Raw genomic sequence first — 57,671 nt, 5'->3', positions numbered from 1 at the left:
CACCGACCAGGAAAGCGCGGAGCGCTACGGAGTCGACTGGACCAAGGTATGGGCACCGGCCCCCTGCGCCGTGGCCCTGCCGGAAACCGCTGACGAAGTGCAGCAGATCGTCGAAATCGCCAACGAGCATGGTCTGCACCTGGTGCCGTCCGGGGGCCGCACCGGCCTCTCCGCCGGCGCCGTCGCCGCCAATGGCGAGCTGGTAGTGGCCTTCGATCGCATGAACACGATCCTGGATTTCAACGAGTTCGACCGCGCCGTCACCGTTCAGCCCGGCGTCATCACCCAGCAGCTGCAGGAATTCGCCGAACAGAAGGGCCTGTTCTACCCGGTGGATTTCGCCTCTGCCGGCTCCAGCCAGATCGGCGGCAACATCGGCACCAATGCCGGTGGCATCAAGGTGATCCGCTACGGCATGACCCGTGACTGGATCACCGGCCTGAAAGTGGTCACCGGCAAGGGCGAACTGCTGGACCTGAACAAGGGCCTGATCAAGAACGCCACCGGCTACGACTTCCGCCACCTCTTTATCGGCTCCGAAGGCACCCTGGGCTTCGTGGTAGAAGCCACCGTCAAGCTGACTCGCCAGCCCAAGGACCTGACCTGCCTGGTGCTGGGTGCCCCGGGCTTCCGCGAAGTGATGAAGATCCTGCATGCCTTCCAGCAGGACATCGACCTGACCGCCTTCGAATTCTTCTCCGACAAGGCCATGGCCCACGTGCTGGCCCACGGCGTACCCCAGCCCTTCGATACCGAATGTCCGTTCTACTGCCTGCTGGAATTCGAACAGCTCTCCGAGCAAATCGGCGAGCAGGCCATGGCCATCTTCGAAAAATGTGTGGAAAAAGGCTGGGTGCTGGACGGCGTCATGAGCCAATCCCTGCAGCAGCTGGACCAGCTGTGGCAGCTGCGCGAGCGCATCTCCGAATCCATCGCCCCGCACACACCCTACAAGAATGACATCTCGGTGAGCATCGCCAGCGTGCCGGACTTCGTGGAAGACGTGGACACCGTGGTGCAGGACGCCTACCCGGATTTCGAGATCGTCTGGTTCGGCCACATCGGCGACGGCAACATGCACCTGAACATTCTCAAACCGGCGGACCTGCCCAAGGAAGACTTCTTCGCCAAGTGCAACAACGTCTCCAAGTGGGTGTTCGAAATCGTGGAGAAATACAACGGCTCCATTTCTGCCGAACACGGCGTGGGCATGACCAAGAAGCCCTACCTGGAATATTCGCGCAGCCCGGAAGAAATCGCCTGCATGAAAGCGGTGAAAGCCGTGTTCGATCCCAACAACGTGATGAACCCCGGGAAGTTGTTCGATGTTTGATGAGATCAACGAAGTCCAGATCGACCCGAACGGTTACCAACATCGCTGGATCGACGGCTCCGCCATGAACATGCCCGTGGGCAAGGTGGTCTGCGTGGGCCGCAACTACGCCGACCACGCCAAAGAGCTGGGCAATGAAGTGCCGGATTCCCCCATCCTGTTCATGAAACCCGCCACCGCCCTGGCCAGCCTGCACGAACCGCTGGCCTTGCCCGAAGGGCAGGGGCCGGTGCACCACGAAGTGGAAATGGTGGTGCTGATCGGCAAACGTATCCGCAAGGAAACCCGCCTGGACCACATCCGCTTCAGCGTCGCCGCCTACGGCATCGGCCTGGACCTGACCCTGCGTGAAGTGCAAAACCAGCTAAAAGAAAAAGGCCACCCCTGGGAGCGCGCCAAAGCCTTCGACGGCGCCGCCCCGGTGTCCGGCTTTATTGATGCCCGCGGCATCTCCGTGCGCCAGGATCTGGGCGTCACCCTGGAAATCAACGACGAAGTAAAACAACACGGCCACACCGGCCTGATGCTGTTCCCCACCTTCGAACTGCTCGCCGAAATCAGCCAGAGCTTCACCCTGGAACCCGGCGATGTGGTCTTCACCGGCACCCCCGCCGGCGTCGGCCCACTCAACAGCGGCGACAAGTTTACGGCGCGGCTAGGCAATATCATTCAGGTGTTCGGCTCCGTCGCCTGACAAAAGCCACCGCAGGGCGGAAATGGGTGCAGCCACTTTCCGCCGTCTAACAACAAAGCCGTCGCCCGTTCGCCCCAAGCCAGCCACAAAGCAACCTTTGCCTCTTTCCAGGGTCTATTCCGTTAACGCGACAGGAGCGAGTAATGGAATCAAAAGGGTTGTGGTTATCCGTATTGGGAACCGTGTTGATGGCGGGCCTGGGTTTCGGGTTTGCCCACCTGGCAGAATCCGACGCGATTTTTCTGGACGGGGTGTTTTCTCTCGTCAGCTTCATCATGTCCTTGCTGATGGTCTATGTCTCGCGGCTGCTGCAGCGTAATGCAGACCACCGTTTTCAGCTGGGCTACGCCAGCTTTGAGCCCGCCTTCAACGTACTGCAAAGCCTGGTGATTCTGGGCGTGCTGACCATGGCACTGGCCTCTGCGCTGGCTGCCCTGAGCGGTGACGGGCGCCTGCTGCAACCGGGGGTGGCGACGGTCTACGCGGTGTTGGCCACGGTAGGTTGTCTGGCGGTATATCTGCGCCTGCGCACGATTGCACGCGAAACCGGTTCCGAGCTGGTACGGGTGGATGCCTTTGTGTGGTTGATGGACTGCATACTCAGTTTGGTGGTGCTGGTGACTTTCCTGGCGGTGTGGCTACTTGGCGAACACCTGGGTGACTGGCTGCCCTATGTGGATTCGTTGATGGTTATCGTGATGGTGCTGATCATGCTGCCGGTGCCGTTGCGAACGCTCTATCGCAACCTGATGGAAGTGCTGCTGGCCGCCCCCTCGCAACAACAGCAGGAGCAGGTGCACGCCGATTTTCGCCGAGCCATGGCGGCACTCCCGGCGACGCGCTGGTCCCTGCGGATGAGCAAGACCGGGCGCATGCTGTATCTGCAGGCCAGGGTTCTGTTGGAAGAGGGCGAGCAACACAGCGATGCCTTACAAGCAGACCTCTGGCGTCGCCACTTGCAGGACGTTCTGGCGCCCCAATACCCCGATCTTGAGCTGGATGTGATGTTCACTGCGGACCCGGACAACTTGCAGGCCGGGAATGGACGGCCCGCATGACGCGCACCGGTCTTTCTGGCCGCAACAGCGACGTGAAAGACCATGGTTGCCTCCCCGGCGCTGTGTGAGGATCCCTTATCCACGCATAATCACAGCCAGATAACGGGAGAGAACCATGATTGGTATTACCGCTGTCATGTCCGCCACACCGGGTAACGGTGACACCCTGGTCGCAGAGATGAAGAAGATCGCCGCCGAAGTGGTGAAGGAAGAAGGCAACCATTGCTACCTGGTTCACCAGTCCGTGGACGATGCCGACACCGTGCTGATCTACGAACAGTACACCGACCAGGACGCGATTGTGGCCCACCAGGAAAACATGAAAGCCCTGGGCGGCGGCCTCAAGGGGCTGCTCGCCGGTCGCCCCGATGTGAAGCTGTTTTCGCTGGAAAGCTGAACGGTTGGCGTTCGCCAGACGGGCAGCGGCAACACCCCCTCGCCCGGTACAACCCGGCACGGGCCAGCACCGTCAGCCCGTGCCCTGATCAGGAGGCGTCATGGCCAGCTAGGACAACACCCACAGGCTCTACGGGGTTCCCCATTCGCTGTACACCGGTATCGCCCGCTGCTACCTGCGAACCCAGGGCATTGCCTACACCGAAATCCCCACCACCGATGCGGATTTCCACACCCGCATTCTGCCGATTATCCAGCGCAGCATTATTCCGGTGCTGGAAACGCCGCAGGGTGACATCGTTCAGGACAGCCTGGATATCATCGACCACTTTGAGCAACAGGGCGTGCGCTATTCCGCCTACCCGGATGGGCTGTTGCAGCGGGTGCTCGCTGTAATCATCGCCTACTACGGCACCCAGGCCATGCTGCCCCACGCCATGCACTACCGCTGGAGCTACCGTGACGCCCAGGAAAGCTTTCTGCATGACCAGTTCGCCGCTGGCGCCGGTGAGGCCATGGCCGACAAGATTATGTCGCGGATGAATGCCTACCTGCCCCAGCTGGGCGTGGATGCCCACACGGTGCCGGAAATCGAAGCCTCCTATCTGCAGCTGCTCGACACCCTCAACGCCCACTTCGCTGAACATCCCTACCTGTTTGGCGGGCGGCCGTCGCTGGGTGACTACGGCTTGATCGGCCCGCTGTTTGCCCACCTGGGCCGCGACCCGGTGCCCGCCAACCTCATGAAAACCCGGGCGCCGAAAGTGTTCCGCTGGGTGGAACGGATGACTGCACCGGGGCTGGATACGCCGGAGTTTCCCGGCTATGGCAATGCCTACCTGGCCGACGACGCGATTCCGGCCACCCTGGAGCCACTGCTGCGCCAGATCGCCGACGAAATCTTCCCCATGCTCACCGACAAAATCGCCTTCATGGACGCGCTGATACAGGAGCACGCCCCGGAGGATGGCCAGCCGGTGTCGGCCAAACCTCACCAGCGTTACATGGGCGTGGTGGAGACCGCTTTTCGTGGCGTACCGGTGCAAGCCGGGGTTCAGCCCTACCTGCTCTATGTGCTGCGCAAAGCCGATTCCCTGCTGGCCGAGGCCTCGCCCCATGACCAGGCCCGTGTCCGCGAAGCCCTTGCCGAACGGGGCCTGGCGGCAGCCTTGCCCGGCGAACGCGGCTACACCGTAGATCGCCGCGACCATATCGAGGTGTGGGAACGCACCTAGGGAGACGCTGAAAATTTCTCCCCCTGTGGGAAGCGATGCTTGCATCGCGAATAAAGGCGGTTGTGCTGACACCTTCGCGATGCAAGCATCGCTTCCCACAGAAAATCAGGTTTGTTGAGCCTTTCCAGAGTTGCCCCTGCCTGACGAGCCGAGCTGGCTCCCAGCCTTTATGGGCCACGCGCTTGTTTGCCACTCCGCAACCACTGCTGTTATCACTGGAGTAACCCGCCTCTTATTCCTCCGCCTGCTTTGTGCCAAGCTGCAAGTCGAGCCAGCGGTGACGGAGAGACCCATGAAGAAACTGAAAAACGAAAAAGAACTGGTCAAGAAAGCCATAGTGATGGGCGTCGCCTACGCGGAAAAGCGCGGCGTGGTGGAATTTGAAGCCACGGATTCCGCGTCCGAGAAGCTGCTTTATATTTACCGCCTGCTGGTCCATGACAAGGTCATCCAGCCACTGCCGGAAGACCAGGTGTCACAGCCGGCCATTCAGCACAAGCTGGCGATCTGGGCCTCCAAACAAAAATAACGGAACAATAAAGTCGCGCTACGCCTTGGCGGTTTTACGCGCCGTGAGCACGGCATCCAGCAAAATAATGCCGAGCAAGGCGGCAGCGGATAACGGGAAGGCCAGGGCAACCACCAGCATGATCACGGCAACCGCACGGGCCGGTGCTCGCTCCGCCTTCGGTGGCGCCCGCCGTGACTGACGCTTCCACCACAGCAGCGCGCCGGTGACGATCAATGCCATGATCAGGCACACCAGCAGCACATTCAGTAGCCAGTTCCACAATCCCAAATCCCCCTGGTGCAAGGGAATAGACGCGGCCATGGCCTTGCCCATAACAGGGTAGTCCGCAAAGCGGATGTCCTGCAGCACCTGACCACTGTGTTGGTCCAGATGCACAATACGTTCGCCGGCCGGGTTTTCGATATCACCCGCGATGGTGGTGGCAGACACCGTCCACACACCACTGTCGCCTTGTGGGAAGTGCACCCGGAAATGCCCCAACCCCTGATGAGCGGCCAATGCCACCACCTCATCCAGTTGCAAGGTGGCCTCCCCGGACGCCGACTCGGGCATGGGGGTTTGCTCCACCGCCCAGGGCACTCGATGCAGGCCTGCCTCGTTCATGGCGGCATGATCGGTCACCGGCGGCTGTTCTGCTTTCTGTTCCGTCTCAACGGCCTGCGGGGCTTTATAGGTAGTGCCGGGCAGCGAGCCCCAGGGCTGTACGATCTTGCCACCCCAGATATTGGTCCAGGCCAGCCCGGAAATCAGGAAGAACAGCAGCGGCAACGCGATCAACCAACCCAGGCTCAGATGCCAGCGACGCCAGCCTTCCCGGTGACCTGCTTTTTTGGCCGCCGCCGGAGGGCGCTCGCCGCCCTTGGGCCAGGCCAGATACAAGCCAGAGACGATCATCAATACCGCCAGGCCAGCGGCAATCTCTATCAACGCATCACCCAGCGAACCCATAAAAAGCGAGCCATGGAATGTTTTGATACGAGAATACAGGCTTGCCGCCGGGTCCTGGTCACCCAGTATCTCGCCGGTGTATGGGTTCAGGTACACCAAAGTGGAAGGCCCATGGTGGCCACCATGGCCCGCATGCGAATGGGGCTGCAGGGAAAATCGGGCTGACTGATCTTCCGCCTCCGGCGGCAAATACAATTTCACCGACGCCTGTGGATAGTGCTGCTCGACGCTCTCCAGCAACACGGCTACGGGCAGCGGCTTCTCGCCCACTTTCACCGTCAACAACGATTCGTTCAGAACACTATCCAGTGGTTTGCTCAACAACATGAGCAAACCACTGAACGCCAGCAGGAACAGGAAGGGAATGACCAGCACGCCAATCATAAAGTGCCAGCGCCATACGGCCGCATAGAAACGGCGGGACGCAAACGAAGAGGGGAATGTGCGGGTCATGTCAGACACTCTTTAATTCAAAAGTCGAAACGGACGCCAGCATAAACAGAGCGCGGTTCGCCCGCCTGAATGCCGACCGGATTAATGGTCTCGTCGTTACTGACGCTCACATTGGTGACATACACTTCGTCGGTGAGGTTGCGACCTTCCAGATAGACTTCCCAGCTATCGCGGGTAACGCCGGTGCGTAATCCCAGCAGCTCATAACCGTCCACATCCTTGTTATTGGCGAAGTCACCGTAACGATCATCGACAATGTCGAAGGTGGGGCCGGCGAAGAAGCCATTGCCATGGCGATACATGACTTCGCCCTTGATGAAAAAGGTTGGCGCCACCGGCAGTTGGTTATCGCCATACTCCGGGTCGTTGTCGAAGGTGAAATCGTTGTAGGTCATGCTCAACAGCGGTTCAATACGCTGGCCGTCATTACCCAACGCAAAGCTGGCGCCGACCAGCGCTTCCACGCCGGCGTGAATGGTATCTTCCACGTTCAGGGCCAGGCTGGTGCCAGATGCCGACGGGTTATCCATGGACAGGATTTCATTTTCGAGCTGGGCATAATAAACCGATACTTCCCAGTTCCATTCGCTGGCCTGCCCCAAATGGGCCGCACCGCGGGTACCGATTTCCCCGACCACTCCCTGCATGGCATCCAGGGTTTCATCGCTGGTATCCGCATCGTCTTCCAGTTCGTACAAGGTGGGCGCTTCATAAAGCTTGCTGACATTGGCAAACAACTCGCTGCGATCCGCTACCTGATAAATCACCCCCACACGCGGGTTGATGGATTCATAGTCATCTTTGGGATTGCGTTCCGTGCCTGAAGCAACCGTCACATTATCCACTTCGCGGGTGCCGGTAACGGCCTGGGCGCCGTAGACCAGCGTCCAGCGATCGGCAAAATGCCAGCGATCCATGGCGAAGATTTCCAGGTTATCGGCCTTGTTATCTACCCGTACATCAAGGGCGCCACGAATGCCGCCAGTATGAGAATAATTACCGCCCTTCACCCGGGTTTCGCCATAGTTGAGACCAAACAAAAAATCGTGGTTACCCAACTGCTTGTCATAACGAATGTTGGTACCAAAGGTGGTCTGGTCGTTATCGATAAGCAGACTGAAGAAAGGGTTTTCAACGATGGGATGGTAAAGGTGCTGGTCCTCAAAGGAGAAGCCCACTACCAGATTGCTGGTGTCGCTCAACTGCCACTGGGTCCGGTTAGCGACACGCCAGCTTTCCACATTCTTGAGGAAGTTACCGGGGATATTATTCGGGTTGGCCTGATAGGGGTCGTCGTCAAACTGAGCCTGTGTCAGTGAGCCGGGAAGCTCCTGATCATTGTCCACATAGGTGAAATAAAACCGGTTCTCCACCGTGTCATTGATCTGCCAGCCGGTGTTGGCATAAACGCTACCTCGCTGTTGTTCCTGGTGATCGCGAAAACCGTCATAGCTGCGCTGCTCTACCGTCACCAGGCCATCCAGATCGCCCTCAACACCACCCGCCGTAATGCGGCTTTGTACGGTGCCGTGGCTACCGCCGCTCAGGTAAATCTGATTATCAGTATTGCGCGCCGTGGGGCTGATGAAATTAATTGCACCGCCCAGGGTGCTGGCCCCATACGTGAGCGCGTTGGCGCCACGGGCAATCACCGCATATCGGGCCGCCAGCGGATCAATAAAGCTGTTGTGGTTGTTGCCATCGGCAGCGGTCACCGGCAACCCGTCGACCATCAACTTGATGCCATTACCATCGTAGGCAACCGCATCCAGGTTGGAACCCCGGCTGGAAATAAAGGTGTCGTCACCGGTGGAGCCAGTGCCTGTCCACATCCCCGGCACATAACGCAGCATATCGCCGATACTGACCACGTTACGCTCGGTGAGGTCTTCCGCTTCCAGCAAGGTGACCCCGCCCGGCGTCAGGGCCTGCTCGCGCTGAAGCTCAATCTTTGTGGCTTCGCTGCCCTGTTCCTCCTGCTCGGAAACCGTAATCGGTGCCAGTTCATTGGCCTCGGGTTCCACAGCTAGGGCACTGATCGGTGCTAAAAGGGCCAGGCACCCAAGCAGTGATGTTCGAGTCGACAGACGCATAATGGTATTCCCCCAAGGCAACCGATTGCGGCCATAGCGGTTATGGCGGCAAGACGGCGAGGGATTCTACGGCAGCGGCTGCGGCTCCAACATGCGGCATATCGCCGCACAGGTTTGATCCCTGTCCGCGCAAGCGGCATTCCTGTTGTGTGCAATCATCGACAATGCGCCAGCACCGGGCCATTCTTCAGGGCTCCAGACCCCGACTGCCAAGACGCCGGGCCCCAAAAGCTGGATAATGGCCGCCACAGTCATTCCCCCGACCCGGTAGCCCCGCCATGGAAATCAACGTCAACTTCCTCGACAACCTTCGCCTGGAAGCCAAGTTCGACGACTTCACCGTCATCACCGACCAGCCCATCCGCTACAAGGGCGATGGCTCGGCACCCAGTCCGTTTGACTATTTCCTGGCATCGTCCGCCATGTGCGCGGCCTATTTCGTCAAGGTGTACTGCAAGGCCCGGGACATCCCCACCGACAATATTCGCCTGTCGCAGAACAACATCGTTGACCCGGAAGACCGCTATAACCAGATCTTCAAGATTCAGGTGGAGTTGCCGGAGGATATTTCCGACAAGGACCGGCAGGGGATCCTGCGCTCCATCGACCGCTGCACGGTGAAGAAGGTGATCCAGACCGGGCCGGACTTCCAGATCGAACAGGTGGACAGCCTCACCGAAGACGCCCAGGCCCTGCTGATGGTGGAGCCGGACGAGGCCCACCGCACCTTTATCGAAGGCAAGGACCTGCCGCTGGAGCAGACCATCGCCAACATGACCGCGATCCTCGCGGAGCTGGGCATGAAGATCGAGATCGCCTCCTGGCGCAACATCGTGCCCCATGTGTGGTCACTGCATATCCGTGATGCGGCCTCGCCCATGTGCTTTACCAACGGCAAAGGCGCCACCAAGGAAGCCGCCCTGTGTTCCGCGCTGGGCGAGTTTATCGAGCGCCTCAACTGCAACTTCTTCTATAACGACCAGTTCTTCGGCGAAGACATCGCCAACAGCGACTTCGTCCATTACCCCAACGAAAAGTGGTTCAAGCCCGGACCCAACGACGCGCTACCCGAGGGCATTCTGGATGACTACTGCCTGGGCATTTACAACCCGGAAGGGGAACTGGGCGGCTCCAACCTGATTGATACCAACTCCGGGCGGACCGACCGGGGAATCTGCGCGCTACCGTTCGTGCGCCAGTCTGATGGCGAGACGGTGTACTTCCCCTCCAACCTGATTGAGAACCTGTACCTGAGTAACGGTATGAGCGCGGGCAACACCCTGGCCGAAGCCAAGGTCCAGTGCCTGTCGGAAATTTTCGAGCGCGCGGTCAAGAAGCACATTATTGAAGAAGAAATTGCCCTGCCGGATGTGCCCCAGGACGTGCTGGCCAAGTACCCCGGCATTGTCGAAGGCATCACCGCACTGGAGGAGCAGGGCTTCCCGGTGCTGGTGAAAGATGCGTCCCTGGGCGGGCAGTTCCCGGTCATGTGCGTAACGCTGATGAACCCGCGCACCGGCGGCGTTTTTGCCTCCTTTGGCGCCCACCCCAGCTTTGAAGTCGCCCTGGAGCGTAGCCTTACCGAACTGCTGCAGGGGCGCAGCTTCGAAGGCCTGAACGATTTGCCGCCACCCACTTTCAATAGCCAGGAAGTCTGCGAGCCCAATAATTTCGTGGAACACTTCATCGACTCCAGCGGCGTGGTGAGCTGGCGCTTCTTCAGCGCCCAGGCGGACGAAGATTTCTGCGAGTGGGATTTCTCAGGCACCACCGAGGAAGAAAGCGCGCGTCTGTTCGGCATCCTTGACGCACTGGAAAAGGACGCCTATGTGGCCGTGCACGAAGAGCTCGGCGCCCCGGTGTGCCGCATCCTGGTTCCCGATTTTTCCGAGGTGTACCCGGTGGAAGACCTGATCTGGGACAACACCAATATGGCGCTGGATTATCGCGAAGACATTCTCAATCTGCACCGCCTCAGCGATGAGCAACTGGGGCAACTGGCCGAACGCCTGGAAGAAAGCCAGATCGATAACTACACCGACATCATCACCCTGATCGGTATCGAGTTCGACGAAAACACCGTGTGGGGCCAGCTCACCATCCTGGAACTGAAGCTGCTGATTTACCTGGCGCTACAACGCCATGAAGACGCCCTGGAGCTGGTAGAAATGTTCCTGCAGTTCAACGACAACACCGTGGAACGGGGCCTGTTTTACCGGGCCGTGAATGCGGTACTGGAAATCACCCTGGATGACGAGCTGGAACTGGACGACTACCGTCACAACCTGGGGCGCATGTACGGCGAAGAGACCCTGGCAACGGTCATCGGCGCGGTTGAAGGCAGCGTTCGCTTCCCCGGCCTGACCCCCACCAACATGCAACTGGACGGACTGGAAAAACACCAGCGCCTGATTGAAAGCTATAAGAAGTTGCACGCGGCACGGGCAGCGAAAACCTGAGTGCAAACGAAACGCGGTGGAGTCCCCCGATGACAGCCATTACGAACTCTGTTTGGCGAATAGTGTTCTTCCTGTTACCCGCTGTTGTACAAGCCGATACAGCCTCGCTGGACGCCTTTCTTTCCGCCACACCGTTGCAGTTGGAAGTGCGTTATTGTGAATGCGCGGCTGTGGCCCCTGATGGGCACTCGCCAGACTCATTGCCGGCCTTTATGGACGCGGCCAACGCCTTCCGGTTTGAATACGCCGGTGACTACACCACCCGAAAAGGGCGCAGTACAGCACAGGGCACACTGATTTTGGAAAGAGGGCGGTGGATCAGTCTGTTCGGTTCTCAGCATGGCGACACCGCAACGGGCGTTGCGGTGCGATTGATGGGGACAAGGGGCGACTAACGACGGTGTTTGGGAAGAGGCTGAAGCGCCCCTTAATCGCTGGCCACTTCAATCACCACCTTCCCCCGACAGCGTCCGGAACGACTGCGATTATAGGCCGCTTCGCTTTCTGCCAGCGTGAAAGTGCTGTCGATAATTGGCGTCAGGGTACCGGCTTCCACCATGGCCTTCAGGGTTTCCAGATCACGACGATAGGATTCCACCACCACTGTGCCGGCTTTTTTACCCAACAACCGGTAGAACGGCGTGCCCAACATGGATTTGCCATCGCCACCGGTAGAAATGAAGTAGCCTTTCTTGCCCAGCAACGCCGCGCAGGTCAGCGGGGTTTCATAGGATGTCACATCGAACACCAGATCGAATTCACCGGCCGATTGGCGGTAATCCCCCTGGGTGTAATCAATCACCGCATCGGCACCCAGCTCGCGAACAAAGTCCGCGTTTCGCCCGCTGCACACACCAGTGACATGCAAGCCCAGGTTTTTGGCCACTTGCACAGCGAAAGTCCCCACACCACCTGACGCACCAATAATCAGTACCGATTTACCCGCTTCAGCCTTGCCTTTGCGCAATCCTTGCAGGGCCGTGAGCGCAGCCAACGGCATGGCCGCGGCTTGCGCGAATGACAGGTTCTCCGGTTTTTTGGCGATGCGACGCTGGCTAATGCGGGCCAGCTCGGCCAGGGATGCCGTGCGCAGGCGCATGTCCATACCGTAGACCGCATCACCGATCTCGAAATCTCGCACGTTGCGGCCCTTGTCCACCACGATGCCGGCCAGATCATCACCAAAAAGCGGCGGCAGGTGTCTGACCATGACCGGGCTGGCCGCCACCGCCAGATTGTAATTCAGCTTCCAGTCCTTGGGATTCACCGACGCCGCATGGACCGCCACCAGCACGTCATCCGGTTTCAAGCCGCCGGGCTCATCTGTCTCAATCAGGGAAAGGACGGGCTTGAGGCCCCAGCCAGTGGTGGCAATGGCTTTCATGGTATGGCTCCGCAGGAGTGGATGCGTAAGAATTGTTGCGGCCCCAAGCTTAACAAAGGGCAGGGCAATGTGAGCAATCCAATAGCGCCAAAGAGACGGGTCCATTGTGTCAATCCGGAGCGTCGCTGGTGACGCTGCTGCAGAAAACGTCAGCCCGGATCCACCTTGCCGCGCAGGGACTTGGTCTTGCCCCGTTTGGTCTTGCTGTCCAGGCGTCGGCGCTTGCTGCCCAGTGTCGGGCGTGTGGCCTTGCGGGGCTTCTGCTCCACGGTCACACCCTTGATCAATTGAGCCAGCCGCGCCAGGGCATTTTCCTTGTTCATTTCCTGGGTGCGGAACTGTTGGGCCTTGATGACGACGACACCGTCGCTGGTAATACGCTGGTCACTCAACGCCAGCAGTTTTTCCTTATAACGGTCGGGCAGGGACGAGGCGCGAATGTCGAACCGCAAATGGATCGCCGAAGCGACCTTGTTCACATTCTGGCCACCACTGCCCTGGGCACGGATCGCCTGCAGGTCGATCTCGTTGTCGGGAATCTGTAAATTACGGCTGACTTGAAGCATAACCACGGCGACTGCATCGGGGCTGTCAGCCTAACAACAAGGAACGCGCATGACCATTATCGGTATCGACCTGGGGACCACCAACAGTGCCTGCGGCATCTGGACGGACGAGGGGGTCACGCTGATACCGAACCGGCTGGGCGAGGTGCTGACGCCCTCGGTGGTGGGGCTGGACACCCAGGGCGAGCTGATCGTCGGCCGTACTGCCCGGCAACGCTTGATCAACCACAGCGACAGGACAGTGGCCGCTTTCAAACGGCTGATGGGCACCGACCACAAGATCAAACTGGGGCGCCAGGCCTTTACGGCCACGGAGCTGTCGTCGCTGGTGCTGCGCTCGCTCAAGGATGACGCCGAGGCCTACCTGGGCGAGGCCGTCACCGAGGCGGTCATCAGCGTGCCGGCCTACTTCAACGACAACCAGCGCCACGCCACCAAACAGGCCGCCGAACTGGCGGGCCTGAAAGTGGAGCGCCTGATCAACGAGCCCACGGCGGCAGCCATTGCCTATGGCCTGCACGAAAAACAGGAAGGCCTGTTTCTGATTCTGGATCTGGGCGGCGGCACTTTTGATGTATCACTGCTGGAATTTTTCGACGGCATCATGGAAGTCCACGCCAGCGCCGGGGACAACTTTCTCGGCGGCGAAGACTTCGTCGATGCCATGGTCGATGACGTGCTCCGTGAGCATGCCCTGCGTCGTGATGACCTGAAGCCTCAACTGCTGCAACAACTGTACCTGCAGATGGAAGGCGCCAAGCGCAAACTGGGCCCGGCGGACCAGACCCTGTCACTGGACCTGGGCAGCAAGACCGTGGAGCACGTGGTCACCAGCGACTGGTTCACCCAGGTCAGCACGCCGCTGCTGTTGCGCGCCAAGCACCCTATCGAGCGGGCGCTACGCGATTCCAGCACTCATCCAAGCAAGATCGACGATGTGGTGCTGGTGGGTGGCTCCACCCGGCTGGCCATTTTCCGCTCCACCGTGGGCAAGATGTTCGGCCGCCTGCCATCCTGTCATCTGGACCCGGATACCGTGGTGGCCATGGGCGCGGCAATCCAGGCCGGCCTGATGATGCGCAACGAAGCCCTGGACGATGTGGTGCTGACCGATGTGTGCCCGTACACCCTGGGCACCGGGGTGATCAACCGCGACAACAGCAAGCTGGGCGATTATTTCATGCCCATCATCGAGCGTAATTGCGTGGTTCCCGTGAGCATTGCCCGGCAGGTATGCACTGCCTACGACGACCAGACCGAACTGACCATCAAGGTATACCAGGGCGAAAACCGCTACGTGGAAAAGAATGTCTTTCTTGGCGAATTGAATGTGCGGGTTCCCAAAGGCCAGCGAGGCGAGCAAGCGGTGGATATTCGCTACAGTTACGACATGAACGGTTTACTGGAAGTGGACGTGACCGTGGAATCCACCGGCCAGGTCCACAGCCACCTGATCGAACACGCCCCAGGCGCCCTGAGTGACGAGCAAAAACAAGCCGCCCGGGAAAAACTTGCGGCCCTGAAATTTCATCCCCGTGATGGCGAAGACAACCGCGCCCTGATTGCCCGAGGCGAGCGCCTGTACGAATCCAGCCTGGGCGATCGCCGTGAGTACATCGCCGACGTCATGAAGCGGTTTGAAAAAGTCCTCGACGACCAGAACCCCGCAGACATTGCACGCATTCAAAAACAGGTGAAAGAAGCGCTGGATAGCCTGGAGAGCGAGGACTGGTTCTGATGCCGCCCTGGGATAGCCTGCAGATTGAACCGACCGCCGACGCGCGGGCAATCAAGCGCGCCTACGCCAAACAACTCAAACAGACCCGCCCGGACGAAAACCCCCAGGGCTTCCAGCAACTGCACCAGGCTTACAAGCAGGCACTGGCCTGGGCCGAACAGCAGTCGTCGCAAGACGACCCGGCGGCGCCCCCGGAAGGCTGGCACAGCGAGCCGCTCTCGCCCCCGCCCCAGGAACCAGTGGAAACCAGGCCGGAACCCGAACCGGAACTGGTGCCGGGCCCAGCCCATACCCCGCCGCCCAGCCACGACACCTTTGTCACTGACCCGGAATCGGACGAAACGCTGAAACAGGCCAGCTGGTCGGTACAACTTGCGCCCACGCCGCCGCCTCCGATTGACGACGAACCCGCCCCTCTGGATACCCTTGGCGGGCCCGTGGTCGGTACCGATGAGCAGGATCAAACGCTGGCAGCACTGCTGTCTCAAGCCCGCGACCTTCTGCAGCAGCCGGAGGGTGCGCAACAAGCCGATCGCTGGCATTTTCTTACCCGCACGCCACTGATACTGGACGATGCCTTTAACCACCGGCTCGGCCATGCCCTGTTTGCCGTGCTGGCCGAACAGCAGCAATCCGGTCAGCCGTCGCTGTCGTACCCGGTGGTCCGTTACCTGAACGGACTGTTCAACTGGGAGGGGCAGCGGCGCTGGCTGAATGAGGATTTTGGTGAAGACACCTGCGATTCACTGTTTCGTATTCTCGACGATACCCCGCTGAACCAGGACGCCATCAAGGCCGTTCGCGGTGGCCAGGGGGTGTTCGCACAGAAAAAGAAACCCCCGCAAGTGGCACCGGAGGAAGTGATCATGGGCGGTTATTTGCTGCGCATGCTGGCCTTTGCCATGGACATGTTTCTGGTGATGGTTGGCGCTATTTTTGTGGCCGAGGCGCTGCACCGTTTCGGCGGCAGCAGTGACGAAAGCGGCGCACCACTCGCCATAATACTGGCCGTACCCCTCTATTTGCTGATGGCGCTGATCATGGAATCCAGCCCGATGCAATCCACACCGGGGAAACGATTGCTGGGCATGCGCGTTACCAGTCGGCGGCTACAGCGACTGCACCCATTACACAATGTCGGGCGCATCATCGCCTTTTGCCTGACCGGTATTTTGTGGAAGGTAATTTTTATTGTGAATGCCTTTATGAAAGGGCATCTGCTGCACGACCGCATCAGCCGCAGCTATGTGATTCAGTATCGCAAATCGGAATAGGGCGGGGAAAGATCCACGCCCGGCCAAACAAAACGACCAGAAGGACGCCGAGTTAGCAAGGCGCTAACCCGGCGAGCCGGGCTTACTTATTCAGGTCCCGTTCATAACTCAAGCGCTTGGCCGCATCCAGCGTCAACATCTGCATAAACGCCTTGGTTTCCGTATCCGCTCCTGTGGGCGTGCCATTGCTGCCACCACCAAACACATACTGCGGCACCTTGCGCTGCGCAAAGGCTTCTGCCCAGATCTTCTGAATCTGGATTTCGGCATCCAGCTTCTGGGCCAGGGCGTTATCCGCGCGCAGAATTTCCCGCTTCTGGTAAGCTTCTGCATCGGCCAGGGTGCGACGTGTCTCCGCTTCTACCCGCGCTTTCTCCAGATTGATTTCTGCAGTCTGTTTTTCAATTTCCGCCTGTTCCTTCAGCTTTTGTGCCTTGGTAATCGCCAGCTGCTTTTCGGTTTCCGCTTCCGTGGTGCGCTGAATCTGGTCTACCTTGGCTTCCGCCTGGCGCTCAGCCACTTCCCGCTCACCACGGGCAATGGCCAGCAGCCGCTGTTCTTCTTCCTGCACCCGTTGCTCGCGGGCGATGGCCCGGTCTGCAGAGGCTTTCTGCTTGAGCTGCATGCGTTCCACGAAGCGCTGGTTGGGATCCATCTGGGTCACCCGGGCTTCCACCACAGTGACACCGTAATCAATAAAACGCTGGGACTTGCGGCGGGGTACGCCGGTATCGTCGAGCATCTTGCGTACCACGAAGACCACCTTGGCATCGTCGCCGTAGTCCTGCTGTTCGGTGCCCATGGCCACGTTGGCACTACCTTTGATTTCACCCACGCGTTTCTGGCTGATTTCTTCACGACGAACAATATAGATACCATTGATCATCTGGTTTTCGAACTCGGTATTGAATTCGGTACGCCCGCCGGAGTAATACTCTTCGGCGCTCATCAACGACGCATTGGCTTGCAGGGTTTCCTTGAACGCGGGGATCAGCGCCGTGCGCAGTAGATTCGCTGGCGTACGGTACTCATGGGCCAGGTGCAGAAAGCTTTCCTGATCGGTGGGAATGGTAAAGCGCACCGTGGCCTGGGCATTGGCATCCACCTGGTCCAGGAACATGATGTTCTGCGGTGGCAGGGCCGCCGACGTTTCCGAGTTCTCCACTTCCACGTAATCCAGGGTTTCACTGCCACCCCGCACCGCCTGTACGGTCAGGGCGCGTTTCCAGGAATTCCAGCGGCCGAAAAGAAAGAACTGATAACCCACATCCGACACCACCTTTTCCTGCCCGGTGATGGTACGCACGTGATACACGTAACCCGGTTCCGCGTAGAAAATGGATTTGTTGGCAACAATAAGCAGCGCCAAAATGCTGATAACCCCAACCGCAACGCGCCCTAACGGCATTGCCCCCTTCAATTTTTCCGTAATCATGATGCCCCCAGTCTCATTTTTAGAAGGGCATATTTTACGGCGCGATTTCAATAACGGTAGTGGCCAATGTCTTACATTTCGAAAACCGGCACAGGGCCCCGATTCAGTCTTTTCCCCACATGCGTGGCAGCACATTAATCTGCCCGGATTGCTTGCGATGCAGCAGGGCCATACCGATATGGCCGACGATCATGGCCAGCAGCACCCAACCCAGCACACCGTGAAGCAGGTTACCCGGTTCCACCATCCAGGCGATCTTGTCGCCGTCGAAACCCGACATCAGTGGTAGCCCGAACGGCTCAAATGCACGACCGGAGCCGTATTGACGCAGCAGGGCAAGGGCGGGAATCAACAGTAATAATCCATACAGTCCGGCGTGCCCCAATTTAGCCGCCAGGTTGATAGAAGGCGGGCGCCGACTCAGATTCACCAGCGCCCACCCCAACCGGATCACTGTCAACACAATCAAAATCAAGCCAAGGGGTTTGTGCGTTGGCCAGAAAAACGATTCAAACGCCGTGTCTTCGAATCCGTAATGCGCCAACGCAGAGAGAAACTGCCAGATCAACAACAGCGCCATACTCCAGTGCAGCAATCGAGTGAAGCTACCGTAGCGCTTGGGGGAATCGTTCAAAGACATGGACCTCTCCTGTTAGGTGGCGCAAGGGCTGCCTGGGGATGTTCGTGTAAAGGCTATAACCATGGCAGGGAAATGTGCAGACAATATGGATCTAGACACGGTTTGGGAGAAGAATCGAAGCGCAGGCCGACCCGATCTCGACCTGCTCTTATGGTCTTGTCCCGTCAGACTACCGGAACCGCAAAGTGGATCATCACGTGCACCTGGAGCTCGCCGACCAGGAACCCCAGCAGCGCCCCCACGGTAATCAGAATCCATTCATCCTGTTGGAATGCCGGGCGCAGTAACCCTTCAAATTCTTCCTCTGTGAGTTCCTGCATTTTCTCCACCATCAGGTTTTTCAGGTCCATGGCTTCTTCCGCATACGCCTCCATGTGACTGAGGGTTTCCGGCAAATGCTGCATGACCTTTTCCGACACCGAGCGCTTCATTTCCTGGTATTTGGTGCTGCCAACAGCAAAGACGACCAGCGGCTTGGCGAACCCTGACTGCTCATCCAGGGTTCGCTGCACCTGCTTTTGCACCAGGCCGAACAGACGGTCCGACATGGGGCCCTTGAGAATGGCTTCGATCACCGCTGCCGGGGTAACGATTTCACTGGCGACCAACTCCCCGTAACGGGCAGCAACCTGCTTGCGCCGCTTGAGGAACAAGCCCTGCCATTCGAACAGGCCCAGATAGCGCACCGGCTGTTTGGGGTTAAAGATCATTTTCAGCGCCAGCCAGTCGGTGAACCAGCCGGTGAACAACCCGAACAGGGGAATCACCCAGATGTTGTGGGTAAAGGCCCACACCACCGCCTGAATGATGCCGATGGCAAAACCGAAATAGATGCCAGAATTACGGATGAACTTGAATTCCACGTGGCCGGCTTCCAGAAACACCCGGTTGAGCAATTCCTTGTCGCGCACCAACGCATTGATCACCAGATCCTTGAGGTCAAACACCCGGGTAATATTGCTTTTGATGTCTTCCATGATCTGCTCGACCATGTGGGGTGCTTCATTCTGGATCCGCTGGATGATCAGCCGTTTCACTGATTCCGGTGCCGCTTCCCACAGGCCCGGCTGATATTCCGCCGCCACTTCCCGGGTGATGTCTTCCACTGATCGGATCAGCGGATCACGAATTTCCTCCGCCACCCGGTGAGGATCGAGCTTGTTGAACACGTCCTCCGGTTTCAGCAACCGTTCCATCATCAAATCGCAGGCAATGCTGGCCATGGTGGCCGCCTTGCTGGGCACGATGCCCTGCCAGCCAAAAAAAGGACGCCAGCCGACAAACTTCAGTGGCTTGAACATCATCTTGATGGCCACCACCTTGGTGCCATAACCAATCGCCGCCGCCACAAACGGCATGGACAGATACAGTATCCAGTTAGCCTGCAAGTCGGCCAGAATCAAATCCAGATCGGTAATCACGGGCTACTCCTCAACGTCCGCAGGGATGGTCATCAACGCCCACAGCTGACGACCCAATGGACTGATTCGCAGGGTTTCCCGGCGGGTGGACAGTTTTGGCAGGTGGGTTTTCAGCTCGGCTTCCGCTGAGCGGAAACCGCTATCGCCTTCGCACAGCTCGTAATCCGTGCGCAGGGACTCGGTGAACGCGCTGGCAATCACCAGGCCCTGGGCAAACAACCGGCTCAGGTACAGGGCAATAAAGTCATTGCACTGAATCCCGGCGGCCCGGCCCACGTTGGAATAACGATGCAGCACTTCGCCACGGGAGAAACGCCCACCGCTTTGTACCGTCAGCAGGGGAAAGGCACTGCCGTCAGAAAGCGCAGCCAGCAACCGTGCCTCATCCGCGGTGAGCTGCTCCAGCTGGCGCTGCAACAACATGGCCTGGGCCTGGGAAACACTTTGCTCCATGGACACATCCAGCAACTCGTGCAAGCTGTGCGGCGGGCCTTCCAGCTCACCGGGCTCATTGAGCGATTCCAGGCGATGCTTCAAGCCGTGAAGCAGCTCCTGCTCCACCTCGTGGTAACGGGCGTCTGCCCGTTGTACCGGAGGCAGCTGCAACAACAGCTGCTGGATTCGCGTCCGCAGCGAAGCGGGCGAGAGGGGGGAGTCAGACACATTCGTTCCCTGTTGTTATTGTCGTTGTGGGCGCCACCTGGCTTACGTTCCATCCATACCCGCAAAGGATACACAGCGCCCTTTATTATTGAGTGTCCGGTCTTTTTAACTGACTGCAAGTTACTGTGCGTATGTTTTACGCAACCGACCTGCCCGCCAGGCTGAATCAGGGGCGCTCGCGCAGGGCCAGCACCCGTTCACGCAGATCGCCGGCCTGCACGTCCTGGGGAGGCACACCGGTGCCAACGGCCAGTTTGATACGCGACCAGAAACGGCGGGGCAGACGGGTCAGGGCCTTGCCGCCCTTGTGGCTGAAAAAGCTCCCCCACAACCCCGACAGGGCCATGGGGATCACCGGCACCGGGCTGTCACTGACAATTTTCTCAATACCGGCGCGGAATTCATCGATCTCACCGTCTTCGGTCAACCGCCCTTCCGGGAAGATACAGACCACTTCTCCAGCGGCCAATTCTTCCCGGATACGCTCAAACGCCTGCTGGTAAATCTCCGGGTTGCGGGTTTTCGAGTCAATCGGGATGGTCTTGCCGGTGCGGAAAATATAATTGAGCAATGGCATGTCATAGATCGGTTTAAACATGACAAACCGGACCGGGCGGCGAATGGCGCCCCCCAGCAACAGGGCATCCACATAACTGACGTGATTGCAGACCAGCATGCAGGGGCCTTCGTCAGGAATATTGTCCATGCCCGTGTGTTTTACCCGGTACATGGTGTGGGTGAGCATCCACACCAGCAAGCGGATCAGGAATTCCGGCACCACGGTGTAAATGTAGGAGGCCACCAGAATATTGGTCAGCGCCAGGGCCAGGAAAAACTGTGGCACAGTCAGTTCCAGCAATCCGATCAGCACAATCCCCGCCACCGCTGACAACACCATCAGCAGGGCATTGAGAATATTGTTGGCGGCGATGATCCGTGACAGGTGCTTGGGGTTGGCCCGGTGCTGGATAAAGGCAAACAGCGGCACGATATAGAAACCGCCGAACACCCCGATACCAAGCAGGTCCATCAACACCCGGTAACCACCGGTCTGCTGCAGGAAACTGGCAATGCCGATGGTGTTATCCGTTACCTGCCCCACGCCTGCCAACCCGGCATAGGAGAAGAACAAATCGATACCGAATACGCTCAGGCCAATGGACCCCAACGGCACCAGCCCCAGCTCCACCCGTTTCCCGGAGAGTTTTTCACACAGGAATGAACCCAATCCAATCCCCACGGAAAAGGTGCCCAGAAGCAGGGCGTACAAACCATCGGTGCCGAACAGGTAATCGTCCACATAGACCTTGAGCTGGGTGGTGTAGGCCGCGCCCATGAACCAGAACCAGGAAATGGCCAGCACACACATCCATACGGATTTCACTTCCCGTGCATAGCCGACGATGTGCCAGGTTTCTTTCCACAAATTCCAGTTGATCTTGATTGACGCATCCGCAGCCGGGGCGGCAGGGATTCCCCTAGCGGCTAAATAGCCCAGCAACGCCAACCCCACCACGGTCATGGCGACGACGCCGTCACCCACGCCATCCATCTTCAGCAACACGCCGGAAATGGAGCCCAGCAGGATCGCCAGGAAGGTGCCCATTTCTACCAACGCATTACCGGATACCAGCTCCTTGTCGGTCAGGTGCTGGGGGATAATCGAATATTTAATCGGCCCGAAAAAGGTGGATTGCAGGCCCATGCAAAACAGCACGGCCAACAGGAAATAAACGCCATCAAAAAAGAAACCTACTGCGGCAGCAGACATGATGAACACTTCCACCATCTTGATCTTGCGCACCAGGGTGGCCTTGTCGTACTTGTCTGCCACTTGCCCGGCCAGTGCGGAAAACAAAAAGAACGGCACAATAAACAGTGCCAGCGCGACATTATTCAGGGTGTTAACACTGACGGTGCTAACCACACCGGAAGCAATCAGCAGGATCAGCGCCTGGCGAAATACGTTGTCGTTGAAAGCCCCCAAAAACTGGGTAAAGAAAAACGGCCCAAAACGCCGTGAAGCCAATAATGAAAACAACCCTTTCTGCATTTTTTCGCCCTTGGTTTTTGTTCGGGTTTGAGTTCAACGTTCAAAGTTTAAAAAACGCGATCCTGATTGTCAGATTCTGGAAAGCTCTGCCCGCGCCACTGCCCATGAACGCGGGCACTACATTTGCCGTAATGTAGAACATCGTTCGCGTTGCAACTTTGAACTTTCAACTCTCCCTCGCCCAGCTTTTCAGATAGTTTTCCAGCAACGAATCCAGCATGGCCTGTTCATCCACGTCGCCGGCCACTTCCAGTTTGTTTTCTGCCGCCAGTACCGCGATACCATGGACACTGCTCCACAGGGTTCGGGCTGCCAGATGGATCGCCTCGGTGGACTGCTGGTCTGCCATCCGGGCCATTTGCTGTTCTACCCGCTCAAACAATTGCGCCGTGCGCTGCTGATACCAGGGCGGCACCGGCGCCGCATGTTGCATACGGTGCATAAAGACCATCTGCCACAGAGCGGTTTGCGTGCGCGCCAGGGACAGGTAGGCGCTAGCCATCTGATGCAAGGCCCGGGAGGGGGCCAGATCCGCTGATGCCTTCATGTCCGCCAACAAGGTGTCGAGGGTGGCCGCATTGGCGTGCAGGATCAGGTCATCCAGATTGGCGAAGACGTGATAGAGCATGCCCGGGGTATAGCGTATTTTTTCAGCCACCTTGCGAACACTGAGTTTGGCCAGTCCATGCTCCGCGACCAGCTCACGCACGGCATCGATTGCCAGGGCCTGTAATTCTTCGCGGCTATGTTGGTTTCGGCGTGCCATGTTAATGCTCAATAGTCGTTGTTGTTTCAGTTGCTGCCCAGGCAAGAAATGACAATACGATAGCCCGGCAAAGGCATGTCGTAGCGCCGCTCTTGCCCGCGCGCCTTTAGTCCCGGCTCAGGCGTTGCAGAATCTCCTTGGCCCGCTGACTGCGGCTGTCACCAATACCCGCTTCTGCCATGCGCTGGTCCAGGCTGTCACCCGGGAATGAGCCGGGCTGATCGCGACAATGGATCTCACTTTGCCACAACCACCGGCATTCTTCCTGCCGTTGTTGAATCTGTAGCAATGTCTGCTGGCTGTCGGTCAGACGTTGTGCCAAACCCCGCCCCTGTTGCTGGCGCGCCTCAGCCTGACCGAACAAGGCTTCCTGGGTGCGGGCCATGGACTGTTCATGGCGCAAGCTTCTCAGCTGCTCTGCGGCCTGTTGAATAAAGCGCTGGAATTCATTTTCCTGTTGGCCCAGTGACACCCCTTGTTGTTCCAGGCGAGCCTGCTGTGCTTCCAATTCTGCCAACCGCTGACCAATGTCCAGCGCCAGACCCTGTTCCTCATGGGCCATTGCCTGCCGGGCACCCGCTTCGTAGTGTTCTTGCTGGCGCGTTAACTGTTCGCTTCGCTCACGGTTTCGTTTCTGTTCGGCTTTCAGGCGCGCCAGCTGGCGGCGTGCATCCCGTAGCGCATGTTCGGTTTCGTATAATTGCTGATCCAGCAACAGCATGTCGTTAGCGTCGACAAGCCGTTCCATGCTGACGCGGGCCTGGCCACGCATCACCGTTTTCAGTTTGTTCCAGGCTGTACCCATTGTTGTTCTCCCTTTGTTCATTGGGCCTGTGGTTTTGCCTTGTCTGGCATCCGGCATCAGGCATCCAGCGTTCTATTCCGTATATTCCTTGAGCAACCGTTCGGTCTTGGCTTCACTGATCCGGTTAACCAGTCGGCGTGCCTCGTGATCATCACGCAGGGTTTTTGCCAGGGTGATGGTGGAACCCACCACAAACATGCTGCCCATCACCAGGTACCCCTTGATCCACAGGTCCGTGGGCAACCACACAATGCCCAGAATCATCAGGCCCAGGCTGATGCCAAAAGCGGCTTTGACATAAAACAACCAGCCACCGGAATGTCGCTGAATCGCGCTCTCGTCCATGGGTTTTCCTCTCAGTCGTTATTGTTTGTTTAACGGCGTTCAATTAACCACAAGAACTAAACACCGTTCAATAAAGCGACTGTTACCGGGTATGACACAAGGTGTTCAAGAAGATGGCAGTGGCGGGGCGCCCGGACGACGGCCAATCGGGCGGGCGGGGTTGCCGGCAACGATGGTCCAGGGCGGCACATCACGGGTAACCACCGCCCCCATGCCCACCACGGCATGGTCCCCCAGGGTAACGCCATCAACGATGCCCGCACGGGCGCCGATCCAGACGTCACAGCCAATGCGAATTCCCCGGGAACTCACTGGCTGCTCGCGCACCCGCCGGTCCGCATTCATGCCATGATTGAAAGCAAAGAGGGTGCAATACGCGGCAATGCGGGTGTCATCACCAATGTCGATACCCGCCGCGCCCCCTTCCAGGCTTACATGGTGGTTGAGGCTAACGCGCTGACCCAGCCGAACAGGGCCGTGAATGACGCAATCAGCAGCGATCTGGCAGCCACCTCCCACGATAATATCGCGACCCGGCTCGGCGAACAGAGCCGCCTGGGGCGCCACAAAGCAATTTTCACCAAGGTGCACTGTCTCCAACGCCATCAACCGTTGCTGGATCCCCTGTTGCCAGGGTTCAGCCCAGGCCCGGTGCTTTGGCTTCAATCGCCCGTACAGCCAGGGCATGTAGGCAAGGCGCTGTTTGTGCTGTTCGCGGTAATCGTCGTCGGTCATAAAAGCAGGAGCGAGTTGAACGTTTAAAGTTGAAAAGCGCGAGTCAGGTCATTGGGCCCTGAAAGCCCGTGCCCGCGCAACCGCTGATACCCTAACCGCGGTGAAAATCGTTTTATCGACGATAAGGCCTTGTCCGCGTTTAAACTTTGAACTTTAAACTTTCCACTCAAGAAGTGTTTAGCCGCCCCCGCCCATGCAGTAGCATGCCCGGCAACAACAAGGAGAACACCGTGAAGAAACTACTTCCTCTTGCTCTGGGCCTGGCGCTGGCAGGCTGTCAGCACATGGAATCGGCCATGCCCTGGATCAATATGGGTAATCAGATGGCCAAGAATGCCGGTTACAACACCGATGAAAAGCTGGCCGCCGGCATTAAGGAAGCCCTGATCAAGGGAACGGATGTGGCCGCCAACCAGCTGTCCCAGGAAGGGGCCATGAACCTGAAGCTCCCCAAGGCTGCCGATCCGGTGACCGATACGTTGCGTAAATTTGGCCTTGGCAGTTACGTGGATCAGTTGGAAACGGCCATGAATCGCGGGGCAGAAAAGGCGGTGGCCTCCGGTGCACCGGTATTCAAGAACGCCATCAATGCCATGAGTGTGGATGACGCCCTGGGGATCATTCAGGGGGGCGATACGGCGGCGACCCAATATTTCCGCGGGGAGACCGAAAACAGCCTGCGCCAGCGCTTCCAGCCGATTGTGGAAGAGAACCTGCGCAAGACCGGTTTCTACGACCAGTATCAGACATTGCTTGGTGCCTACGATAAGTTACCACTTACTAACAAGCCCAATCTGGACCTGGAAAGTTACGTCATCGACAACAGCATGGACCAGCTCTATACCCGCATCGGCCAGCAGGAAACCCTGATTCGCCAGAACCCCATGCAGCAGGGTAGTGCGCTGATCGGCGCGGTGTTCGGAAACTCGAACCAGTAACCCGTCGATCGGCAGGAGCGTCGCTGGCGGCGCTCTGCCGCACAATATCGCTACGCCACCTGCGCCAGGGTGAGCTGGGCGAAGCGCGCGAGGATGGCGCTGGCATCGTGGCATTCACGTACCTCCTGCAGATGCGCATCCACCTGCTGCTGGCTCAGGCTGTCGCCACTCAAGGCCTGCAGGTAGGCGCGCATCACATCGGCACTGAATTCCGGGTGGAACTGCACCCCCCATGCCCGCTCGCCATAGCGGAAGGCCTGACAGGCATCATGCACGTTACTGGCCAGCACGGTGCAGCCTGGCGGCGAAGTAAGCACTGACTGTTTATGCACCACTTGCGCCCACGGGTGACCCACCATGGCGCCCAGCAACGGATCCTGATACCCCGCCGGGGTGAACCGTAACGGCACCGTGCCCATTTCCATCCCCAGCGGATTATCCGCAACCTCTCCGCCCAGGGCCTGGGCCAGCAACTGGTGGCCAAAACACAGACCCAGCACGGGTAACTGCGGGGTGCTGTGTAGCGTGGCAAACAGCCAGTGCGCCAGCTGCCGCATCCACGGCTGTGCTTCAGTCACCATGGCATGGGAGCCAGTAATCACCACCCCCGCCAGCGATGCCGGAGCAGGCAGCGGACGCTCATCGGTGGCATCCACCTTTATGACCGGTAATGACAGGCCCAGTCCCTGGGCAATCCAGTCATCGAAATCACCGTAATGCTCGCGAATTTGCGGGTAGGTGTGTCCGGTTTGAATAATGGCTATCGGCTTGTGATTGTTCATAACACTCTCCTTGTGAGGACAACCTCAGCAAGGGGTGTACCAACTTTTCAGGAGCTATGAAGCTCAGTTGTAGGAGCTGCGAAACAGCTCGGGCAGCAGCCTCCCGCAGAAACAGGTTTAGCCGCTACATGAGATCCCGGTGCCGCGGGCAGCTGGTAAGGTGGTCATTGACCATGCCGGTGGCCTGCATGAAAGCATAGACGATGGTGGGGCCGACAAAGCGGAAGCCGCGTTTTTTCAGGGCCTTGCTCATGGCCTCGGCCACCGGGGTGGTGGCCGGTACCTCCTTGAGGCTGCGGAAGTGGTTGATCTGCGGGCTGCCGTCGACAAAATCCCAGAGGAAATCACTCAAGGTCAGGCCCTCATCACGCAGGGTCAGGTACGCCTGGGCGTTACCGATGGTCGCCGCCACTTTCAGGCGGTTGCGGATAATCCCCGGGTCGGCCAGTAACGCGGCCACCTTGGCCTCGTCATAACGCGCCACCTTCTCGGCATCGAAGCCATCGAACACCTGCCGGTAATGTTCCCGTTTACGCAGCACCGTAATCCAGCTCAATCCGGCCTGGGCGCCCTCCAGATTCAGGCACTCGAACAGGCTCCGGTCGTCATGGTCCGGCACGCCCCACTCATGGTCGTGGTAGTGCTGATAAAGCGGATCATCCCCGCACCAGGGGCAACGGTCGTTCATGATGGTGTTTTCTCCTCGACGGCGGTCTGTGGATCGGTACACCGCGCATCCATGGCGGCTTCATAATCGGCCAGGGTGTGGCCGGGCAGATGGGGATAACGATCTCCCAGGGTCTGCAGAATCACGATACGGTCCACCCGGAAATGGCGAAACGCTTTGCGCAATTCACACCAGCCCACCAGCGTCCAGCAGTGGCCCCAGAAATACAGCCCCAGCGGCCAGATGACCCGTTTGCTGAACTGCTCCTGAACGTCACGATAATGCACCCGCACCTTGCTGCGTTCGCGAATGGCCCGTTGCAGCGGATCCAGCAACGCCCCGAGCATGCGCCGTTCCGGCAAGGCCGGGGCCGACACCGGCGAGGCCAGCGCGCGCAGATGGCTGGGCACCGCCATGGCCAGCTTTTCCTGCACCGCACGCAGAGCCTCGGCCTGGCGTTGACCGGCCCAGCCCTGGGCCATGGACAGACCGGTCAGCAGGGCCTGCCATTCTTCCACGCTGAACATCAACGGCGGCAGCTGATAGCCTTCCAGCAGGGCGTAGCCTTTTCCCGCCTGGGAATACAGCGGCACGCCGCTGGCCGACAAATGGTCCACATCCCGGTAAATGGTGCGCTCGGACACCTGCAGCCGCTCGGCCAGCGCCTGGGCGGTGGTCCACTGGCTGGCCCCGATGACCTGCACGATCTGAAACAGGCGCTCTGCTCGACGCATGATCCTTCCCTGTAGTTAACCTGACGCGGCACTTATCTTCCGCCGTTCCCGATCCGCATTCTAGCGCCAAGCTACTGACACCGTGCTGTCAGTATCCTGCCGGGGCCGCCACCGGTATCACCGACCGGGCGGGGCCGGTATACTTGGCGCCTTTCGCGGCAATCTCTCGCGACGAGCTGGGACCGGAACACCATTACCGAATAACAGGATTCACCATGGCGGAACAACCGCAAACGGATATTTTGACCTTTCAGGGCCTGATTCTGGCCCTGCAACAATACTGGGCAGAGCAGGGCTGTGTCGTTGTACAGCCACTGGACATGGAAGTGGGCGCGGGCACCTTTCACCCCTCCACCTTCCTGCGCGCCATCGGCCCGGAAAACTGGAACAGTGCCTATGTGCAGCCGTCTCGCCGGCCCACCGACGGCCGCTACGGGGAAAACCCCAACCGGCTGCAGCACTATTACCAGTTCCAGGTGGTATTGAAGCCATCGCCGGACAATATCCAGGAGCTGTATCTGGGGTCGCTGCGTATGCTCGGCTTTGATCCGCTGGTGCACGATATCCGCTTTGTGGAAGACAACTGGGAATCGCCCACGCTGGGTGCCTGGGGTCTGGGCTGGGAAGTGTGGCTCAACGGCATGGAAGTCACCCAGTTCACCTATTTCCAGCAGGTGGGCGGCATCGACTGCTATCCGGTCACCGGGGAAATCACCTACGGCCTGGAGCGCCTGGCCATGTACATCCAGGGCGTGGATTCGGTCTACGACCTGGTGTGGTCCGACGGCCCCTTCGGCAAGGTCAGCTACGGCGATGTGTTCCTGCAGAACGAAGTGGAGATGTCCACCTTCAACTTTGAACACGCCAATGTGGACGAGCTGTTCAAGCAGTTCGATTTGTTCGAGGGCGAGTCCACCAAGCTGATCGACGCCGGCCTGCCATTGCCTGCCTACGAATACGTCCTGAAAGCCTCCCACACCTTTAACCTGCTGGATGCCCGCAAGGCCATTTCGGTCACCGAACGCCAACGCTTTATTTTGCGTGTGCGCACCCTGGCCCGGGCCGTGGCCCAGGCCTATTTCGACAAGCGCCGTTCGCTGGGCTTCCCCATGGCCGATGACAGCATTCGCGAAGAAGTGATGGCAGAGCTGCAAAAACAGGATGACAAGGCCGCTAAAAAAGGCGCCGCCGAGAAAGGCGATAGAAAGAAGGGGAAGCAATAATGTCCCGGGATTTGCTGATTGAACTGGGCACCGAAGAGCTGCCCCCGAAAGCGCTGGCATCACTGAGTGCCGCGCTCACCGACGAATTTGTGCGCCAACTGGATGAGGCCGGCCTCAACCACGGTAACGTGGAACGCTTTGCCGCCCCTCGCCGGCTGGCGTTGCTGGTGCGCGACCTGGACGAGAAACAGGCCGATCGCGATATTGAACGCCAGGGTCCCGCCGTTCAGGCTGCCTTCGACAACGACGGCAACCCGACCAAAGCCGCCCAGGGTTTTGCCGCCTCACTGGGCCTGACCGTGGACCAGCTGGGTCGTCAGGACACCGGCAAGGGCGAGCGCCTGGTGGCGCAGATTACCGAGAAGGGTAAAAGCGCCGCCGAACTGGTTCCGACCTTTTTCACCCAGGCCATCCAGAAACTGCCAATCCCCAAGCGTATGCGCTGGGGTAAACGCAAGGTGCAGTTTGTGCGCCCGGCCCACTGGCTGGTGGCGTTGTTTGGTGACGAAGTCATTCCCTTCGAATTGCTGGACCTGCAATCCGGCCGCACCAGCTACGGCCACCGTTTCCATGCTCCGGGCGCTATCGACCTGGCAACCGCCGGCGAGTATGCCCAGCGCATCGAACAAGACGGCCACGTCCTCGCTGACTTTGATCGCCGTAAAACCATGATCGAAGAGCAAACCCTGGCGGCTGGTAAAAAGGCGGGCGGTGTCGCCCAGATCGACCCGGACCTGCTCAACGAAGTCACCGCTCTGGTGGAATGGCCCGAAGCACTCATGGGCAGCTTCGATGACGACTTCCTGCGGGTTCCCCAGGAAGCGTTGATCAGTGCCATGGAAGAGCACCAGAAATACTTCTCGGTGCTGGATGCTGACGGCAAGCTGATGCCGCGCTTTATTACCATCAGCAATATCCAGTCCAAGGATCCCCAGCAGGTGATCCACGGCAACGAGAAGGTTATCCGCCCACGACTGGCCGATGCTGCCTTCTTCTACGACAACGATTGCAAGCGCACCCTGGCCCAGCACGCCGAAGGGCTGGCCAATGTGGTATTTCAGCAACAGTTGGGCACCGTGGCCGACAAATGCCAACGCATCGGCAGCCTGGCCGCCGTGATTGCCGGGCAAATCGGTGGTAACGCAGACAACGCCAAGCTGGCCGGCGAACTGAGCAAGGCCGACCTGAACAGCGAAATGGTCGGCGAGTTCGATACCATGCAGGGCATCATGGGCTTCTACCTGGCCCAGCGCGAAGGCCAGCCAGACGACGTGGCCAAGGCCCTGTATGAGCAATACCTGCCGCGCTTTGCCGGCGACACCTTGCCGCAGAGCAAAACCGGCATGGCGGTTTCCCTGGCCGACAAGATCGATACCCTGGTGGGCATCTTCGGTATCGGCCAGAAACCCAGCGGTACCAAGGACCCCTACGCGCTGCGTCGCGCCACCCTCGGCGTGCTGCGCATCATTATTGAAAATGAACTGGCCCTGGACCTGCGCGAACTGCTGGACCAGGCCGCCGCCCAACTGGGCGAGCGCATCGATGCCAACCAAGTGGAAGACGCCTTCGACTTTATCAAGGGTCGCTATCGCGCCATCTACCAGGAACAGGGCATTGCCACGCCGGTGATTCTCTCGGTATTGGCCATCGACGAGGCCTGTCGCAAACCACTGGATTTCGACCGTCGAGTAAAAGCCGTGGCCGCCTTCCAGCAACGCGAAGAAGCCCAGGCGCTGGCTGCCGCCAACAAGCGGGTATCCAATATTCTCGCCAAGCTGGACAGCGCACCGCCGGAAGAAATTGACGGCGCCCTGCTGGAAGACGAGGCTGAACAAACGCTCACCAACATGGTAGTGGCCGCGTTCGAACAGTCCTATGAACTGCTGGAAGCCGGCGACTACGCCAGCGTGCTGGAAATGCTGGCAGACCTGCGCGAGCCGGTGGATGCCTTCTTTGATACCGTCATGGTGATGGCGGAGGATGAAGCGGTGCGCAATAACCGACTGGCGCTGCTGGCGTTCCTGCGCGACCTGTTCCTGAACGTGGCGGATATCAGTTTGTTGCAGGAATAAGAGACGCAACACGCCCGACGCTTCATGCAACACGCTAAATCAAAGGCCGCTTAATCAGCGGCCTTTGTGTATATCACCGTAGCGTCGCTAACCTAACGTTTGGCATCGCGCCGCCAGCGACGCTCCTACGGTAAAGAAAGGGATCTTCATCCATGAACAAACTCATCATTCTGGATCGCGACGGGGTCATCAACGAGGACTCCGATGCCTACATCAAGACCGTGGACGAGTGGATTCCCATCCCCGGCAGCATCGAGGCCATCGCCCGGTTGAGCAAGGCGGGGTATACCGTCACGGTGGCGACCAACCAGTCCGGCATTGGCCGTGGCTATTATGATGTGGCCACCCTGGATGCCATGCACGCGCGCCTGCGTGAGTTGGTGGCGGAGCAGGGCGGTGCACTGGGCAAGATCGTCTATTGTCCCCACGGGCCCGATGACGGCTGTGATTGTCGCAAGCCGCTGCCAGGCCTGATCGACCAGATTGTTACCGAGTATGGCGATGTCACCGGTGCGCCCCTGATTGGTGATAGCCTTAGGGATCTTGAAGCGGGAGTCGCTCGCCATTGCACACCGGTACTGGTGCGAACCGGCAAAGGGAACCAGACCCTGGAAAAAGGTCTGCCTGAATCCCTGGGCCCGGTTGCCATTTACGACTCACTGGCTGACTTTGTTGATCACACCTTGAAGGATTAGGCATGACCCAGCACGCGCCACCGTCGCTGTCGATCAAGGTCCGCAGCGCGCTGTTTTTCGTGCTGTACAACCTTGCCGGTATTTTCCACAGTTTCCTCTGTGTCCTGATTGGCCCCTTCCTGCCACTTCGCACCCGCCACCGGTTTATCAACCTGTGGACCCGTTTTGCCATGTGGCTGGACCAGCACCTGAATCGCATCACCGTGAAGATAGAAGGGCAGGAACATCTGACGGATGCCCCCTGTGTCATTCTTGCTAACCACCAAAGCAGCTGGGAAACCTTTTACCTGCAGGTACTGATCAGCCCTCAGGCCACGGTGCTGAAACGGGAACTGCTGTGGATACCATTCTTTGGCTGGGGGCTGGCACTGCTTAATCCCATTCGTATTAACCGCAGCGATGGCAAGGCCGCGTTAAAATCGGTGCTGTCCCAGGGTAAGCAGCGTCTCAAACGTGGACTGCGGGTGGTGATTTTCCCGGAAGGCTCCCGACAAGCCCCAGGTACCCATGGCAAGTTCAACCACGGTGGCAGCATGCTGGCCACGCAGGCCGGGGTGCCTGTCATTGCCTTGAGCCATAACAGTGGTGATTGCTGGCCCCGCAAAACCTGGGTGCGTTACCCCGGCACGATCACACTGCGTATCAGCCCTCCCATCGACACGCACAATAAAAAAGCCAAGCAAGTCAGCGCTGAAGCCCAACAGTGGATCATGGCGCATTACCCCGGTTAACAGCCGGTGCGTGTTATCCACAAAAATGGCAGGAAGGCGGTGATTTTATAATCACCGCGGTGGAAATATTATTCTTCGCCACCGTATTTTTTATTTTCCGCTCTGTGTTTAAGCCTCTATATTGCCAATGCTCATTAAAATAATTACAGTCTTTGCCGTTATTCAATGACCTAAAACAAGGGCACCTTAATGAGCATCAATCTTGACGAACTGTCTGTCGACGAGCTGGAAAAACTGATCAAGCAGGCAGAGTCTGCGCTCGACAAAAAGCGTAAGGCCGAATTGAAAAATGCCCAGGCAGTACTGGAAAAAATGGCCAAGGATCTGGGTGTCGATCCCCAGGACCTGCTGAAAAATGCTGCCGACAAGAAGAAAACCACACGCAAAAAAGCCGCCAAGAAAAAAACCGGTGTTCGCCGTCCGGCCAAAGTAAAGTTCCGCGACCCGAACAACAGCAGCAACACCTGGACCGGCCGCGGCAAACGCCCGCTGTGGTTGCAGGATGCCCTGAGCAAAGGCGCCAATCTGGACGATTTTTTGGTGTAATCAAGACACGCTACACGCGACAGGCACCACGAAAAAGCGAACCCGAAGGTTCGCTTTTTTTATGCGTGTTGCTTGCCGCATGAAGCATGCAGCGTCTCTTTAAACATCCAGATTGGATACCTGCAGCGCATTGGACTCGATGAACTGGCGGCGTGGGTCCACGTCGTCGCCCATCAGGCAGGTAAAGATCTGGTCTGCCGCGATGGCATCTTCGATGGTTACCTGCAGCATACGGCGGCTTTCCGGGTCCATGGTGGTTTCCCACAGCTGGTCCGCGTTCATCTCACCCAGCCCCTTATAACGCTGGAAACTGGTACCACGGCGCGCCTGCACCATCAGCCAGTCCAGGGCTTCGGCAAAGTGGCGAATAGGCCGCTGCGACTCACCACGCTGGATGTAGGCATCCTCTGCCAGCAAGCCTTCCAGGGTTTCCCCCAAGGCCTTGATCTTCTGATAGTCCGGGGACTGCAGAAAATCCAGAGTGACACGATATTCGCGGGGTACACCGTGAGCGAGTACTTGCACACGTGGCAAGTACAGGCCTCGCTCTTCATCACGCTGGGCGGTAATCGTAAACGCCTGGGTCGCATCGGTGATGGCATCCACGCGCTTGCCCAGAGTCTCGCACCACTGCGCCATGGCGGCTTCGTCTTTCAGCGAGGCTTCATTGAGTGACGGCATGTAGATCATCTGCTCCAGCACTTCTTCCGGGAAGACCCGGGACTGACGGTCGACAATCTTCATGACACCGCGGTACTCGGCGATCAACTTGGCCAGCGGCTCACCACTGATCGGTGGCGCATCATCACCCGGGTACAGGCCGGTTTTGTCCAGCGCCAGGGTAGTGAGGTATTCCTCCATGGCCGGATCGTCTTTCAGATAGGTTTCCTGCTTGCCCTTTTTCACCTTGTAGAGCGGCGGCTGGGCAATGTAGATGTAACCACGCTCAATCAGCTCCGGCAGCTGACGGAAGAAGAAGGTGAGCAGCAGGGTGCGGATGTGTGAACCATCCACGTCCGCATCGGTCATGATAATGATGCGGTGATAACGCAGTTTGTCGATATTGTATTCGTCGCGGCCAATGCCACAGCCCAGCGCGGTGATCAGGGTGCCCACTTCCTGAGAAGACAACATCTTGTCGAAACGGGCTTTTTCCACGTTCAGAATTTTACCCTTGAGCGGCAGAATCGCCTGATTCTTGCGATCCCGACCCTGTTTGGCCGAGCCCCCCGCAGAATCACCCTCCACAATATAGAGTTCGGAGAGCGCCGGGTCTTTCTGCTGGCAGTCCGCCAGCTTTCCGGGCAGGCCAGCGATATCCAGGGCCCCTTTGCGCCGCGTCATTTCACGGGCTTTACGGGCGGCATCGCGGGCGCGGGCCGCATCGATGATTTTTTGTACAATACTGCGCGCTTCGCCCGGGTTTTCCAGCAGGTAATCCTGGAAAAGATCGCCCATGGTCTGCTCCACCGCACTTTTCACCTCGGAGGAGACCAGCTTGTCCTTGGTCTGGCTGGAAAACTTGGGATCCGGTACTTTCACCGAAATCACCGCCGTCAGGCCTTCCCGTGCATCATCCCCCGACGGGTTGGCTTTTTCCTTTTTCAGGAAGCCTTCCTTGTCCATATAGCTGTTCAGGGTACGGGTCAGCGCCGCCCGGAAACCGGCCAGGTGCGTACCGCCATCGCGCTGGGGAATATTGTTGGTAAAGCAGAAAATGTTTTCCTGATAGGAATCATTCCACTGCATGGCCACTTCCACCGCAATACCGTCTTCCTCCCGCTCAAAATTGAAGTGGAAGACCTGGTTGAGGGCGGTTTTGTTGGTATTCAGGTAGCTGACAAAAGCACTCAGCCCGCCCTCATACTCGAACACATCTTCATCGCCGCTGCGCTCATCCATCAGGTGGATACGCACCCCGGAGTTCAGAAAGCTCAGCTCACGCAGCCGCTTGGCGAGGATATCGTAGTGGAACTTGATATTGCTGAAGGTTTCCGGGGAAGGGCGGAAATGCACAGCGGTGCCACTGGAATCCGTCGTTCCCACCACTTCCAGGGGGTTGGCGGGCACACCGTGGTGATAAATCTGCTCGTGAACCTGGCCGTTACGGCGAATCGTCAGCTTCAATTCTTCCGACAGGGCGTTCACCACCGACACGCCCACACCGTGCAGGCCACCGGACACCTTGTAGGTGTTGTCGTCGAACTTACCGCCGGCGTGCAGCACCGTCATGATCACTTCGGCAGCGCTCACGCCTTCTTCTTCGTGCAGCTCGGTAGGAATACCACGGCCATTATCCTGGATGGACATGGATTCGTCCGGGTGGATAACCACTTTGATCTCGGAGCAAAACCCGGCAAGCGCTTCATCGATGGAGTTATCCACGACCTCAAACACCATATGGTGCAGGCCCGTGCCATCATCTGTATCACCGATATACATGCCGGGACGTTTACGTACGGCATCCAATCCTTTCAGCACCTTGATGCTGGATGAATCGTAATTTTTCTCCGCCATGGTATTTCCTTATTTGCTCTCGGTGAGGGGTCGCAGCTTGCCATGTTCCACGTGGAACATTTTGCTCTCAACCGCCTGTAATGCGTTATTGTCATTAACGATGGCTGCCCATTGGGGCATATCCAACGCTGTGATCAATGTCTGGTGGCCTGTTGTGGCCAGATAACCCAGCAACTGATTGCGGTGCTCTTCATCCAGCTCCGCGGCCAGATCATCCACCAGCAAGGTACACACCTTCCCGGCCTGGCTAATTAACGGTAGCTGGGCCAACACCATGCCATAGGCCACCAATTTGGCCTGCCCGCGAGATAAACGGTCGCGAGCCACAACGCCGTGGCTTTCAATACGAATGTCACTGCGATGAAACCCAGCCTGACTGAATCCCCGCCGCAGATCATCCGTCTGCAGGCGATCCAGCGCTTGCCCGTAGGACTCATCCTTCTGCAGCCCTGTTTGCAGCCTGAGCCGTATTTTCAGCTCGGGAGCCAGTACCACCAGGACTTCATCCAAACCGCGCTGTAGCGCAGCCAGATAGCTTCTGCGTAACCCTTCGATTCTATCAGAAGTCTGCGCCAGTTGCTGATTCCAAAAGCCCAGTTCTCTCTGACTCGGACGACCGGTGCGCAGCAGGGCATTGCGCTGCTTAAGAGCCGCCGACCCCGCTCGCCACACAGGCATAAATTGATGTTCCACGTGGAACATTCCCCAGTCCATAAAGCGACGCCGCAGTTGCGAGGAGCCGAACACCAGCTCCACAGACGTGGGGTGTAGCGCCAATACCGGCAGCAGCGCAGCCACCTCGCTCAGCGCTTTGGGGGTCTGGCCATCCAGTTTGATTGCATCAATTCCGCCCGGGGTGCGACGCACCCCAAGCCGGTGCAATTCCTCAGCGGCTAAAACCTCCGCATACAACGTGGCGGCTTCCGCACCATCACGCACCAGGCGCGACAAACGACCGCCCCGGAACGAACGGCCACCACTGCCTATAAAGTAAATGGCTTCAAGAAGACTGGTTTTGCCGCTGCCATTATCCCCCAGGATCACATTCAGAGACGGGGACAAATCCACCTCTGCGGTGCCGTAATTACGGAAATCGCTCAATTGAAGGCGGCTAAGCATCAGGGGAACAACAGCAAGGGAAAAGGGGAGGGGACAACAACGGCGGGGTGGCCATCGCGGCCACCCCGGCAAGGGGCATCATGCTCAGAGGCGCATCGGCATAACCACATACACGGCAGCCTTACTCTCTGGGTCAAAGACCAGGGCACTGCTATTGCTGTCGCCCATTTCCAACTCTGCCTGAGTGCCGCCCATGGTGTTCAGCACATCCAGCAGGTAGCTCACGTTAAAGCCGATTTCCAGCGGCGAGCCATTGAAATCCACGGACACTTCCTCTTCCGCTTCTTCCTGTTCCGGGTTGTTGGCCACAATTCTCAGGCTGCCCTCTGACAACTGCACCCGCACACCGCGGTACTTTTCGTTGGAAAGGATAGCTACCCGGGCCAGTGCCTGGCGCAGGGTTTCGCGGTCTGCGACCACTTTGCGCGAGCCTTCCTTGGGAATCACCCGGTCGTATTCCGGGAACTTGCCATCCACCAGCTTGGACGTGAAGGTGATGGCACCCACCACGATGCGGACGTGGTTACGACCAATGGTCAGGCGAGCTGCCTCACCGCTGTCACCCAGAATACGCGACAGTTCCATCACCCCTTTGCGGGGGAGGATCACGGAGGCTTCTTCCACAGGCGCATCCAGCTCGGCATCACACAGCGCCAGGCGGTGGCCATCGGTGGCCACGGCGCGCAGACGGCCCGGCTTGAGCTCGAACAGCATGCCGTTCAGGTAATAACGCACATCCTGCTGCGCCATGGAAAAGGCGGTGCGATCGATCAGGCCACGCAGCACATCCGGCTTCATTTCCAGGCTGCTACCCGCAGCATCCTCTTCCAGATTGGGGAATTCCGAGGCGGGCAGGGTGGACAGGGTAAAACGGCTGCGGCCGGAACGAACCAGCATGCGCTCACCATCCACCTCGAAGCGAATGTCCGCTTCCGCCGGCAGGCTCTTGGCAATATCCACCAGCTTGCGGGCCGGCACGGTGGTCTCCCCCGGCTCCTGCTCACCTTCCAGCGGCAGACGCGCCACCAGTTCCAGCTCCAGGTCTGTCCCGGTCATGGAAAGCTGGCCGTCGCCCACTTCCAGCAAAACGTTGGACAGCACCGGCAGGGTCTGTCGCTTTTCCACCACGGCGGCGACCTGCTGTAGCGGCTTGAGCAGTTGTTCTCTATTGATTGAGAATTTCATTGCGCTTTCCCGTTCTGGTTATTGGGTTTGCTCGCCACAGAGCCACCCCGATTAGGACGTCAATGTCCGTAACAGATTCTGATAATCTTCTTCGATTTCCGGATTGGATTCCCGCAACTCCAGCACCTTGCGACAGGCGTGCAGCACGGTGGTGTGATCCCGGCCACCAAAATTCTCACCGATCTCCGGCAGGCTGTGGCTTGTCAGCTCTTTCGACAACGCCATGGCAACCTGACGGGGCCGCGCCACCGAGCGTGTCCGCCGGGGCGACAGCAAGTCGTTAATCTTGATTTTGTAATACTCGGCCACGATGCGCTGGATATTGTCGATGCTGATTTGCCGCGCCTGCAGCGCAATCAGATCCTTCAGCGCTTCCTTGATCAGGCCGATATCAATCTGCGCCCCGGTAAAGCGCACATGGGCGATCACCCGGCGCAACGCGCCTTCCAGCTCCCGTACATTAGAACGGATTCGCTGGGCAATAAAGAAGGCCGCATCGTTGGGCAGATCCACCTTGGCCTCTTCCGCCTTCTTCTTCAGGATCGCCACCCGGGTTTCCAGCTCCGGCGGCTCCATGGGCTGGGACAAGCCCCAACCAAACCGGCTCTTCAGGCGCTCCTCCAGCCCATCCACCTCTTTGGGAAACTTGTCACAGGTGAGGATGATCTGCTGACCATTTTCCAGCAACGCGTTAAAGGTATGGAAGAACTCTTCCTGGGATTGCTCCTTACCTGCAAAGAATTGAATATCGTCAATCAGCAGCGCATCCACGGAACGATAGAACCGCTTGAACTCGTTGATGGTCTTGTTACGCAGCGCGGAGATCATATCTGCCACAAAACGCTCACTGTGCAGGTAGACCACCTTGGCATTGGGGTTGCGCCGCAACAACTCATTGCCCACCGCATGCATCAGGTGAGTCTTACCCAGACCAACGCCCCCGTATAACAGCAACGGGTTATAGCCATGGCTAGCCGGGTTTTCCGCAACCTGCTGGGCAGCCGCCGCCGCCATGCGGTTGGACTTGCCCTCGACAAAGGTGGAAAAGGTAAAGCCGGTATTGAGGTTACTGCGATGCTTGCGGGCGCCGCCCAGCGCCGTGGGCTGCGGCCTGCTATCGGATTCAGGCTGACGGGGCGCTGGCGCCACCGCAGGCGTGGTTATCGGCCCGCTGCTGGCTGCTGGCGCAGAACCATTGAAAGACGCCGCTACGGGCGTGCTGGCGCGGGTAGAGCCCACTTCCAGGCGCAACTGCGGCAGTGGACCTGATTGCATCTCGCCCAACACCTCGCCGATACGGTCCAGGTATTTGTCGCGGACCCAGTCCACCACAAAACGGTTGGGGGCAAACAGGGTCAGCTCCGCACCATCCGCAGATGCAGCCACCTGAAGCGGCCGGATCCACATGTTGAACTGCTGCGACGGCAACTCATCCTCGAGTCGCGTCAGACAGCGTTGCCAGAGCTCTTCAGACACACACCCGCCTTTATTTCCTTGATGTATTGCTCGCGGGGATCGCGGAGAAACCGTTCATGCACAACCGCCGTCGAGCCAGCCATTCTACCCCTACAGAAGCCCACCTATCCACAGGCGACTGGGCTTTTTTTAATGACAACTTTCTGTGGATAACTAGGGCCATAACCCTGTTGACCGGCACCGGTACAACCCGGTGGATAACCTGGGGCACAACTTATACCCACATTTAATGACAGCTAGTCCCCACACAACCCCCAGCACTTACACACAATGATACGCAAGTTATTATTACGCCAAGCAATTGAAATAAATACGATTTTCAGGTTTACCCACAAAAACCGCCTTCCCCTATAACTACTACTACAATCAATAAATACTTAAATATATAAAATCTATTAACAGTCTTTTCTTTTCTTCTTTCGAGCAGGCTGAAAAGCGCGTTGACACAACCCCTCGGTTTCCCTAGACTTGCCGCCCTTCTAATCGCTGTCTAATCCATGGGGAAGACGCCATGAAACGTACATTCCAGCCAAGCGTGCTCAAGCGCAAACGTGCTCACGGTTTCCGTGCTCGTATGGCCACGAAAAATGGCCGCAAAATTTTGGCCGCTCGTCGTGCCAAGGGCCGTAAGCGGTTGGCTGCATAAGCCAACCGTTTTACCTTGCCTTCCTGGCTGAGGTAACAGTGCCCATCTCACAGGCCTTTACCCGCCAACACCGCCTCCTTACCGGTTCCCAGTATCAGACCGTCTTTGATCAACCTGAATGGAAGGTTGGCTTGGGCAGTTACTTGCTTCTGGTAACACGCAATACCCAACCGCAGCCCCGACTGGGCCTGGTGATTGGCCGTAAACGCGCCAAACGCGCCGTAGACCGTGCCAGAATCAAGCGGCGGGTACGCGAACAGTTCCGCTGCCGGCAGCAGGAACTGGCTGGTCTGGACATAATCCTGCTGGTCAGGGGCCGAATCGAGAACCCGGATCCGGATCAGGTTACCCGCGATATCACCCGGCTATTTGACAAGCTGCTTGCTAAGTGTCGGCAAGCTTGAGAAACTGCGGCCCGTTTTTCACGCCACAGATAAGCCTCTTATGGAAATCCAGCGCGCCCTAGTTATTACCGGCATTGCCGTTGTCTCATACCTGATGATTCAGGCCTGGCAGCGGGATCACGCAGATTCGGCAACCCCTGTCCCTGTTGAACAGGTGGCAGAGCAAGGGAGCCCTTCATCCGCAGACAGTGCGGATTTGCCTGCGCCGCAGCCGGAAACCGAGAACAGCATCCCGGCCGCCCAGGCTGACGGTGATCAGCCTGTCGCTCCCCAGATCGATACTCCGGATACCGCCACCTCCTCCAGGCGCATTGAGGTCAGCACCGATGTGCTGCGGGTAGAAATCAACCCGGTCGGCGGCGATATCGTTCGTCTGGCGTTGCCCGATTACCCCAAACATATCGATACCCCTGATCAGCCCTTTGTGTTCATGGATCAGAGCAACAGTGGCACCTACGTGGCCCAGAGTGGCCTGGTAGGCAAGAACGGCACCGATTCCAGCAAAGGTCGCCCGCACTGGAGCAGTGCCCAGCAGAGTTACCAGCTTGCCGAGGGCAGCAACGAGCTGAATGTGGATCTGACCCTGACCCAGGACAATGGCGCCGAGATCATCAAGCGCTATACCTTCGAGAAAGGGAGCTACCTGGTTCGTGTCAGCCATATCGTCCGCAATAACGGCAGCAGCCCCTGGACGGGCGCCCTGTATGGCCAGATCAAGCGCGATGGTAGCGATGACCCCGGGTTGTCCACCACCGGCTTTGCGCCCATGCCCACCTACCTGGGGGCTGCGTACTGGAATCCGGAGAAGCCTTACAACAAGCTCACGTTTGATGACATGAGTGAAGACGGGGTCAAGCTGGACCAGACCGTGGAAGGCGGCTGGCTTGCCATGGTCCAGCATTACTTTGTGTCTGCCTGGATTCCCGACGCCAAACAGAAAAACCATTACTCCAGCGTGTACCTGCAATCACGCGACCAGTACCTGCTGCGATTCGTTTCTCCGAATACCACGGTGCAGCCGGGTGAAGAGTCGGTGTTGTATGCCGAGTTCTATGCCGGTCCCAAGCAGCAGGACAACCTGGAAGCGATCAGCCCGGGCCTGAACATGACCGTGGACTATGGCTGGTTGTGGTTTATCTCCCAGCCCATCTTTGCCCTGCTGGTGTTCCTGCAGAGCGGGGAAGTGTCCGTCTTCGGTATGGATATCGACATCGGTGGCGGTGTGGGTAACTGGGGTGTGGCAATCATCCTGCTGACCTTCATCATCAAGGCGATCTTCTTCAAGCTCAGCGCCACCAGCTATCGTTCCATGGCCAAGATGCGCAAGGTTGCGCCGGAAATGCAGCGCATCAAGGAGCAGAACAAGAACGACAAGCAGAAGCAGCAGATGGAAACCATGAATCTGTTCAAGCGGGAAAAGATCAACCCGCTGGGCGGCTGCTTGCCCATGCTGGTACAGATGCCGGTGTTTATCGCCCTGTACTATGTGCTGCTGGAATCCGTTGAGCTGCGCCAGGCGCCGTTCTTCCTGTGGATCAATGACCTGTCTGTGATGGACCCGTACTTTGTGCTGCCGATCCTGATGGGCGCGTCCATGTTCCTGCAGACCCGCCTGAACCCGACACCGGCGGACCCGACCCAGGCGCAGGTGATGAAATGGATGCCGATGATCTTTGCGGTGTTCATGCTGTGGTTCCCGGCTGGCCTGGTACTGTACTGGCTGACCAACAACATCCTGTCCATTGCCCAGCAGTGGATCATTACCCGCAAGATTGAGAATGAGGCCTGACGCACCACGCTGGCCGCAAGACAGAATGAAGCCGATCGAAAGATCGGCTTTTTTCTTTTCTGTCCGGCGTCTGGCGCGAGGCATCAGGCGCTCTCTATAATTCCCTTATGCACACCTCTTCCCCAGATACCATTGTTGCCATTGCCACCGCTCCCGGCCGGGGTGGCGTCGGTGTGGTGCGTCTTTCCGGTCCGCAGGCCCTGAGCATTGCGTCTCTTGTTGTAGGTGGGCAATCACTATCACCCAGGGTGGCACACTTTCGGCGTTTTCGTGATCAGGCTGGGGAAATTCTCGACGAAGGCCTGGCCATCACGTTTCCGGCCCCGCATTCCTTTACCGGGGAAGATGTGGTGGAACTCCAGGGCCACGGCGGCCCGGTTATTCTGGACATGCTGGTAGCCGCCTGTATCGCAGCCGGTGCCCGTCAGGCCCGTGCCGGAGAATTCTCCCAGCGGGCCTTCCTCAACGACAAGATGGATCTGACCCAGGCGGAAGCCATCGCCGATTTGATTGATGCCGGCACCAGCGCCTCCGCCCGTGCCGCCCTGCATTCCCTGCAGGGGGTGTTTTCCGATGAAGTGAACCAGCTGGTCGAAGCACTGATTGGGCTGCGCATCTATGTGGAAGCGGCCATCGATTTCCCGGAAGAAGAAATCGACTTCCTGTCCGATGGCAAGGTGGCCAGCGACCTGACCGCGGTACGCAGCCAGTGCCTGCGCGTGCTGGATGAAGCCAACCAGGGGCGGCTGGTGCGCGAAGGCATGACCCTGGTGATCGCCGGCAAACCCAATGCGGGAAAATCGTCACTGATGAATGCCCTGGCGGGGTTTGACGCCGCTATCGTTACCGATATTGCCGGCACCACCCGGGACGTGCTGCGCGAATCCATCCAGCTGGACGGCATGCCCCTGAACCTGATCGACACCGCCGGCCTGCGTGACAGTGCTGACGTGGTGGAACAGGAAGGGATTCGTCGCGCCTACGCTGAAATGCGCAAGGCCGACCGTTTGCTGGTGATGGTGGATTCCCGCGATAGCGAGGGGGATATCAATGATATCCACAGCCTGCTCCCGCAAAGCCAGCAGCAGTTGGAAAACCTGGAACTGCCCGTCACCGTGGTACTGAATAAAGCAGACCTGTCCGGGCTGCCGGCCGGTCAGCGTGAAGACGGCGCCTTTGTGATTTCAGCGGCCAGCGGTGATGGGCTGGAGGCGTTGCGCCGTCATCTGAAAGACGCCGCCGGCTACCAGGGCGAAGGGCAAAGTCGTTTTTCCGCTCGCCGTCGTCATATTACTGCGCTGGAGCAGGCGTTGGCGGCCCTGGACAGTGGTGAGCGGCAATTGCATGGCCATGCGGCTGGCGAGCTGCTGGCCGAAGACCTGCGCGCCGCCCAGAAAGCCCTGGAAGAAATCACCGGTGCCTTTACCGCTGATGATCTGCTGGGGCGAATTTTCTCCTCGTTCTGTATCGGCAAATAAACGATACGAGCCGTCACTTGGCTAACTCGCCGCATTCCTGATTGCCAGATTTACCGGTATGAAGGGGAGGGGAAAAAGTGAGGAAGCCTGCCCCACCTTGAGGGTGGAGCAGGATCTTGGGCATTGTTTCAGGATGTGGGGGCGCCATCCGCATGCCATTCAAACTTTTTGAACGGTTTGTCGACGGGGGTGTTGGCCAGGTGATTGGTGTAATTACTCATCACCTTCTGGGACAGGCCCAGAATCACTTCCAGAATATGCCGCTTTTCAAAGCCGGCGGCGAGGAAAGCCTTCACTGCTTCATCGTTCACTTCGCCGCGATCGCGGACCACCGATAACGTGAAGTCCCGCAGGGCTTCCAGTTTATCTGTGGGCAAGGGTGTCTTGTCGCGTAGCGCGTCGGTGATGCGGTCGTCCACTTCCATGGATTTGGCAATGCCGGTATGGGCGGGGACGCAATAGTGGCAGGCATGTTCCACGTTAATGGTTTGCCAAACCACGGTCACTTCCTCGTCGGTAAAGCTGGTTTCCAGGAATAAAGCGTGCAGTTTCTGGTAGCCCTCCAGCAGGCCGGGGGCTTCAGCCATGACGGCATGCAGGTTGGGAATCATGCCAAAGCTTTTTTGCGATTCTTTCAACAGCGCCTGGCTGGCTTCGGGGGCCGTCTCTTCAGTGTGCAGGGTGAAATCGGTCATGGTGTCCTCCTTTGGATCAGCCGGGATAAGCGATGTCTTTATTTGAGTGATCGCTCAAGAACAGCGTCACCCTAACACGTGTATGAGCGACTGCAATACCTTTTTTGAGTGAATACTCAAAAATTGTTAAACTGCCCTCATTGTTTGCATGGTGGAGATAACAGATGCCCAGAATGGCGGCGTACGATCGGCAAGATTGCCTCGAGAAGGCCGTGACCCTGTTCTGGGAGAAAGGCTTTCATGCTACCTCTCTCAAAGATATCGAGCACGCGCTGGATATGCGGCCTGGCAGCATCTATGCCGCGTTTGGCAACAAGGAATCGCTCTATAGTCAGGCCCTGGACTTGTATGCCGGCACCATGGGCAAGGATTTCCTGGATAACCTCCGTGGCCAGCAAACCCCCATTGAAGGGCTGGCAGAGTATCTGCGCGAACTGGGCAAGCTGCGCGACACCAACCCGCCTTCCCGGGCCTGCATGCTGGTAAAGGGGCTACTGGAAGCGGGAGCAGAAACCCCGGCGTTACAGCAGAAAATCGAAACACGCCTGGCCGATATGGAGGCTATTTTCCGCCAGGCCTTTGCGGAGGCGAAAGCGGCGGGGCAGATACGCGACCCCGACGATCCAGCCCATCAGCCGGATCGATTGGCGCGCCGTCTGCAGTGCGAAGTCATGGGATTGCGGGCGTTCGCCCAGCGTTCCGGCGACAGGCAGGAATTGCAGCAACTGGCGGGGGACCTGGCAGATACGGTGCTATCCCTTCAGGCCTGAGGCGGTCCGACTTGTAATGAATCCCCGTTGTCGCCATGCCATGATGAAACAACACAGGTTTTATTGTTGGCAGGAGGCTGATCATGTCCACGCACCATTCCGATACGCGCATAGAAACCGATTCCCTGGGTGACATAGCGGTTCCGGCCAGCGCACGTTGGGGCGCCCAGACCCAGCGCGCGGTGGATAACTTCCCTATCAGCGGCCGTCAGTTGCCAACCCGCTTTATCCAGGCCGTGGTCCGCATCAAACGGTGCGCGGCGGAAACCAACCGGCAGCTTGAAACGTTGTCAGCCGACAAGGCCGTGGCCATTGTCGGTGCCTGCAACGATCTGTTGGAGGGCCATCACCTGGACCAGTTTCCGGTGGATATCTTCCAGACCGGCTCCGGCACTAGCACCAACATGAACGTCAATGAGGTGATTGCGCATCTGTGTGAGGAAGCCGGTGCCTCCATTCACCCCAATGACGATGTGAACCTGGGCCAGAGCAGTAACGACACCATTCCCACGGCCATTCATGTGTCTGCCGCGCTGGCTGTTACGGAAAACCTGATCCCGGCGCTTGAGCAACTGATTGCCGAGCTGGGCCTGCGCGCCCGGGAGCAGCGGGAGACCGTGAAAACCGGCCGCACCCATCTGATGGATGCCATGCCGGTGACAGTGGAGCAGGAGCTGCAGACCTGGGCCATGCAGTTGCAGGATGCCTGTGGGCGTGTGGCGCGGGCCCGTGATGACCTGTTGGCGGTGCCCCAGGGAGGAACGGCGGTGGGCAGCGGCATTAATGCCCACCCGGATTTCGCCGACACCTTTGCCCGCCATCTGGCAGAAGAAACGGATCTGGCCTTTCGCGCCATGCCCCATCCCTTTGTAGCGCAGAGTGCGCTGGACAGTCCGCTGGCGTTATCCGCGGCGCTGCGTGGCGTGGCGGTGGTGCTGATGAAGATCAGTAACGACCTGCGCTGGATGAACTCCGGGCCGATCCATGGGCTGGGTGAGGTGCAGTTGCCAGCCACCCAGCCAGGTTCGTCGATCATGCCGGGGAAGGTGAATCCGGTGATTTGCGAGTCCGCCACCATGGTGGCGACCCAGGTGATGGGGCTGGATCAGGCCAATACCATCGCCGCCCAGAGCGGCAACTTCCAGCTCAACGTGATGTTGCCGCTGGTGGCCAGTAATCTGCTGGATATGACCGAGTGGCTGGCGAACAGCTGCAGCAATCTGGCGGAGCGGGCAATCAAGGGCATGACGTTCAATGAAGCGCGTCTGGCCGAAGGCGTGGGGAAGAACCCCATTCTGGTCACCGCCCTGAATCCGGTGATAGGTTACGAAAAAGCCGCGAAGATTGCCAAGGAAGCGTTTGCCAGTGGCAGGGCGGTGCTGGATGTGGCCGAAGAACAGTCCGGCCTGTCCCGGCAGGAGCTGGAAAAGCTGCTGGATCCGAAAGATCTCACCCATCCTTGATCCGCCAACAGGATGGCATCCCCACCATAAATTGGTGCACCACGATGAGCCGCAAGGGCAGCAAACAGGTGCGGAAAAGCAGTGCTAGACAAGGTGTCTACAACGGGTAGTATTTTGTAACCTATTGGGCCTGATGGCAGATGACCTGTGTGGAGGTCTGTGTCAGTCTTGAACGCCCACATACTGATGGGTAGGAAGGAGCGTGCCGCTTTTTTCCTGCCCGTGAACGGCAGAATAACAAGGTAACGGAGCAAGTTATGAGTAGTCACCTGAACATCCCCCGCAGCGCCTCTGCGGTGGAGTCGTCACTGGTCATCAACCATATTCTGGAAGCCGGTGTGCGCAAGGCACCGGACCAGACGATTACCTATGGCGATCGCACGTTCACCTACCGCGACCTTAACGAGCGCGTGCACCGTCTGGCCGGGGCGCTGGCGGCGCAGGGCGTGAAGCCCGGTGATACCGTGGCGGTGATGGACTGGGACACCAACCGTTACCTGGAAGCCTTTTTTGCCATCCCGATGATGGGCGCGGTGCTGCACACCGTGAACGTGCGCCTGAGCCCGGAGCAGATTCTCTACACCATCAACCATGCGGAAGATGATGCGATTCTGGTTAACAGCGAATTCCTGCCGATCCTGGAAGAGCTGAAAGACCGTGTCGAGACGGTAAAGACCTACATCCTGCTCGACGACGATGGTGTAAAGGGGAGCGACAGCCTGCCGCTGGCCGGTGAATATGAAGAGCTGCTGGCCAAGGCGCCGGCCCAGTACGATTTCCCCGAGCTGGATGAAAATACCCGCGCCACGACCTTCTACACCACCGGTACCACCGGCCTGCCCAAGGGCGTCTATTTCTCCCATCGTCAGCTGGTGCTGCATACCTTCGCCGGCCGTAACACCATGGCTGGCGTGGGGCAGGGGCGTTTCAACGAAGACGATGTCTACATGCCGATCACGCCCATGTTCCATGTGCACGCCTGGGGCATCCCGTTCATGGCCACCATGATGGGGGTGAAACAGGTGTACCCAGGGCGTTATGAACCGGCCACCCTGCTGAAATTGCTGGTAACCCACAAGGTCACCTTCTCACACTGTGTACCCACGATTATTCAAATGCTGTTGCAGGCGGAAGCGGCCAAGAGTATCGACCTGAGCGGCTGGAAGGTGATCATCGGTGGCTCGGCCCTGCCCAAGGCGCTGGCCATGGGGGCGCTGGAGCGTGGCATCGATATCTATACCGGTTACGGCATGAGCGAAACCTGCCCGCTGCTGACCCTGGCGCAGCTGACCCCGGAACTGGAGAATGCCGACCTGGAAACCCAGGCGGATTACCGCACCCGCACCGGTCGCCCGGTGGCCATGGTGCAGATACGCATCGTCGACGGTGAAATGAACGACGTGCCCCATGACAACAAGAGCCAGGGGGAAGTGGTCGTGCGCGCGCCCTGGCTGACCCAGGGCTACCTGAACGATCCCGACAAATCTGAAGAACTCTGGCACGGCGGCTGGTTGCACACCGGTGATGTGGCGGTGATGTCGGATGATGGCTGGCTGAAAATCGTCGATCGCATCAAGGACGTGATCAAGACCGGTGGCGAGTGGGTGTCTTCCATCGATCTGGAAGGCCTGGTGCTGCAGCATCCGGGAGTCGGCGAATGTGCCGTGGTCGGTGTGCCCGATGATAAATGGGGCGAACGCCCGGTGGCGCTGGTGGTGAAAAGCGGTGACGCCGACGAAGACGGCATCAAGGCGCTGGTTGCCGACTATGCCGACAAAGGCGTGATCAGCCGCTACGGCATTCCCGATCGAATCGTGTTTGTGGATGCCCTGCCCAGAACCTCGGTGGGCAAGCTCGACAAGAAGAAGATGCGCGCGGAAATGGTGTAAAGAGAGACGCATCAGGCTTCATGCAACACGCGACATGAAAGAAAAAGCCCACCATGCTGGTGGGCTTTTTCTTTTCAGGAAGCTACCACTAGGACAGCGTTTTGCGCCGCTGACGATCTTTACATGAACCCTCTTCAACTTATTTGTTCTGACTAACAGCGTCTACGCATTCCTTGCATAATTGCACGCTAGACTTTCCTGTCGTGAATCAGACTTGGCTTGAATCAGAATAACGGAGAATGGCATGGCGCGGATTATCGCGGGACTGGTGCTGGTTGCACTGGTGGGAATGGGGGCTTGGTGGCTGTGGCCGGCTGAGCAGGCGCCCATGGGAACCCGCCCGCCAACCGTGGTGAACCTGGCGCCGAGCATTGAGCGCCCCCTTTACGACCGGGTGGAAGCCGTGGGCACCGCCCGGGCGGCCCAGGCCGTGGTGCTGTTGGCGGAAGTGCCGGGCCGGGTGGCGGAGATCCATTTCCAGCAGGGGCAGCAGGTTACCCGGGGCCAGCTGCTGGTGACTCTGGATGACCGCAACGCCCGTGCCGAACTGGCCCGGGCCGAGGCGGAGTACCAGCGGGCCAAGGCCGATTACCGCCGAGGTCAGCAGCTGGTGGAGCGGCGTGCCATCTCCCAGTCCGAAGTCGATACGTTCCGCACCACCCTGGAAGCGGCCGAGGCCAGCCGCAATGTGGCTCGCGCCAATTTTAACGACCATACCATCCGGGCGCCGTTTGCCGGCGTGTTGGGGTTGCGGCAGGTGGACCCCGGAGCCTACCTGCAGACGGGTAACCCGATAACGACCCTGGACAACCTGGGGCACCTGGAAGTGGATTTCCAGATACCCGAACGCTATCTGGCCAAGCTGTCCGTGGGCTTGCCGGTACAGGCCCGTAATTCCGCGTTTGAAGAGCAGATTTTTGAAGGCGCTATCACCCATCTGGATTCCCGGGTAAGCAGCAGCAGCCGTAGCCTGACTGTGCGTGCCCGGCTGAACAATCCCCAGGGCCAGCTGTTGCCCGGCCAGTTTCTGCGCGTGTCTGTGCAGTTGGCGGAACGGGCTGCGTTGCTGGTGCCGGAGCAGGCTGTCATCACCCAGGGGGCGCAGAGTTATGTGTTCACGGTGAGCCCGGACAATCTCGCCCAGCGTCACCCGGTAACACTGGGCGGCCGCCGCGATGGCTGGGTGGAAGTGACCAGCGGGCTGGCCAACAAACCGGATGTAATCGTCAATGGTCACTCCCGCCTGGGCAGCAGCCAGCCGGTGAAGGTGATTGACGATCCGGAGGCGCTATTACCCGGTCAGCGGGTGTTGTTGAACCCGGCACCGGCAGTAGACGACCCATCCGGTGACTCGCAAGCGGATGATCCGGCCACCACCGAGGCGGCTGCATGATTCTGTCGGATGTCTCCATCAAGCGGCCGGTCTTTGCCACGGTGATCAGCCTGCTGATCGTGGTGTTTGGCGTCAGTGCGCTGATGAAATTGCCGATCCGGGAATACCCGGATATAGACCCGCCGGAAGTCTCCATCAGTGTGGATTATGCCGGCGCCGCGCCGGAGGTCATTGATACCCAGATCATTCAGGTCATCGAAGGGGCGATTTCCGGGGTGGAAGGGGTGCGCAAGATCGAATCGCGCAGCCGCCTGGGCTCGGCCCGTACCACGGTGGAATTCACCCTGGAGCGGGATGTGGATATCGCTGCCAACGACGTGCGCGATGCGGTATCCCGGGTGCTCAACCGGCTGCCGGAAGAAGCGGAGACCCCGGTGATCGCCAAGGCCGATGCCGATGCCCGGCCGATTATCTGGGTGACCCTGACCAGCAGCACCCTGGCCCCCCAGGAGCTGACCGATTTTGCCGAACGGTCCCTGGTGGATCGCTTTGCCGTGCTCGATGGGGTATCGGAAGTGATTATCGGTGGCGAGCGCCGCTACGCCATGCGCGTGTGGCTGGATCGCCAGAGCATGGCCGCCAACCAGGTCACCGTCACCGATATCGAACAGGCCCTGCGCAGCAACAACGTGGAATTGCCGGCGGGCAAACTGGAATCGGAATCCCGCGGCTTCACCATTCGGGCGGACAATCGCCTGGCCACCGTGCAGGCATTCGAGGACCTGGTGGTGAGTCGCCAGGGCGATTACCTGCTGCGCCTGGGCGATGTGGCCCGGGTGGCGCTGGGCGTGGAAAACGATGATTCGGTGCTGCGCGCCAACGGCGAAGCGGCCATTGGCCTGGGCGTGGTGCGCCAGTCCAAGGCCAATACCGTGGCGGTGTCGGACCGGGTGCGCGAAGAGATCGTGGCCGTGCGCGACAACCTGCCCGCGGACATTCACCTGGATATCAACTCCGATGAATCCCTGTTTATCCGCGCGTCCATTCGCGAGGTGCTGATTACCCTGGGGATTTCCGTGGTGCTGGTGATCGCGGTGATCTTTGCCTTTCTCGGCAACCTGCGCGCCACCCTGATCCCGGCGGTGACCATTCCGGTGTCGGTGATCGGTGCCTTTATCGGCTTCGGGGTGATGGATTTTTCCATCAACGTGCTGACTTTGTTGGCACTGATCCTGGCCATCGGCCTGGTGGTGGATGACGCTATCGTCATGCTGGAAAACATTCAGCGGCGCATCGACGAAGGTGAGTCGCGGTTGGTGGCCGCGTATCTCGGTGCCCGTCAGGTGGCCTTTGCCGTGGTCGCCACCACGCTGACCCTGGTGGCGGTGTTTGTGCCCATTTCCTTTATGGGCGGCGACGTGGGGCGGTTGTTCAGCGAATTCGGTTTTACCCTGGCCTCGGCGGTGATCATCTCCAGCATCGTGGCGCTGAGCCTGGCGCCCATGCTGTGTTCGCGCTGGCTACATCGGCATAGCCGTAAAGAAATGCAGGGGCAGAATAATTTTCTGCAGCGCGGCCTGACACGCCTGAATCAGGCCTACGCCAGCCGTTTGCAACGGACCCTGGCAAGCCCCTGGCCGCTGGCCTTGGGTTGCGTGCTGTTGTGCCTGGCGGCGGCGTTGCTGTTCCGGCAACTGCCCCAGGAGCTGGCGCCCACGGAGGACCGTGGCGTCTTTATTATTCCTGCCACCTCGCCCCAGGGCTCCACGGTGGAATACGGCGCTCACCACACCCAGGCGGTAGAAAAAATGCTCATGCCCCTGGTGGAGAATGGCGAAGCGGAACGAGTGCTGGCGATCATCGGTTTCCGGGGTGTGCCGGAACGGGCGTTTACCATCGTGCGGCTGAAAGACTGGGAAGAGCGCGAGCGCACCCAGCAGGAGATTGTTGGCGAGTTGCGCGGGCAGTTGTCCCAGGTCACCGGCTTGCGCGCCTTTGCGGTGAATCCGCCGGGGCTGGGCCAGAGCGCCTTCGACCAGGCGCTGGAAGTGGTGGTGGCCGGGCCGGACTATGAGCAGGTGCTGGCCTGGAGTGAAACCCTGATGGCGGCCCTGCGCGAGAACCCGAACCTGACCAGTATCGACACCGACTTCGAACAGACCCAACCGCAACTGGATGTGAATCTGGACCGCGAGCGGGCGGCGGATCTGGGCATCACAGCCACCGATGTGGGGGAAACCCTGCAGGCCATGTTTGCCACCCTGACCGTATCCACCTATGTGGATCGGGGGCGTGAGTACGACGTGTTACTGGAGGCGGAAAAGAGCGCCAGTGAAGTGCCTGAAGATGTGCTGCCGATCTACCTGCGCAGTGACAGTGGTGGCTTGGTGCCGTTTTCCAGTGTGGTGGAATTGTCCACCACCGGTGATGCACCGGAGCTGCGCCGGGTGGATCGTCTGCCGGCGATTACCCTGTCCGCGAACCTGGCCGACGGTTATGACCTGGCCACAGCCATGGGCTATGTGGAAGAGCAGGCCCGGGAGCGGTTACCGCTGGAAGCGCGCATCGGCTACAAAGGCATGGCCGAGGAACTGAAGGAGTCGGCGTCGGCGATTCTGGTGACCTTTGCGCTGGCGCTGGTGATTGTATTCCTGGTACTGGCTGCCCAGTTTGAAAGCTGGATTCACCCGCTGATTATCATGCTCACGGTGCCGCTGGCGCTGGCTGGCGCGGTGATTGCCATCAGCGTTACCGGCGACAGCCTGAATATTTACAGCCAGATTGGCATGATCATGTTGCTGGGGCTGATGGCGAAAAACGGTATTCTGATCGTGGAGTTTGCCAATCAACTTCGCGACCAGGGCCGCAGTGTGAAAGAGGCCATCTATGAAGGCGCCATCGTGCGGTTCCGTCCGGTCTTGATGACCGGTGTCTCCACCATCTTCGGCGCCGTGCCGCTGGTGCTGGCCACCGGTGCCGGCGCGGAAAGCCGCTTTACCATTGGTGTAGTGATTCTCGGCGGGCTATTGTTTGCTACCGTGCTGACCCTGTTTATCATCCCGGTGCTGTACCAGTGGCTCGCGCCCTATGCGTCACCGGCAGATGCGGTCAGCCAGCAGTTGGATAAAGAACTGCCGAACAGCGATTAACGTTGCCGTAGGAGCGTCGCTGGCGGCGCGATCCAGGCGTTGGGCTATCGCGCCGCCAGCGACGCTCCTGCGGGAGATGGGTGATTCAGGAATCATGACCGACTACGAACTGATCCGCAGCAAACGCCGCTCCCTGGAGCTGCGTGTGCTGGAAGACGGGCGGGTGCAGGTGCGCGCGCCGCAACGGGCTCCCCTGCGCATGGTGCAGACCTTCGTGGACAGCCGCCGTCAATGGATCAAGGACCAGCAACAACGCCAGGCCAGCCGCCCGCGGCAACGCTGGCTGGATGGCTGCAGCGTTGTGTTCCGGGGGCAACCCCTGACCCTGGACGTCTCAGCAGGGCGGTGGTCGGTGAGCGTGTCGGGTGGTTATCTGCAGGTGCGAGTTGCCGAGCCCGACAGCGAGACGGCCGTACAGCAGGCCGTGGAACGCTGGCTTCGCCAGCAGGCTCGTACGTTGTTTGAGGACAGCATTGAGCGGCAGTTCGGCTGGTTTGCCGGGCAAGGTTATACGCGCCCGGTATTGCGGGTAAAAAAGATGCGCACCCGCTGGGGCTCACTGTCGGCAAAAGGGTACATCAACCTGAACATGGCCCTGCTGCACTACCCGCCAGCGGCACTGGATTACGTGGTCATGCACGAACTGTGTCACCTTCAGCACATGGATCACGGCCCAGACTTCCACGCCCTCATGGACGCCCGCATGCCCGACTGGCGCCAGCGCAAGACCTTGCTCGAACAACCCCTGTTCCAGCCCTAAATAAAACCACCTAACCTTTCCGTAGGAGCGTCGCTGGCGGCGCGATTCCATACGTCGGGCTATCGCGCCGCCAGCGACGCTCCTACGGGAAGGTGTGACCCTACAGCCAGACGGCATACCAATAGGGGTAATCCTTGATGCTTTTTACCAAACCGGCACGAAGTGGGTTGGCGACGATATAGCGGGCGATGTGCAGGGTGTCCTCTTCACGCCTGAGTGCGTGGTCATGAAACCCACGCTGCCAGATGGATTGGCCAATCGCTCTGGCGGTCTGGCTTTTCAGCATACCCACCGTTTGTGAGAGTGAATATTTTCCTGAAAGATCCAGCAACCAGTGGAAATGATCCGGCATGACAACAAAACAAAGCGTGGTACAGGCTCCTTGATTATCCATTTCGAGAAAGTTGCGTGAGAGAAGCCTTGCCCTGCGGATGTCTGCAAAACAGGGGGTGCGATTTCGGGTAACGGCAGTAATCAGATAGCGCTGATGCGGTTGTGAACAACGCCCATGCCGAAGCCTGTATCCATGATGTGGAGAACCCATGAAAGGATCGTGACTTTGAAATTTTCCAGGGCAAAGGTGTTAAGAGCGGAAAAGCGTGTAATACAAAACCCCGGCTAGATACAGGCAATCACGGTCGCCGTAGGAGCGTCGCTGGCGGCGCGAACCGGAACGGGGTGGAGGTAACGTTCGAAAGGGCGGCCCGCAGGGTGCATGAAGTGCATAAGACCAACCTCTCGGATCGCACCCTACGGTGGAATGGAGGCATGTTGCGTGAAGCGTCTCTTTTCCCAGACACAAAAAAACCCGCCGAAGCGGGTTTTTCCGTACTAGCGTGGTCGCTTATTCAGCAACAACGTTAGCAGCCTGCGGACCTTTTGGGCCCTGCTGGATCTCGAAGGAAACCTTCTGACCCTCGGCCAGGGTTTTGAAGCCTGAACCGGTAATTGCACTGAAATGAACGAACACGTCCGCACCACCATCGTCCTGGGAAATGAAACCAAAACCCTTGGACTCGTTAAACCACTTCACAGTACCTGTAGCCATGTGAATCTATACCTCAAAACTATTACTTAGGGTGTTGCTTGCAAACCATGTTGGGCGGTGTTCGGAGACAACTTCAGCTTCACGCAGGGAAGACAACTACCAAAACAATCCACGGCCATAATTCGCAGCCACCTCAGACTCTACTCCCCTTTTTCTGATTCCACCACCCCTTTTTCCGGGCAGTTTTGAGGAGGTGAAATCACCCGGTTGTCATAATCTCGACGGCCATTTCGTGGTACTCGCCGGGGGCCAGAGTCAGCACATTATCCAGTACCCGTGCGGTTTCGATGCAGAGCATGCGTTGCCAAGCGTCAGGGGCAAATTGACTGAGCCGCAGGCTCTTTTCCACCCAGGGGTTCCAGACCACCGCCGAGTGGCTGCCCCGGCAGGTCAGTTGGATCTGCCGTTTCCAGAGCGGGTCATCCACCTGCAGCTGTGGGGGCAGTTGCAGGTAAAGCCGGTCGGTTTCCTGGTCGAATTGCAGTGCATGGCTGTCCTGGCGGGTCTGCCAGTCGGCTAGGGCGTCCACGTAGGGGGACTGCGCCAGCCCATGCACAGTGACGTGGCGGCTATCGGCCACGGCCAGGTAGGTGTGCAGCGCCTGGCTGACGGTAACGGGCCGGTCACCGTGATTATGGTTGCCCAGACTGAGCGTCAGGGTGTCGCCCAGAGTGACGGTCAGGGTGGGCGTCACTGGGGGCAAGTGTTGGCTGTCTGCGTGCTCCGCCAGCCGCAATACCAGTTGAGCCTGCTTTGCATCCAGGTGCTGTTCACTGAGCTGCCAGGGTTGCTGGCGGACCAGGCCATGGGCCGGGGGATTATCGAGAGAGTATTGCTGCGTCACGCTGTCCGGGTTGCGTTCCAGCGCGCCGAACCAGGGCCAGCACACCGGCACGCCGCCGCGTACGCCGTGGCCAATACGGTACGCCGCCTGCTCACTGAGCCAGAGAATGGGCGGTTCGCCGTCACGGCGGTACTCAAGCACCTGGGCGCCTTGTTCGGCGATCACCAAGGTCTGGCCGCGATGGCGCAATTGCCAGCAGATGAGCTCGCCCCGGGTGATGCGTTTCAGATCGGTTGCCATGTTCGCTCGTTCGGTGCCAGACGCTGGACGCCCAGCCCGTCAGGGATCAAGCGTCAGGCGTCTGGTGTTGTCATTTAATGCCCGCGCCGATTTCCAGTTCGCGTACCGACTGTTCCAGGTAATCCAGCAGCCGCTGCATGGAGGGCAGGGTGCGGCGGCAGGCGATCAGGCCGAATTCCAGCTGGTCCACATAACTGGTCAGGGTGATGTTCAGGGCAATGCGGTCCAGGGCAATGGAGACCGGGTACATGCCTTGCAGTTTAGCGCCGTTCCAGTACAGCGGCTCTTTCGGGCCGGGGACGTTGGAAATCACCACGTTGAACGCGCGCCATTTGGGGGCCAGGCCGGTGAGCAGGTTGAGGCCGGTAGGCGCCATGGTCAGCGCGGTGAAGTTGAGGATTTCCTCGGGGCTCATTTGTGAGAACCGGGATTTGGCTTCCTGAACCGAGTCATTCACTACCCGCAGGCGATTGGCCGGGTCGCAGATATGGGTGCCCAGGTTGGCCAGAATCATGCCGATCTGGTTGCCGCCGGCGCTGTCGTCCTGACGCAGGCTCATGGGCACCATGGCAATCAGGGGCTCATCGGGCAATGCATGCTGGCTGATCAGGTACTCGCGCAGGGCGTGGCCACACATGGACAGCACCACGGTATTGATGGTGCAGCCATAGGCCTTGGCAATGCCTTTCAGGCGCGGCAGCGAGAAACTCTGGGCGGCAAAACGGCGTGAACCGGTGATGGTGTTGTTCAGGATGGTGTCCGGGGCCTGGAAGATGGACACATAGTTTTCATCACTTTTCGCTTTCTGGGTGACCTTGTAGATCTCCCGCGCCAGCCCGGGCACCGTGGCGGCCTGCTTGCTGATGCCGGCGGTCAGGCGCGCCATGCTGGAGGCCACGTCCACCGGGTTACTGGGTAGCGAGCGGGTACGCTTGCGGGTATTGAAGGCCCAGCCTGGCGCCATTTCACGCTCGGCAGGGTCCGTGGAGAGGGTCTTGGTGGCAATGCGCATGGCGGAGATGCCATCCATCACGGAATGATGAATCTTGTAGTAAAGCGCAAACTGACGACCGCGGATGCCTTCAATCAAGTGGGCTTCCCACATGGGGCGTTCCCGGTCCAGCAGGTTGGAGTGTTCGGCGGAAACCAGGGAGAGCAGCTCACGGATGCGGCCGGGCTTGGGCAGCGCTTCGTGGCGAAAGTGGTGGTCGATATCGAACTGCTTGTCTTCGGTCCAGTAATACTGGCCGAGCCGACGGGTCAGACGCTGGTTGAACGGGGCAACCGGGTGGCAGTAGTCCCGCATTTGCCGGGCCAGTTCGCTGACATACTTCGGGCCGGCATCCTCTGGAAAGGAAAACAGCTGCAAACCGCCCACGTGCATGGGCTGCTGGCGTTTTTCCAGCCACAGGAACAGTTGGTCCACCGGACTAAGCGCTTTCATATATTCCC

At 58.9% G+C, this 57,671-nt stretch carries 51 protein-coding genes and 1 pseudogene (1 of these 52 running past the window's edge); 27 read left to right on the top strand and 25 right to left on the bottom strand.

Translation table 11 applies throughout. From position 1 onward, the window contains the following. The 7 genes and pseudogenes from F1529_RS00965 to F1529_RS00940 form a co-directional block, all read left to right on the top strand. On the top strand, positions 1-1,333 hold the 3' portion of the coding sequence (locus F1529_RS00965; protein ID WP_155131274.1) for an FAD-binding oxidoreductase. It extends 62 nt beyond the left edge of the window; only the last 1,333 of its 1,395 coding nucleotides appear in the window; its start codon lies beyond the left edge, outside the window; its stop codon occupies positions 1,331-1,333. Continuing rightward, positions 1,326-2,027, top strand: coding sequence for a fumarylacetoacetate hydrolase family protein (locus tag F1529_RS00960; protein WP_155131271.1), 702 nt, complete (start codon positions 1,326-1,328; stop codon positions 2,025-2,027). Before F1529_RS00965 ends, F1529_RS00960 begins: the two co-directional genes overlap by 8 nt. Before the next feature lie 143 nt (positions 2,028-2,170). Then, complete coding sequence (locus F1529_RS00955; protein ID WP_155131268.1) at positions 2,171-3,085, top strand: cation diffusion facilitator family transporter; 915 nt, start codon at positions 2,171-2,173, stop codon at positions 3,083-3,085. 115 nt (positions 3,086-3,200) lie between these two features. Next, positions 3,201-3,482 carry a putative quinol monooxygenase gene (locus F1529_RS00950; protein ID WP_155131265.1) on the top strand — a complete coding sequence of 94 codons (282 nt, stop codon included), beginning with the start codon at positions 3,201-3,203 and terminating at the stop codon, positions 3,480-3,482. A gap of 139 nt (positions 3,483-3,621) precedes the next feature. Beyond that, a pseudogene (locus tag F1529_RS17675) lies at positions 3,622-3,810 on the top strand (glutathione S-transferase N-terminal domain-containing protein); the annotation flags it as partial. A 93-nt stretch (positions 3,811-3,903) separates the two neighbouring features. Further along, positions 3,904-4,716 carry a glutathione S-transferase C-terminal domain-containing protein gene (locus F1529_RS00945; RefSeq protein ID WP_370457067.1) on the top strand — a complete coding sequence of 271 codons (813 nt, stop codon included), beginning with the start codon at positions 3,904-3,906 and terminating at the stop codon, positions 4,714-4,716. A gap of 292 nt (positions 4,717-5,008) precedes the next feature. After that, a complete protein-coding gene (locus F1529_RS00940) occupies positions 5,009-5,245 on the top strand; it encodes a DUF5062 family protein (RefSeq protein ID WP_007151596.1) in 237 nt (78 codons plus the stop codon). Between the two features lie 18 nt (positions 5,246-5,263). Here F1529_RS00940 and F1529_RS00935 read toward each other — a convergent pair whose 3' ends face one another. After that, positions 5,264-6,649 (bottom strand): PepSY domain-containing protein, encoded by a 1,386-nt coding sequence (locus tag F1529_RS00935; protein WP_155131262.1) that lies wholly within the window; start codon positions 6,647-6,649, stop codon positions 5,264-5,266. A gap of 17 nt (positions 6,650-6,666) precedes the next feature. Then, positions 6,667-8,742 (bottom strand): TonB-dependent receptor domain-containing protein, encoded by a 2,076-nt coding sequence (locus F1529_RS00930; RefSeq protein WP_230457667.1) that lies wholly within the window; start codon positions 8,740-8,742, stop codon positions 6,667-6,669. 278 nt (positions 8,743-9,020) lie between these two features. On the opposite strand from F1529_RS00930, the gene F1529_RS00925 reads away from it, so the two are divergent. Both F1529_RS00925 and F1529_RS00920 read left to right on the top strand, forming a co-directional pair. Then, on the top strand, positions 9,021-11,201 hold the full coding sequence (locus F1529_RS00925) for an OsmC domain/YcaO domain-containing protein (RefSeq protein WP_155131259.1): 2,181 nt from the start codon (positions 9,021-9,023) through the stop codon (positions 11,199-11,201). Between the two features lie 29 nt (positions 11,202-11,230). After that, entirely contained in the window at positions 11,231-11,596 is a 366-nt protein-coding gene (locus F1529_RS00920; protein WP_155131256.1) for a hypothetical protein, read from the top strand. A gap of 32 nt (positions 11,597-11,628) precedes the next feature. On the opposite strand, the gene F1529_RS00915 is transcribed toward F1529_RS00920, so the two are convergent. Together F1529_RS00915 and arfB are read right to left on the bottom strand one after the other, a co-directional pair. Continuing rightward, positions 11,629-12,585 (bottom strand): NAD(P)-dependent alcohol dehydrogenase, encoded by a 957-nt coding sequence (locus F1529_RS00915; RefSeq protein WP_155131253.1) that lies wholly within the window; start codon positions 12,583-12,585, stop codon positions 11,629-11,631. 149 nt (positions 12,586-12,734) lie between these two features. Then, on the bottom strand, positions 12,735-13,151 hold the full coding sequence (gene arfB, locus F1529_RS00910) for an alternative ribosome rescue aminoacyl-tRNA hydrolase ArfB (protein WP_155136821.1): 417 nt from the start codon (positions 13,149-13,151) through the stop codon (positions 12,735-12,737). A gap of 49 nt (positions 13,152-13,200) precedes the next feature. On the opposite strand from arfB, the gene F1529_RS00905 reads away from it, so the two are divergent. Beyond that, positions 13,201-14,889: a molecular chaperone HscC gene (locus tag F1529_RS00905; RefSeq protein WP_155131250.1), complete on the top strand. Its 1,689-nt coding sequence runs from the start codon at positions 13,201-13,203 to the stop codon at positions 14,887-14,889. Continuing rightward, positions 14,889-16,163 carry an RDD family protein gene (locus F1529_RS00900; RefSeq protein ID WP_155131247.1) on the top strand — a complete coding sequence of 425 codons (1,275 nt, stop codon included), beginning with the start codon at positions 14,889-14,891 and terminating at the stop codon, positions 16,161-16,163. Before F1529_RS00905 ends, F1529_RS00900 begins: the two co-directional genes overlap by 1 nt. A gap of 82 nt (positions 16,164-16,245) precedes the next feature. Here the strand turns inward: F1529_RS00900 and F1529_RS00895 are convergent, their stop codons facing one another. The 9 genes from F1529_RS00895 to F1529_RS00855 all read right to left on the bottom strand — a co-directional run bounded on the left by F1529_RS00895 (position 16,246) and on the right by F1529_RS00855 (position 25,026). Continuing rightward, complete coding sequence (locus F1529_RS00895; RefSeq protein WP_007150065.1) at positions 16,246-17,598, bottom strand: SPFH domain-containing protein; 1,353 nt, start codon at positions 17,596-17,598, stop codon at positions 16,246-16,248. Between the two features lie 103 nt (positions 17,599-17,701). Beyond that, positions 17,702-18,238, bottom strand: a complete 537-nt coding sequence (locus tag F1529_RS00890) for a cytochrome b (protein WP_039926608.1) — start codon at positions 18,236-18,238, stop codon at positions 17,702-17,704. A 164-nt stretch (positions 18,239-18,402) separates the two neighbouring features. Then, the gene (locus F1529_RS00885) at positions 18,403-19,659 is read right to left on the bottom strand and encodes a hypothetical protein (protein WP_007148562.1); all 1,257 of its coding nucleotides are present in this window, start codon (positions 19,657-19,659) and stop codon (positions 18,403-18,405) included. A 3-nt stretch (positions 19,660-19,662) separates the two neighbouring features. Continuing rightward, on the bottom strand, positions 19,663-20,322 hold the full coding sequence (locus F1529_RS00880) for a DUF4393 domain-containing protein (protein ID WP_232211720.1): 660 nt from the start codon (positions 20,320-20,322) through the stop codon (positions 19,663-19,665). 166 nt (positions 20,323-20,488) lie between these two features. Further along, complete coding sequence (locus tag F1529_RS00875; RefSeq protein WP_155131244.1) at positions 20,489-22,375, bottom strand: MFS transporter; 1,887 nt, start codon at positions 22,373-22,375, stop codon at positions 20,489-20,491. A 166-nt stretch (positions 22,376-22,541) separates the two neighbouring features. Next, entirely contained in the window at positions 22,542-23,141 is a 600-nt protein-coding gene (locus tag F1529_RS00870) for a TetR/AcrR family transcriptional regulator (protein ID WP_007149083.1), read from the bottom strand. A gap of 106 nt (positions 23,142-23,247) precedes the next feature. Further along, positions 23,248-23,946, bottom strand: coding sequence for a PspA/IM30 family protein (locus tag F1529_RS00865; RefSeq protein WP_155131241.1), 699 nt, complete (start codon positions 23,944-23,946; stop codon positions 23,248-23,250). Positions 23,947-24,018: 72 nt separating this feature from the next. Further along, on the bottom strand, positions 24,019-24,291 hold the full coding sequence (locus F1529_RS00860) for a YiaA/YiaB family inner membrane protein (RefSeq protein ID WP_007149258.1): 273 nt from the start codon (positions 24,289-24,291) through the stop codon (positions 24,019-24,021). 105 nt (positions 24,292-24,396) lie between these two features. After that, positions 24,397-25,026, bottom strand: a complete 630-nt coding sequence (locus F1529_RS00855) for a DapH/DapD/GlmU-related protein (RefSeq protein WP_155131238.1) — start codon at positions 25,024-25,026, stop codon at positions 24,397-24,399. Positions 25,027-25,256: 230 nt separating this feature from the next. Between F1529_RS00855 and F1529_RS00850 the strand changes: the two genes are divergently transcribed. Beyond that, positions 25,257-25,964 carry a DUF4197 domain-containing protein gene (locus F1529_RS00850; protein WP_370456921.1) on the top strand — a complete coding sequence of 236 codons (708 nt, stop codon included), beginning with the start codon at positions 25,257-25,259 and terminating at the stop codon, positions 25,962-25,964. A 50-nt stretch (positions 25,965-26,014) separates the two neighbouring features. Here F1529_RS00850 and F1529_RS00845 read toward each other — a convergent pair whose 3' ends face one another. The 3 genes from F1529_RS00845 to F1529_RS00835 all read right to left on the bottom strand — a co-directional run bounded on the left by F1529_RS00845 (position 26,015) and on the right by F1529_RS00835 (position 28,147). Next, positions 26,015-26,746 carry a glutamine amidotransferase gene (locus F1529_RS00845; RefSeq protein WP_007149567.1) on the bottom strand — a complete coding sequence of 244 codons (732 nt, stop codon included), beginning with the start codon at positions 26,744-26,746 and terminating at the stop codon, positions 26,015-26,017. Positions 26,747-26,870: 124 nt separating this feature from the next. After that, positions 26,871-27,434: a DNA-3-methyladenine glycosylase I gene (locus F1529_RS00840; RefSeq protein WP_155131232.1), complete on the bottom strand. Its 564-nt coding sequence runs from the start codon at positions 27,432-27,434 to the stop codon at positions 26,871-26,873. Next, positions 27,431-28,147, bottom strand: coding sequence for a YafY family protein (locus F1529_RS00835; protein WP_155131229.1), 717 nt, complete (start codon positions 28,145-28,147; stop codon positions 27,431-27,433). The genes F1529_RS00840 and F1529_RS00835 overlap by 4 nt, the downstream gene beginning before the upstream one ends. Before the next feature lie 215 nt (positions 28,148-28,362). On the opposite strand from F1529_RS00835, the gene glyQ reads away from it, so the two are divergent. The 5 genes from glyQ to F1529_RS00810 all read left to right on the top strand — a co-directional run bounded on the left by glyQ (position 28,363) and on the right by F1529_RS00810 (position 33,414). Beyond that, positions 28,363-29,370: a glycine--tRNA ligase subunit alpha gene (gene glyQ / locus F1529_RS00830; protein ID WP_155131226.1), complete on the top strand. Its 1,008-nt coding sequence runs from the start codon at positions 28,363-28,365 to the stop codon at positions 29,368-29,370. After that, positions 29,370-31,442: a glycine--tRNA ligase subunit beta gene (gene glyS, locus F1529_RS00825; protein ID WP_155131223.1), complete on the top strand. Its 2,073-nt coding sequence runs from the start codon at positions 29,370-29,372 to the stop codon at positions 31,440-31,442. The genes glyQ and glyS overlap by 1 nt, the downstream gene beginning before the upstream one ends. Positions 31,443-31,594: 152 nt before the next feature. Beyond that, positions 31,595-32,137 carry a D-glycero-beta-D-manno-heptose 1,7-bisphosphate 7-phosphatase gene (gene gmhB, locus F1529_RS00820; RefSeq protein WP_007150797.1) on the top strand — a complete coding sequence of 181 codons (543 nt, stop codon included), beginning with the start codon at positions 31,595-31,597 and terminating at the stop codon, positions 32,135-32,137. Between the two features lie 2 nt (positions 32,138-32,139). Beyond that, positions 32,140-32,868 (top strand): 1-acyl-sn-glycerol-3-phosphate acyltransferase, encoded by a 729-nt coding sequence (locus F1529_RS00815; protein WP_155131220.1) that lies wholly within the window; start codon positions 32,140-32,142, stop codon positions 32,866-32,868. A 189-nt stretch (positions 32,869-33,057) separates the two neighbouring features. Next, positions 33,058-33,414 carry an H-NS family nucleoid-associated regulatory protein gene (locus tag F1529_RS00810; protein ID WP_007150019.1) on the top strand — a complete coding sequence of 119 codons (357 nt, stop codon included), beginning with the start codon at positions 33,058-33,060 and terminating at the stop codon, positions 33,412-33,414. A gap of 99 nt (positions 33,415-33,513) precedes the next feature. On the opposite strand, the gene gyrB is transcribed toward F1529_RS00810, so the two are convergent. The 4 genes from gyrB to dnaA all read right to left on the bottom strand — a co-directional run bounded on the left by gyrB (position 33,514) and on the right by dnaA (position 39,711). Further along, positions 33,514-35,931, bottom strand: coding sequence for a DNA topoisomerase (ATP-hydrolyzing) subunit B (gyrB, locus tag F1529_RS00805; protein WP_007150837.1), 2,418 nt, complete (start codon positions 35,929-35,931; stop codon positions 33,514-33,516). A 9-nt stretch (positions 35,932-35,940) separates the two neighbouring features. Beyond that, positions 35,941-37,050, bottom strand: a complete 1,110-nt coding sequence (recF, locus tag F1529_RS00800; protein WP_155131217.1) for a DNA replication/repair protein RecF — start codon at positions 37,048-37,050, stop codon at positions 35,941-35,943. Positions 37,051-37,134: 84 nt separating this feature from the next. Next, positions 37,135-38,235, bottom strand: a complete 1,101-nt coding sequence (gene dnaN / locus F1529_RS00795) for a DNA polymerase III subunit beta (RefSeq protein ID WP_155131214.1) — start codon at positions 38,233-38,235, stop codon at positions 37,135-37,137. A gap of 51 nt (positions 38,236-38,286) precedes the next feature. Then, positions 38,287-39,711 carry a chromosomal replication initiator protein DnaA gene (gene dnaA, locus F1529_RS00790; RefSeq protein WP_296030739.1) on the bottom strand — a complete coding sequence of 475 codons (1,425 nt, stop codon included), beginning with the start codon at positions 39,709-39,711 and terminating at the stop codon, positions 38,287-38,289. Positions 39,712-40,222: 511 nt separating this feature from the next. Here dnaA and rpmH point away from each other — a divergent pair. The 4 genes from rpmH to mnmE all read left to right on the top strand — a co-directional run bounded on the left by rpmH (position 40,223) and on the right by mnmE (position 44,028). Then, positions 40,223-40,357, top strand: coding sequence for a 50S ribosomal protein L34 (gene rpmH, locus F1529_RS00785; protein WP_011590025.1), 135 nt, complete (start codon positions 40,223-40,225; stop codon positions 40,355-40,357). Between the two features lie 38 nt (positions 40,358-40,395). Beyond that, positions 40,396-40,761, top strand: coding sequence for a ribonuclease P protein component (gene rnpA, locus F1529_RS00780; RefSeq protein ID WP_007151384.1), 366 nt, complete (start codon positions 40,396-40,398; stop codon positions 40,759-40,761). 40 nt (positions 40,762-40,801) lie between these two features. Then, positions 40,802-42,550, top strand: a complete 1,749-nt coding sequence (gene yidC, locus F1529_RS00775) for a membrane protein insertase YidC (protein ID WP_007149389.1) — start codon at positions 40,802-40,804, stop codon at positions 42,548-42,550. A gap of 107 nt (positions 42,551-42,657) precedes the next feature. Next, on the top strand, positions 42,658-44,028 hold the full coding sequence (gene mnmE, locus F1529_RS00770) for a tRNA uridine-5-carboxymethylaminomethyl(34) synthesis GTPase MnmE (RefSeq protein WP_155131208.1): 1,371 nt from the start codon (positions 42,658-42,660) through the stop codon (positions 44,026-44,028). 128 nt (positions 44,029-44,156) lie between these two features. Here the strand turns inward: mnmE and F1529_RS00765 are convergent, their stop codons facing one another. Next, positions 44,157-44,723, bottom strand: coding sequence for a carboxymuconolactone decarboxylase family protein (locus F1529_RS00765; protein ID WP_007149360.1), 567 nt, complete (start codon positions 44,721-44,723; stop codon positions 44,157-44,159). A 164-nt stretch (positions 44,724-44,887) separates the two neighbouring features. Between F1529_RS00765 and F1529_RS00760 the strand changes: the two genes are divergently transcribed. From F1529_RS00760 to F1529_RS00735, 6 genes are all read left to right on the top strand, one after another. Beyond that, entirely contained in the window at positions 44,888-45,493 is a 606-nt protein-coding gene (locus F1529_RS00760) for a TetR/AcrR family transcriptional regulator (protein ID WP_039926600.1), read from the top strand. An 83-nt stretch (positions 45,494-45,576) separates the two neighbouring features. Then, positions 45,577-46,956: a lyase family protein gene (locus F1529_RS00755; RefSeq protein ID WP_155131205.1), complete on the top strand. Its 1,380-nt coding sequence runs from the start codon at positions 45,577-45,579 to the stop codon at positions 46,954-46,956. Between the two features lie 257 nt (positions 46,957-47,213). Beyond that, positions 47,214-48,845 (top strand): fatty acid--CoA ligase, encoded by a 1,632-nt coding sequence (locus tag F1529_RS00750; protein WP_007150197.1) that lies wholly within the window; start codon positions 47,214-47,216, stop codon positions 48,843-48,845. A gap of 244 nt (positions 48,846-49,089) precedes the next feature. After that, positions 49,090-50,238, top strand: coding sequence for an efflux RND transporter periplasmic adaptor subunit (locus F1529_RS00745; protein ID WP_155131202.1), 1,149 nt, complete (start codon positions 49,090-49,092; stop codon positions 50,236-50,238). Further along, on the top strand, positions 50,235-53,327 hold the full coding sequence (locus tag F1529_RS00740; RefSeq protein ID WP_155131199.1) for an efflux RND transporter permease subunit: 3,093 nt from the start codon (positions 50,235-50,237) through the stop codon (positions 53,325-53,327). The genes F1529_RS00745 and F1529_RS00740 overlap by 4 nt, the downstream gene beginning before the upstream one ends. Positions 53,328-53,421: 94 nt before the next feature. Next, on the top strand, positions 53,422-54,087 hold the full coding sequence (locus F1529_RS00735) for a M48 family metallopeptidase (RefSeq protein ID WP_196220348.1): 666 nt from the start codon (positions 53,422-53,424) through the stop codon (positions 54,085-54,087). Between the two features lie 100 nt (positions 54,088-54,187). Here the strand turns inward: F1529_RS00735 and F1529_RS00730 are convergent, their stop codons facing one another. The 4 genes from F1529_RS00730 to F1529_RS00715 form a co-directional block, all read right to left on the bottom strand. Continuing rightward, on the bottom strand, positions 54,188-54,631 hold the full coding sequence (locus tag F1529_RS00730) for a transposase (protein ID WP_155131193.1): 444 nt from the start codon (positions 54,629-54,631) through the stop codon (positions 54,188-54,190). A gap of 300 nt (positions 54,632-54,931) precedes the next feature. Then, the gene (locus F1529_RS00725; protein ID WP_011590014.1) at positions 54,932-55,135 is read right to left on the bottom strand and encodes a cold-shock protein; all 204 of its coding nucleotides are present in this window, start codon (positions 55,133-55,135) and stop codon (positions 54,932-54,934) included. 199 nt (positions 55,136-55,334) lie between these two features. Next, positions 55,335-56,219 carry a D-hexose-6-phosphate mutarotase gene (locus tag F1529_RS00720; protein ID WP_155131190.1) on the bottom strand — a complete coding sequence of 295 codons (885 nt, stop codon included), beginning with the start codon at positions 56,217-56,219 and terminating at the stop codon, positions 55,335-55,337. 70 nt (positions 56,220-56,289) lie between these two features. After that, positions 56,290-57,663 carry a wax ester/triacylglycerol synthase family O-acyltransferase gene (locus F1529_RS00715; protein WP_155131187.1) on the bottom strand — a complete coding sequence of 458 codons (1,374 nt, stop codon included), beginning with the start codon at positions 57,661-57,663 and terminating at the stop codon, positions 56,290-56,292. Positions 57,664-57,671 lie beyond the last annotated feature (8 nt).

The sequence above is a fragment of the Alcanivorax sp. VBW004 genome, from assembly GCF_009718865.1.
Taxonomy (GTDB): Bacteria; Pseudomonadota; Gammaproteobacteria; order Pseudomonadales; family Alcanivoracaceae; genus Alcanivorax.
This window is presented reverse-complemented; position numbering and strand designations above follow the sequence as displayed.

What these genes read in the sequence shown, in the direction of transcription:
- glyS (WP_155131223.1), top strand. Translation starts at nt 29,370, where the DNA reads ATGTCCCGGGATTTGCTGATTGAACTGGGCACCGAAGAGCTGCCCCCG.
- F1529_RS00745 (WP_155131202.1), top strand. Translation starts at nt 49,090, where the DNA reads ATGGCGCGGATTATCGCGGGACTGGTGCTGGTTGCACTGGTGGGAATG.
- F1529_RS00855 (WP_155131238.1), bottom strand. Translation starts at nt 25,026, where the DNA reads ATGACCGACGACGATTACCGCGAACAGCACAAACAGCGCCTTGCCTAC.
- F1529_RS00860 (WP_007149258.1), bottom strand. Translation starts at nt 24,291, where the DNA reads ATGGACGAGAGCGCGATTCAGCGACATTCCGGTGGCTGGTTGTTTTAT.
- F1529_RS00905 (WP_155131250.1), top strand. Translation starts at nt 13,201, where the DNA reads ATGACCATTATCGGTATCGACCTGGGGACCACCAACAGTGCCTGCGGC.
- F1529_RS00735 (WP_196220348.1), top strand. Translation starts at nt 53,422, where the DNA reads ATGACCGACTACGAACTGATCCGCAGCAAACGCCGCTCCCTGGAGCTG.
- glyQ (WP_155131226.1), top strand. Translation starts at nt 28,363, where the DNA reads ATGGCGGAACAACCGCAAACGGATATTTTGACCTTTCAGGGCCTGATT.
- F1529_RS00865 (WP_155131241.1), bottom strand. Translation starts at nt 23,946, where the DNA reads ATGGGTACAGCCTGGAACAAACTGAAAACGGTGATGCGTGGCCAGGCC.
- F1529_RS00845 (WP_007149567.1), bottom strand. Translation starts at nt 26,746, where the DNA reads ATGAACAATCACAAGCCGATAGCCATTATTCAAACCGGACACACCTAC.
- F1529_RS00960 (WP_155131271.1), top strand. Translation starts at nt 1,326, where the DNA reads ATGTTTGATGAGATCAACGAAGTCCAGATCGACCCGAACGGTTACCAA.
- F1529_RS00890 (WP_039926608.1), bottom strand. Translation starts at nt 18,238, where the DNA reads ATGTCTTTGAACGATTCCCCCAAGCGCTACGGTAGCTTCACTCGATTG.
- F1529_RS00815 (WP_155131220.1), top strand. Translation starts at nt 32,140, where the DNA reads ATGACCCAGCACGCGCCACCGTCGCTGTCGATCAAGGTCCGCAGCGCG.
- F1529_RS00930 (WP_230457667.1), bottom strand. Translation starts at nt 8,742, where the DNA reads ATGCGTCTGTCGACTCGAACATCACTGCTTGGGTGCCTGGCCCTTTTA.
- gyrB (WP_007150837.1), bottom strand. Translation starts at nt 35,931, where the DNA reads ATGGCGGAGAAAAATTACGATTCATCCAGCATCAAGGTGCTGAAAGGA.
- mnmE (WP_155131208.1), top strand. Translation starts at nt 42,658, where the DNA reads ATGCACACCTCTTCCCCAGATACCATTGTTGCCATTGCCACCGCTCCC.
- F1529_RS00715 (WP_155131187.1), bottom strand. Translation starts at nt 57,663, where the DNA reads ATGAAAGCGCTTAGTCCGGTGGACCAACTGTTCCTGTGGCTGGAAAAA.
- F1529_RS00840 (WP_155131232.1), bottom strand. Translation starts at nt 27,434, where the DNA reads ATGAACGACCGTTGCCCCTGGTGCGGGGATGATCCGCTTTATCAGCAC.
- yidC (WP_007149389.1), top strand. Translation starts at nt 40,802, where the DNA reads ATGGAAATCCAGCGCGCCCTAGTTATTACCGGCATTGCCGTTGTCTCA.
- F1529_RS00875 (WP_155131244.1), bottom strand. Translation starts at nt 22,375, where the DNA reads ATGCAGAAAGGGTTGTTTTCATTATTGGCTTCACGGCGTTTTGGGCCG.
- F1529_RS00950 (WP_155131265.1), top strand. Translation starts at nt 3,201, where the DNA reads ATGATTGGTATTACCGCTGTCATGTCCGCCACACCGGGTAACGGTGAC.
- rpmH (WP_011590025.1), top strand. Translation starts at nt 40,223, where the DNA reads ATGAAACGTACATTCCAGCCAAGCGTGCTCAAGCGCAAACGTGCTCAC.
- F1529_RS00730 (WP_155131193.1), bottom strand. Translation starts at nt 54,631, where the DNA reads ATGGGTTCTCCACATCATGGATACAGGCTTCGGCATGGGCGTTGTTCA.
- F1529_RS00940 (WP_007151596.1), top strand. Translation starts at nt 5,009, where the DNA reads ATGAAGAAACTGAAAAACGAAAAAGAACTGGTCAAGAAAGCCATAGTG.
- F1529_RS00935 (WP_155131262.1), bottom strand. Translation starts at nt 6,649, where the DNA reads ATGACCCGCACATTCCCCTCTTCGTTTGCGTCCCGCCGTTTCTATGCG.
- F1529_RS00925 (WP_155131259.1), top strand. Translation starts at nt 9,021, where the DNA reads ATGGAAATCAACGTCAACTTCCTCGACAACCTTCGCCTGGAAGCCAAG.
- F1529_RS00765 (WP_007149360.1), bottom strand. Translation starts at nt 44,723, where the DNA reads ATGACCGATTTCACCCTGCACACTGAAGAGACGGCCCCCGAAGCCAGC.
- F1529_RS00750 (WP_007150197.1), top strand. Translation starts at nt 47,214, where the DNA reads ATGAGTAGTCACCTGAACATCCCCCGCAGCGCCTCTGCGGTGGAGTCG.
- F1529_RS00720 (WP_155131190.1), bottom strand. Translation starts at nt 56,219, where the DNA reads ATGGCAACCGATCTGAAACGCATCACCCGGGGCGAGCTCATCTGCTGG.
- F1529_RS00895 (WP_007150065.1), bottom strand. Translation starts at nt 17,598, where the DNA reads ATGATTACGGAAAAATTGAAGGGGGCAATGCCGTTAGGGCGCGTTGCG.
- F1529_RS00810 (WP_007150019.1), top strand. Translation starts at nt 33,058, where the DNA reads ATGAGCATCAATCTTGACGAACTGTCTGTCGACGAGCTGGAAAAACTG.
- F1529_RS00920 (WP_155131256.1), top strand. Translation starts at nt 11,231, where the DNA reads ATGACAGCCATTACGAACTCTGTTTGGCGAATAGTGTTCTTCCTGTTA.
- gmhB (WP_007150797.1), top strand. Translation starts at nt 31,595, where the DNA reads ATGAACAAACTCATCATTCTGGATCGCGACGGGGTCATCAACGAGGAC.
- F1529_RS00725 (WP_011590014.1), bottom strand. Translation starts at nt 55,135, where the DNA reads ATGGCTACAGGTACTGTGAAGTGGTTTAACGAGTCCAAGGGTTTTGGT.
- F1529_RS00755 (WP_155131205.1), top strand. Translation starts at nt 45,577, where the DNA reads ATGTCCACGCACCATTCCGATACGCGCATAGAAACCGATTCCCTGGGT.
- F1529_RS00915 (WP_155131253.1), bottom strand. Translation starts at nt 12,585, where the DNA reads ATGAAAGCCATTGCCACCACTGGCTGGGGCCTCAAGCCCGTCCTTTCC.
- F1529_RS00835 (WP_155131229.1), bottom strand. Translation starts at nt 28,147, where the DNA reads ATGCGTCGAGCAGAGCGCCTGTTTCAGATCGTGCAGGTCATCGGGGCC.
- F1529_RS00900 (WP_155131247.1), top strand. Translation starts at nt 14,889, where the DNA reads ATGCCGCCCTGGGATAGCCTGCAGATTGAACCGACCGCCGACGCGCGG.
- F1529_RS00870 (WP_007149083.1), bottom strand. Translation starts at nt 23,141, where the DNA reads ATGGCACGCCGAAACCAACATAGCCGCGAAGAATTACAGGCCCTGGCA.
- recF (WP_155131217.1), bottom strand. Translation starts at nt 37,050, where the DNA reads ATGCTTAGCCGCCTTCAATTGAGCGATTTCCGTAATTACGGCACCGCA.
- F1529_RS00955 (WP_155131268.1), top strand. Translation starts at nt 2,171, where the DNA reads ATGGAATCAAAAGGGTTGTGGTTATCCGTATTGGGAACCGTGTTGATG.
- arfB (WP_155136821.1), bottom strand. Translation starts at nt 13,151, where the DNA reads ATGCTTCAAGTCAGCCGTAATTTACAGATTCCCGACAACGAGATCGAC.
- F1529_RS00740 (WP_155131199.1), top strand. Translation starts at nt 50,235, where the DNA reads ATGATTCTGTCGGATGTCTCCATCAAGCGGCCGGTCTTTGCCACGGTG.
- dnaN (WP_155131214.1), bottom strand. Translation starts at nt 38,235, where the DNA reads ATGAAATTCTCAATCAATAGAGAACAACTGCTCAAGCCGCTACAGCAG.
- F1529_RS00760 (WP_039926600.1), top strand. Translation starts at nt 44,888, where the DNA reads ATGCCCAGAATGGCGGCGTACGATCGGCAAGATTGCCTCGAGAAGGCC.
- F1529_RS00945 (WP_370457067.1), top strand. Translation starts at nt 3,904, where the DNA reads ATGCTGCCCCACGCCATGCACTACCGCTGGAGCTACCGTGACGCCCAG.